The organism is Streptomyces sp. NPDC088732 (assembly GCF_044751205.1).
In the GTDB taxonomy this organism is placed as follows: Bacteria; Actinomycetota; Actinomycetes; order Streptomycetales; family Streptomycetaceae; genus Actinacidiphila.
The window spans coordinates 570235-626958 of sequence record NZ_JBIVLI010000001.1 but is presented as its reverse complement, the minus strand read 5'-3'; the positions used below and the strand labels follow the sequence as shown (position 1 = coordinate 626958).

Here is a 56724-nt window from a genome sequence, read left to right as displayed (position 1 = left end):
CGTCTTCGGCGGCGGCCGGCCCGACGTGATCTCCATCGGCTTCGTCATCGCCCTGTGGTCGGGCTCGCGGGCCCTGAACGTCTTCGTCGACACCATCACGATCATGTACGGGCTGGAGGGCATACGGGGCATCGTCAAGACCCGGCTGCTGGCCCTGCTCCTCTACGTGGTCGCCCTGGTCATCGGCGCCGTCGTGATGCCGCTGCTGGTCGTCGGGCCGGACGCGGTCGTGTCGTTCCTGCCGTGGAGCGAGTGGGTCATCCGCATCCTGTACTGGCCCGTGGTGCTGCTGCTGTCGATCACCTTCCTCACCACGCTCTACCACGTGTCCGTGCCGGTGCGGTCGCCCTGGTACGAGGACATGCCCGGAGCCGCCGTCGCCCTGCTGATGTGGGTCCTGGGCAGCTTCCTGCTGCGCATCTACCTCACCCACACCGTCGAGGGACCGACCATCTACGGATCCCTGGCCGCGCCCGTCGCCGTCCTGTTGTGGATCTTCGTCTCCGCCTTCGCGGTACTGGTCGGCGCGGCCGTCAACGCCGCGATCGACCGGGTCTGGCCGTCCATCGAGACCGCCGCGGCCCGCGAGAAGAACGCCCGGGTGCGCCAGCTCCAGGCCGCCGACCGGCTGGCCGAGGCCGCCGCGCGCCGGGCCGCCTTCGACGACGCCCCCGACGACGAGGTGGGCCCCGAGGACCCGCCCGCCGAATTCCCCGAGCGCTGGGCGGGCTTCCTGCCGCCCGACGACGTCAGGGGCCGGCTGCGCGGCCGCCGCCTCCGCGGGAAGAGCGGGCCGCCGCCGGCGGAGTGAGCCCGCTGTCGCAGGACGGTGCCATCCTGGGGGCATGTACCGGGAACGCGCCTCCGTCGTCCATGGCGCCGTGCTGTGGACCAGGACAGCGGGCGCCGAGGCGGCCCGGGTGCTGCCCGACGGCTGCGTCGACCTCATCTGGGGCGAGGGCACCGGGCTCTTCGCCGCGGGGCCCGACACCCGCGCCCATCTCACCGCGAGCCCGCCCGGCACCCGTTACGCGGGGCTGCGCTTCGCGCCCGGGACCGGCCCGGCCGTGCTCGCGGTCGCCGCGCACGAACTGCGGGACCGCCGCGTGCCGCTGGACGCGCTCTGGCCCGGCGCCGAGGCACGCCGCCTGACCGAGCGCGTGGCGTCCGCCGCCGACCCCGGCGCCGCCCTGGAGGCCGCCGTCCTCGGCCGCCCGCCGCGGCCCCCCGTCCGCTACGCCGCGGAGACCGCCGCGGGCCTGGCCGCCGGCGCGCGCGTGGCCGACGTCGCCGCGGACCTCGGCGTCAGCGAGCGCCAACTGCACCGCCGCTGCCTCGACGCCTTCGGCTACGGCCCCAAGACCCTCGCCCGGATCCTGCGCCTCCAGCGTGCCCTGCGGCTGGCCCGCGGCGGCCTGCCGTTCGCCGAACTCGCCGGGCGCGCCGGGTACGCGGACCAGGCCCACCTCGCCCGCGACGTGCGCGCCCTCGCCGGCGTGCCGCTCCGCCGGCTCCTGGCGCCGTGACCGCCGGGGCGTGTCCCCGGCTCCGCGGGGAGGGCCTTCGGCTACGGCCCCAATGTCCTGCGCCTCCAGCGTGCCTTGCGGCCGGCCCGCGGCGGCCTGTCCTTCGCCGAACTCGCCGGGCGTGCCGGGTACGCGGACCAGGCTCACCTCGCCCGGGAGGTGCGCGCCCTCACCGGCGTGCCGCTGCGCCGGCTCCTGGGGCCGTAACCCCGAGGGCGTGTCCCCGGCTCCGCCGGGAGGGCCTTCGGCTACGGCCCCGATGTCCTGCGCCTTCAGCGTGCCCTGCGGCTGGCTCCCGGCGGCCTGCCATTCGCCGAACTCGCCGGGCGCGCCGGGTACGCGGACCAGGCCCACCTCGCCCGGGACGTGCGCGCCCTCACCGGCTCCTGGCGCGGCTGGGAGGTGTCCCCAGGCACGGCACGCCCCCGGGTCTTCGGCCCGGGGGCGTCGCATCGCCCGAGGAGCCCGACCACGCCGACCGCACCGCACCCGGAAGGCAGTGGGGGGGGCGGTGCCTTCGCAACACCCCTAGGACAGCAGCGCGTACAGGTCCACCGCGTTGCCGTCCGGGTCGCGCACGGTGGCGTACCGCATGCCCCACACCGCGTCGAAGGGCTTCAGGTGCCCCTCGTACCCGGCCGCCGTCAGCTCCGCGAACACCGCGTCCACCTCTGCCGGGTCGTCGCAGGCGAACGCCAGCGCCGTGCCGTGGCCGCCGGGCCCCGGCGGCGTCCACGCCGGGTCGAAGGACCGCACCGTCTCCCGGGTGTCCCAGGCCATCCGCAAGCCCCCCGGCAACTCGGCCTCCACGTGCGGCTCCCCCTCCACCCCCTCCGCGATCTCCAGTCCCAGGCGCCGGTAGAACGCCAGCGACGCCCCCATGTCGGCCACCACGATCTCGATCAATCCGATACGCACTGTCATGCCGCCACCGTACGCAGCCCTCCCGCGCGCGGTCTTGAACGAATCGGACGTCTGCGCCCCCCCGGTACCCCACGGCCCCCGGCACCTGCCGTGCCGCATCCGTGACCCGCTCGGGCTGCCGGTCCCCGACGCGCCTCCGGACCCGGCCGTCGATGTCCGTGCGCACGGTCTTGGCATGACCTCGTGGACCCTCCGGCCCGGGCGCCACGCGCACGAGCCCCCTGATGTCCGCGCCGGCCCTGCGCCGACGCCCCGGGCGCGAGCACCTGCCGGCCGAACGGTTCGCTCTCGGAACGGGGGCACCGGCTGCGCTCCTCGTCGCCGTTCTCGAGCGTGACCGAGATGCGGACGCCGGCCACCGGAGTTGTGGACGACCACAGTGCGGGCCTTCTCCTGCTGCCGGTCGGGGCAGACGCCCGGACGGCCGGGACGGCCGGGTGCCCGGTTCCGGGGAAACCCACCGGTCGGGGGCGCGCGGGTGAACGGCCGGGGGCGGCCGGGCGGCCCCCGGGCGGTGTTGTCCCACTGGCGTCACGGTTGGGCAACCACCGCGCCGGAGGGGCTGGGAGCCGGGTCGGCCGAGCCGCATGATGAGTGCTGGGCGGGGATGACAAAAGGGGGGTACGGAGCAGTGGAATTCACGGTTGAGCGGACGCTGAGACGACGCGGCCGGCGGTGGGTCACGGGAGGGGCCGTCGTGACGGCGGGAGCCCTGGTCTGGCTGGTCGTCGCCGTGGGGGGCGCCGGCAGTGTCCAGGTGCCGCTGATCCTCATGTTCCTGTCGCTGGTGGCGACGTACCGGGGCTGGCAGGACCTGCGCAAGGCGGATCGGCCGTTCCGGCTGCGGATCGACGGGTTCGGGATCACGCTGCACGACGCGGAGGTCGCGTGGGAGCAGATCGACGCCGTCTCCCTGTGGCACCTCCCCAGCACCGGTGAGGACAGCGAGAATCTGACGCCGCCGAAGCCGCGGCTGACGCTGTGGACGGTGTCCGGCGTGACGCTGCCGCGCAGGGCCGACCGCACCTGGGACGGCCGGAGCCGCTACACCCTCCTGGACTGCGAGGACCTGGACCAGTCCGTCGCCGAGATGTCGAACGCCCTCGCCGCGAACGCCGGCGACCGTTTCGAGACGGCGCCGCGCGCGGTGCGCCCGCCGATCCCGGTGAGCGTGTCGGGGCCCGAACTGAGCGTGCCGGGAGGGGAACGCGTCTTCGTCGACGCACAGCGGTCCGGCATCTGGGCGCTGATCTGGGCGGCGGCTGCCGTGATCTGCGCCTACTCGTTCTGGCAACTGATCAACGGCGACTTCATGGGCCCGGAGGCCTTCGGCGCGTTCGGGCCGCTGGGCGCCATGGGCTGCTCCTACCTCACCTTCCGCTCCTACCGCCGCTGGCGGAAGCCGCTGCGGCTGCGGATCGGCCCCAACGGGATCAGCATGCGCGAGGTCACCGAGGACGAACAGCACTTCCCCTGGCCGGAAATCGCGGCCGTCACCGTCGGCAAATCGGAGGCGACCAGCGACAAGCGGCCCTGGCTCGTGGTGTGGCCGCTGCCGGGCACCACGCCGGGCGCCAACCCCACGTACCTGGTCGACGGCCACCAGGCCTTCGCGCTGGTCCGGCTGGACCGCCTGCCCGGCGGCGCGGAGGCGGTCGTCCCGGTCCTGCGGGCGTACGCGGGGGAGCGCTACGCCGAGACGGTCTGAGCGGCCCCCGGAAAAGGAGTTGCGTGCCTGTCGGGGGGCCGGGCTATGGTTTCGCCGTCGGACCGCGAGCGATCGAGGAGGTGTTGGAGCGATGACTGTCACTGTGCCGGGCACTGCCCGCATCCAGAAGAGCGTCACCCCCACCACCTCGGCGGTCCCCGGCTGACCCTGCCCGTCCCGGCGTCCCGTACGCCCTGACGGCGCGGCGCCGCGTGCGACCGCCCTCCCGAAGGGCTTTCCCCGTTGAAGAACGGAACCGTCCCGCAGCCGTACTCCGCGCTCGCCGCCTACGGCTGGGACTCCCTGCTCGACTCCGCCTTCGCGGCGTACGCGGAACGGGGCCTGGTCCCCGGTCGCGTGGTGCGCGTCGACCGCGGACTGTGCGACGTCGTCGTCCCCGCGGGCACCGGCGGCACGCACGGCACGCGGACCGTGCGCGCCGACACCGAGGACGTCTTCACCCGCGACCCGATGCGGGTCGCCTGCACCGGCGACTGGGCCGCCGTCGACACCGCTCCGGTCACCGGACCGGCGGTACGGGCCCTGCTGCCGCGCCGTACCACCTTCGTCCGCTCCACCTCCTCCAAGAGGTCCGAGGGCCAGGTCCTGGCCGCCAACGTCGACTTCGCGGTGATCGCGGTGTCGATCGCGGCGGAACTGGACCTCGGCCGGCTGGAGCGCTTCGTGTCGCTGGCGTGGACCAGCGGCGCGCAGCCGATGGTCGTCCTCACCAAGGCCGACCTCGTCCCCGACACCACCTATCTGCTGGCCGACGCCAGGTCCGCCGCGCCGGGAGTGGACGTGCGCGTCGTGAGCGCCGCGACCGGCGACGGCGTCGCGGAGCTGGCGCGGGCGCTGTCCGGCGCCACGTCCGTGCTGCTCGGGCAGTCGGGCGCGGGCAAGTCCACGCTGACCAACGCGCTGCTGGGCCGCGAGGCCCAGGAGGTGCAGGCCATCCGCGACAGCGACGGCAAGGGGCGGCACACCACGACCACCCGCGACCTGCTGCCGCTGCCCGGGGGCGGGGTGGTCATCGACACCCCGGGACTGCGCGGGGTCGGTCTGTGGGACGCCGACGCCGGACTCACCCAGGCCTTCTCCGACATCGAGGACCTGGCCGGGCAGTGCCGCTTCCAGGACTGCTCGCACACCGCGGAACCGGGCTGCGCGGTCCTCGCGGCGCTGGAGGACGGCTTGCTGGCGTACCGGCGGCTGGACAGCTACCGCAAGCTGCTGCGCGAGAACGCGTGGATCGCCTCCCGCACCGACGCCCGGCTGCGGGCGGAGATGCGCCGCGAATGGAAGCAACGCTCCGCGGCGGGACGGGAGATGTACGAACGCAAGCGCGGCGGCGGGCACCGCAAGGTGTACTGACGGTCGTGCGCGGAGCCCGGTGCGCCGGTACCCGGCCCGGTTCCCCAGGGGGAGCCGGGCCGGCGGTCATCCGGCGCCGTTGTGCCGGTGCCGGCGGCGCAGGGTCAGCGGACTGCCCTCGTGCCAGAAGGTGTAGACGATGCTGCCGAGCCCGAGCGCGACGATCACGACGCCGAGGACGATCGAGTAGACCATGGCTCCTCCAGCCCGTTCGGGACGCGTTTACCGCGCCTTTGCCTTCGCTGTCTGCCCGTGACCTTCCCGTGACCGGACCTCCCCACACGCGATGCGGGTCAACTCACAGAACTCACAGGCACCTTGACATCCCGGGCCGGGGGAGGGCCGCGCCGCGCACATGCCACAGGAACGGTCGCGGATGCGCACGATAGTGGCAGCGAAAATACTCAAATACTCTTCCGCGGCCATCTCCTGGGAATCCCCGAGGGGTCCCGCCGGGCGCTGATAGGAATTACCCCCAGGCGCGATTGATCGTGCACGTGTACGGCATTTCGGCGCCCTGTCGGAATGCCCGCATGCGCGCAGCAAGGGGAGCGATGACCTCGGCACCGTCCGGTTCCGTGCCCACCCGGAATGCCGCCCATGATCTGCTCGGCCGTGCGCTGGCCAGATGCCGGGACGAGGGGGTCAGCGGCGTGCTGAGAGTGCAGGGGAGCCCCGGCGGCGCCTTCCATCTGCTCGGCGGCGCGGTCGTCGCCGTGGAGAGCCCCGGCTCTCCAGGGGTGGGCACGCTGCTGCTGCGTTCCGGGCGCATCGACGAGGCCGAATGGGGCGCCGCGCACGACGCGGCGGCCACCGGCGCCTGGCCCGGAGTCGCGTTCGCCGGCGCCGGACGGCTGGGGAACGCCGAGTTCCAGGTGATCCACATGATGGCCGCCCAGGACGCGGTCTTCGCCGTCCTGGCCGGCCGGCTGGAGAACTGCGTCCTCGACCCGGTGCGGCCCGAGGGCCCGGTGCCCGCCCTCGTGCCGGCCGTCGGACGCGGCGTCGAACCCGAGGAACTGCTGGTCGAGGCGGGCCGCCGGATCGCGGCGCTGGCAGCCCTGCCCCGCCAGGTCTCGCCGGACCGCGACCGGGTGATCGCCCTCGTCGGCGCCGGGAACGACGAGACGCTGCCCGCCGCCCGGCGGGACATCCTGGAGTACGCCAACGGCCGCCGCAGCCCCAGGGACATCGCCTTCCAGCTGGGCCGGGGGGTCTGGACCGTCACGGTCGAGGTCTCCCGGATGCTCGCGGAGGGCCTGGTGGAGACCGTGTCCGCGCCGGTGCCTCCTGCCGTGCCCGTTCCCCGGCCTTTCGCGCCCGTGCCCGCCCCCGGAACCGACGGCCTCCGGGAACCGGACCCCGACGCGGACCCCGTTCCCGCCCAGGACCCCGCTCCCGACTTCGATCCGTCCCCGCCCCCGCCGCCGTATCCGCCGGGGCCCCCGGCCGCGTGCGGTCCCGGCCCCGGGCCGTCGGCCGTCACCGAGGAGGGACTGCCGCGCCGCCTCCCCGGTGCCAGTGGCATCCACGAGGCGCTGGAGGCCTCCCGCCCGCCGTCGGGCTGGAAGGGATTTCTCCGGCCGCGCGGACGGGGCCGGCCGGATTCCCCCTGACGTCAATTCACCCGGCACTGACGGCACATCATCCATTCCGCAACGAATTCAAAGAGGTGCACGTGCATGAATCATGACGCCCTGGTCGCCGAGATGCGTGCTCTGCGGGACCAGGTGGTCGGCATCACCGACACCGTCGTGGCGGCCGTCGACGGTCTGCTGATCGCCGCCGACACCGAGGACGCCATCGACCCCAACGGCCTGGCCGCGCTGGCCGCCGCCAGTCTCGGGCTGTCCCAGCGGATCGCGTCCGCGGCCCTGCGCGGCTCCCTGCGCAGGACCGTGACCAGCAGCAGCGGTGGCTACACGGCCGTTTACGCGGTGGACGACACCGCCCTGCTGATCGTCGTGGGCGACGAGGGGATGAACGTCCCCCAGCTCCACCTGGAGGCCCGGACCGCCGTCGAGCGGATCGCGGCGATCCTCCTGCACACCGAACCAGCCCCCGAGTCCGCCGTCGAGCCCGCGCCCGACCCCGAGGGAGTCCTCGGATGACCCCCGAAGAAGGAGTGCTGTGAGCACCACCGGAAAGCGCCCGGCCACCAACATGGCCGATCAGATCATGATGCTGGTGAAGAGCCTGCGGCAGGAGGTTCCCGAGTGCCTCGCCGCCGGCGTGGTCGACATGGCGACCGGCATGCTGCTGTCCGTCGACACCGTCGACAGCCATCCCCCGGAGGTACTGGACCTGCTGGCCGCCGCGACCCTCGACCTGTTCCAGGGCCGTACGGTGGTGATGATCGAGGACGTCTTCAAGGAGCGCCGCGGGGTCACCACCGACCAGCACTACTTCCAGGAGATCCTCGTCAACAGCGAGAACCTCACGCACCTGTTCCTGCGCAACACGACCAGCGAGGACGTCGTCGCGGTCGTCGTCTGCCGTCGCTCGGTCAACGTGGGCATGCTCTTCGCCCAGGCGCGCCGTGTGATGAAGGAGCAGGGGGAGTTCTGAGCCCGGTCCGGCGGGTGCGGCGGGTCAGGCGGTGGCCCGCCGCACCAGCCGGGTCGGCGTGACGACGGAGGAGGGCGGCCGGCCGCCGTTGCCCGCTTCGGGGTGCCGGACCAGGCCGTGCAGCAGCAGCCGCACCATCAGCCGGCCCATCTCCTCGATCTCCTGGCGGACCGTGGTCAAAGGGGGGTCGGCGAGCGCGGCCACCGAGGCCATGTCGTCGAAGCCGACGACCGCCACGTCCTCCGGCACCCGGCGGCCGTGGTCGCGCAGCACGCGCAGCGCGCCGGTGGCCATGAGGTCGGAGGCGACGAAGACGGCGTCCAGGGCCGGGGCACGTTCCAGGAGTTCGGCCATGGCCCGCCCGCCGCCGCCCGCCGAGAAGTCGCCCACCGCGACCAGGTGCGGGTCGGCGGCCGGCAGCACGTCGCGGTAGCCGTCGAGGCGGTCGACGGACGCGGTCTGGTCGAGCGGTCCGGTGATGGTCGCGATGCGCGCGCGCCCCAGCGAGACCAGATGGCGCACGGCCTCCCGCGCGCCGCCTCGGTTGTCGGAGTCGACGTACAGTATCCCGCTGTCGCCGTCCGCCCCCGGCCAGCCGGGGCGGCCGCCGAAGACGGTGGGCAGGCCGATCCGGTGGATGATGCCCGGCAGCGGGTCCTCGGCGTGCAGGGAGAAGACCAGCGCGCCGTCGACGTGACCGCCCGACAGGTAGCGGCCGACCCGCTCGTAGTCGGCCGTGCCCTCCACCAGCAGCAGGACGAGCTGCGAGTCGTGGACGGCCAGTTCCCGGCTGATGCCGAGCAACTGCTCGGCGAAGAAGGGGTCGGCGAAGACCCGGGTCTCCGGTTCGGCCACGATGACGGCGACCGCCCCCGTCCGCCGGGTGACCAGGGAACGGGCTGCCTGGTTGGGCACGTACCCCAGTTCCTCGACGGCGCGGCGGACCCTCTCGACCAGGACCTCTCGCACCCCGTTCCCGCCGTTCACCACGCGCGAGACCGTGGCCCGCGAGACGCCGGCGCGTTCGGCGACGGCTTCCAGCGTGGGGCGCGGCGTGGAGATCTGGTCGGGCAACGAAGGCTCCTCTCGGGACGGCACCAGCCTAGCCCTCCCCCTGGGAGGGCCGAGTGTCCTCCGCCCCAGCTCGCAGGCCCCGCCAACGATATGACGGTATGTCAGCGCACCGGGAAGCCGAAGGCGTACCCCTGCTGCTTCAGCCACGGCAGGACCTGGCGCAGCGCCTCCACGGTCTGGCCGCGGTCACCGCCCGCGTCGTGGAAGAGCACGGTCGGGCCGTTGGCTATCTCGTTCTTGACGGTGCCCACGAGCGCCGCCGTGCCGGGCTGCTTGAAGTCCTCGGAGTCCACGTTCCAGCCCAGCGGGCGCATTCCGCGGGACGCGGCGAGCTGACGGCTGTACGGGGTGAAGGCGCCGCCCGGGGCGCGGTAGTAGAGCGGTGCGACGCCGCCCGAGGCCTCGGTGATCATGCGCTCGGCGTCGAGGATCTCCTTGGCCTGATAGGCCCGCGACTTGGTGTTCATCGTCGTGTCGTGGGAGACGGAGTGGTCGCACAGCCGGTGCCCGGCGGCGACCACGGCCTTCACCAGATCGGGATGCGCCTGGGCCTGCGTGCCGACCATGCAGAAGGTCGCCTTCACGCCGTTGTCCTTCAGTACCTGGAGAACCTGCGGGGTCCAGGTGGGGTCGGGACCGTCGTCGATGGTGATGTTCACCCCGCGGGGGCCCTTGTCCGAGGCGTGCACGATGTCCATGTTGACGCGCGGGGCGGGGAGTTGCGGATCCGGGACGGAGGTCTGCCCCGGTATGGGGCGGGGCTTGGCCGGGGGCGCGGCGGTCACGGAGGGCTTCGCGGTCGGGCGGGTCGCGGCCGCAGCCCGGTCACCGGCGGGCCCCGCCTGGGCGGCGGTCCACGCCGACACCGCCGCCGTCACGGAGACGACGCCGACCGCCGCCGCCAGCAGGCGCCCGTTCGTCCCCCGTATCCCGCTCCACACCATGTCCGCTCCACTCCCTGTGTCGTCCGTGCCGTCGTGCTCGTGCACAGGGGAGGACGGAGTCCGGGCCGTGCGGGATCCGCCTGTTACGGATCCCGGACGATTCCGCGGGGAGAAGGCGACGATCCGCGCGGCCGTCAGCCGGAGGTGCGGGCGACCCAGCCGCGTTCGTAGGCGTGCCAGCCCAGTTGGAGGCGGGTGGTGACATCGGCGATCTCCATCAGCCGCTTGACGCGGCGCTGGACCGTGCGCAGGCCGAGGTCGAGCTGCTTGGCGACGCTGGCGTCGGTGAGCCCGGCCAGCAGGAGCGAGAGGATCCGCAGGTCCATCGCGTCCGGCCCGTCGGGCGATTCCTCCTGCGCCGTGCCGCCGGGGACGAGGCGGATCGGCAGCGCCTCGCGCCACACGCTCTCGAAGAGCTCCATCAGCGAGTCCAGCAGGCCGCTGCCGTGCACGACCAGCGCCGCCGGTCCCGCCGAGTTGCGCCCCAGCGGAACCATCGCCAGGGAACGGTCCGCGACCACGAGCTTGGTCGGGACCCGGTCGACGACGCGCACCTCCTCCTCACGGCCGAGGGCGGCGGTGATCCCGGCCATGCCCTGGGGCCCGCTGATCACCTCCCGCTCGATGACCACGCGGAAGCGCACGCCCCGTTCGACGGCACGTTCCTCTGCGGTGTTCTCCGTGCCGCTGACGACCATCGGGCTGCCCGTGACCAGGGCGCAGACCTCCTTCTCCGCGCCGAGTTGGAGCTGCGCGAAGCGGTGCGCCACGGCGCTCGCACCGGTGACGACCTCCACCAGGTCGTGCACGGACGGCTCGGCCGCCTCGGCGCGGTACTCCTGCGCGAGCACGGCGGCGGCCATCTCCGCCTGCTCCAGACCGTGCCGCCGCTGGTTCAGCAGGGCGCCGAGCGCGACGCCGGGCGGCGCGGCCACCCAGCGGCCGGAGCCGGCCGAGGACTGCGCGACCAGCCCCTGCCGCTCCAGCCGCCTCAGGACCGCGACGGTCTCCTCGTCCGACCGCCCGAGCCGGTGCGCCAGGTCGACGACCTCGGCGGCCCCCAGCCCCACCAGGGCGCGGTAGGCCGCCTCCTGGGCATCGTCCAGGCCTATGGCGCCGAGCACGGGCACCCCTTTCTTTCTCCCGGGGCTCCCGGAGCCCGGCCGGGAGTTCCACCGCAACGGTCACGGACAACACGCGGAAGTGGCGGGAATGAGCCATGGCGTAATCCCGCCCGCCGACATCATCCCTGTTCGAACCCCTGTCCTGGCAAGGTGTCCCCACCGGATCGTCCGGCGTGCGGCCCGAGGAGGGGGCCGGCCGCCCGTCGGACCGCCGGCGTGCCCGAAGTCTGTTTCCCGGCGCGGGTCCGCGTGGACAATAGGGGCATGAGCCAGCAGGGGGAGACCGGCCGCCACCAGGAAGACGAGTGGTGGCGGCAGTTGTACGGAAGGCCCGACCCCGGGCCCGGCGGGACCGGTGGGCAGGACGACACCCTCGACGACCGCTACACGTCCGCGGTCGGCGCACTGGGCGACGACACGGAACCCGACCCGGGGCCGCCCGGCCCGGACGCGGCGGGGACCGAGTCCGACCCCCCGGACACCCTGCGGCTGCGCCGGCAGGCGCCGCCGCCCGCGGCGTCCGTCCCGCACTCCTGGCAGCAGCAGGGCCCGCAGGCGCCGGCGGCGCCCGACCCCCCGGGACTGCCGCCGGGCTGGGCACCCGCGGAACCCGCGGCCGGGGAGGGCGCGCCTGCCGCCCGGGTCCCGGAGGCCCGTACCGCACCCGGCACGCTCATACCGGGCCCGTCCGGCACGGAAGCCGCCTCCGCCTCCGCCGCCTCCGCCTCGGCGAGTCCTGCGAGTTCGGCAACTTCCGCGATCACGGTGCCCGACACCGCGTACCTCGGCGACGGCCCGCCCACCTACGCGCCCGAGCCGACCGCCTGGCCGCTCGCGGATCCCCGGGCGCTCGACGACCTCGTCCCCGACACCGTTCTGGACGGCGCCCAGTACGGCCTGCTGACGGTGCGTACGGCCGCCACGCGCGGCGACTCCGCCCGCTACCGGGGCGAACCGCGCCGCGACGCCGTCCTGACCGCGCGCTTCGGGGCGGGCGACGACGGCCTGCTGCTGTTCGCCGTCGCCACGGGCCCGCGGGCCTCCGCCGTCGCTCACCGCGCCGCCCGCGACGCCTGCCAGTGGATGGCCTCCGCCGTCGGCCGCAGCCACGCCCGCCTCGCGGAGGACATCCGCGCCTCGCGGCGCGGCTCCCTCAAGTCGGGGCTGCACCGCCTCACCGACCGCTGCTGCGGACGGCTGCGCGGCAAGGGCGAGGAACTGGGCCTGGATCCGGCCGAGTACGACGTGAGCCTGCGCTGCCTGCTGCTGCCCGTCGACCCGGAGTGCCGCATCCGGCTGTTCTTCGGCGTCGGCGACGGCGGGCTGTTCCGCATCCGCGGCGGTGAGTGGCAGGACCTGGAGCCCCTGGGGTCGGGGGAGCCGCCGGAGCCCGAGGACGGCCCGGCGGTGGACTTCCGCTTCCGCGCCTCCGTCGCCCGCTCCGGGGACACCCTGCTGCTGTGCAGCGCCGGCCTCGCCGATCCGCTGCGCGGCGAGCCGGCCCTCGTCGCGCACCTCTCGGAGCGCTGGGGCGCCGCCGAGCCGCCGGGGCTCCCGGCCTTCCTCGGCGACGCCCGCACCCGCGTCAAGGGCTACGCCGACGACCGCACCGTGGTGGCCGTCTGGGACGCCTGAGGCGTCGCCGGCGTCAGGCGCAGCGTCAGGATCTGGAAGGGGCGCAGGCTCACCGCGACGCCGTCCCCGGCGCGTGGTGCGTCGCGCTCCGGCCGCTCCAGCAGATCCGTGACGCGTGCCCCGGCCAGGGCGAAGCCGGGCACGAGCGTGCCCGAGGCCCGGCCGCCCCGCGACTCGTACAGGCGCACCACCACGTCCCCCGAGCGGTCGTCGGCGAGCTTGACCGACTCCACCGTGATCCCCGGGTGGCCGACACGTAGCGGCGGCCGGACGGACCCGGCCTGCGCGGCGGGACGCAGCGGCAGGTTGAGGGCGAGTCCCCCGGCGACCGCGTCGCCGACGGCGGCCCCGGGGAGCAGGGCGTAGGTGAAGCGGTGGGTGCCCTGGTCGGTCTCGGGGTCGGGGCTGTGCGGGGCACGCAGCAGGGTCAGCCGCACCGTCGTGTCCGTGCCGGAACGGGCCGCGTCGTGGCCGTACGTGGAGTCGTTGAGCAGGGCGATCCCGTAGCCGGGCTCCCCGACGTGCAGCCAGCGGTGGGCGCAGATCTCGAAACGGGCCGCGTCCCAGCTCGTGTTGGCGTGGGTCGGGCGGTGCACATGGCCGAACTGGATCTCGGCGGTGGAGCGATCGGCGAGCACGTCCAGCGGGAAGGCGGCCTTGAGCACCTTCTCCGACTCGTGCCAGTCGGCCTCCGTCACGACGTCCAGCCGCCCGCTTCCGGCCGTCAGCCGCAGCTCCTGCGTGATCCGGCTGGCGCCGAAGGCCCGGACGACACGGACCACGGCCCGCAGCGGGCCCTGCTCGACGAGCTCGACGGACTCGGCGTCCGTCAGATCGGTGACCTTGCGGCGGTAGTGGCGGTCGATGTCCCAGGCGTCCCACTTGTTGGGGTGGTCGGGGTGGAGCTGGAGCAGGTTGCCGCGCGCGCCCGGGGCCAGCACCTCCCGGTCCGCGGCCAGGTCGCGCACCGAGGACAGCAGGCCGTCGCCGTCGACACCGATCCGCAGCAGCCCGTTGTCCAGGACGATCAGGCCGCCCTCGGGCACGCCGGTGACCGGTGTGACGGGCGCGGACACGCCGACCGCGGCGCCCCCGAGCGCGGGCACCTCGACGGCCGCGGCGGCGCCGCCGTCCGGCAGCGGCTGCGTGACGGTGCCCGGCGGCAAAGCCTCCCGGGCCTGTGCCGTGAGCTCCACGACCTCGCTTCGCGCGTACGGGGAGGCGTTGAGGACGCCCGGTGCGCGGCCGGCGTCCGTGATGCCGGCGCCGGTGAGGGCGGTCACGGCACCCGCGACGATCCCCTCCAGTTCCTCGCGGACCCCGGCGTAGGTGTCGCGGGCCTCGCGGTGCACCCAGGCGATCGAGCTGCCCGGCAGGATGTCGTGGAACTGGTGCAGCAGCACCGTCTTCCACAACCGGTCCAGGTCCTCGTACGGATACGCGTACCCCTCCGGGTCGCGCAGGGCCGCCGCCGTGCACCACAACTCGGCCTCCCGCAGCAGGTGCTCGCTGCGCCGGTTGCCCTGCTTGGTCTTCGCCTGCGTGGTGTACGTGGCGCGGTGCAGCTCCAGGTACATCTCGCCGGACCAGACCGGAGCCCGGTCCCCGTACTCGGCCTCGGCGGCGGCGAAGAAGGCGGCGGGCTTCTCGATCTCCACCCGCGGCGAGCCCTCCAGGGAGCGCAGCCGGCGCGCCCGCTCCAGCATCTCCCGGGTGGGGCCGCCGCCGCCGTCGCCCCAGCCGAACGGCACCAGTGAGCGGGTGGCCCGGCCCTTCTCGGCGAAATTGCGGACCGCGTGGGCGAGTTCACGGCCGTCCAGCTGGGAGTTGTAGGTGTCGACGGGCGGGAAGTGGGTGAACACGCGGGTGCCGTCGATGCCCTCCCACCAGAAGGTGTGGTGCGGCATCCTGTTCGACTGGTTCCAGGACAGCTTCTGGGTGAGGAACCACCGCACCCCCGCCAGCCTGGCCAGCTGCGGGAACGCCGCGGTGTAGCCGAAGGAGTCCGGCAGCCAGATCTCCTCGGTCTCCACGCCCAGTTCGTCGAGGAAGAAGCGCTTGCCGTGGACGAGCTGCCGCGCCAGCGCCTCGCCGCCGGGCATGTTGGCGTCGGACTCCACCCACATCGAGCCGACCGGCGCCCAGTTGCCGGCCCGCACCGCCTGCTGGATGCGCTGCCACACCACCGGCTGGTGCTCCTTGACCCAGGCGTACTGCTGGGCCTGCGAGCAGGCGAAGACCAGCTCGGGGTAGTCCCGGGCGAGCGCGGTGACATTGGCGAACGTGCGCGACGCCTTGCGCACGGTCTCGCGCAGCGGCCACAGCCAGGCCGAGTCGATGTGCGCGTGGCCGGTCGCGGAGACCCGGTGCGCGCTGGCATGCGCGGGCCGGGACAGCGCCTCGGCGAGTTCGCCGCGGGCGGCGGCCGCGGTGCCCGCCACGTCGTGCAGGTCGAGGGCGTCGAGCGCGTCCTCCAGGGAGCGCAGGATCCCGTGCCGGCGGGGGTCGTGGAAGTCCAGTTCGTGCATGAGCCCTTCGAGGACCTCGATGTCCAGCACCAGGTGCCAGACGTCCTCGTCCAGGACGGCCAGCTCCGCGGTGTCGAAGCGGTACAGCGGCTCGCGGCCCGCCGTGCGCACGTCGCCGAGCGGGGTCGGCCGCCAGTCGCGCAGCACCGCCGGGTTCGCGGCGGCCTCCAGCAGCAGCCGCACCTGCTCGCCGCCCCGCGCCGGCGAGGCGACCGGGACATGGCGGTTGAGCGGATGGACGCCCTTCACCGGCGCGCCCTCGGCGTCGTACACCAGTCCCTCGGCGACGAAGCCCGGTCCGTCGCTGCCGAAGCCGGGGTCGATCACCGCCTCCACCCGGCGGCCCGCCCACCCGGCGGGGACGGTGCCCTCCAGACGGAACCAGCTGGTCGACCAGGGCGGCCCCCAGGGCGTGCCCGGGGCGAAGGGCTCGAAGGCACCGTCCGAGAGCGCCTTGAGCGCCTCCCCGACGGGCACCGGTTCGCCGTCCACATGCCACGCCGTCAGGGCGAGCGGCACCCGGTCGGCGTAGATCGCGGGCCTGATGAACTGGCCCATCGCCCTGGTCAGACGTCCCTCGACCAGCAGTCGGTCGTCGTGCATCTCAGCTCCTCAGGGGTCGGCTCACCGGATGGATTCCCCGTCAATGCGGCGCTGTCCCGTAACGCCCGGAAGACGGACGGGGTTTTCGGGGCATGAGAAAACTCGCGCGTCCCGGCGGACTCTCTCGGCGCAGGCTGCTCGGAGCCGCCGCCGCTCTCGCCCCTGCCACGATGACCTCGTCGCTGCCTCTGTCCGGTACGGCCGCTGCCGCCGCCCCCGACCCCTACGCGGGGCTCGGCCAGGAGGCCGTCACCGCCTTCCGCAGCGCCTGGGACGCCTACCGGCGCCTGGCCTGGGGCCGGGACGAGCTGCGCCCCCTCAGCGGTACGGGCTCCGACTTCTTCATCCAGGGCAGCACGCTCGGCCTGACGATCATCGAGGCGCTCGACACGCTCTACCTGATGGAACTGGACGACGAACTGGCCGCGGGCGTCCAGTGGGTCAAGAACGACCTCGTGCTCGACCAGGACGCCCCTGTCCAGGTGTTCGAGACGATCATCCGGCTGGTGGGCGGCCTGCTCTCCGGGCACCTGGCCACCAGGGACCCGGTCCTGCTCGACCGCGCACGCGACCTCGCCGACCGCCTGCTGCCCGCCTTCACCCGGTCGCCGACCGGGGCCCCCTACCGTTACGTCAATCTCTCCACCGGCGCCGTGAGCGGCAAGGAGAACAACCTCGCCGAGATCGGCACGTGCATCACCGAGTTCGGCGAGCTGTCCCGGCTCACCGGCGACCGGCGCTACTACGACGCAGCGAAGAAGGCGCTGCGCGCCGTCTACGACCGCCGCTCGCGGATCGACCTGGTCGGCACGGCGCTGAACATCGAGACCGGCGCGTGGACCGGCACCACCGCCACCCTCGACCCCCCCGTCGACTCCTTCTACGAGTACCTGTGGGACGGCTGGCAGCTGTACCGCGACCCGGACCTGCGGACCTGGTACAACACGCTCACCACGGGCGTCTTCCGCCACTTGGCCGAGCGGCGCGACGGCCGGCTCTGGTTCCGCCAGGCGGACATGACCACCGGGCGGACCATCAGCCGCTACCAGTCGGAGCTCACCGCCTTCTACGCCGGACTGCTCGCCCAGAGCGGCCGGATCGCCGACGGGGAGGCCTACCACGACAGCTGGACCGCGGTGCTCGCCGACCACCGCCTGCCCCCGGAGATGATCGACTACACCACCCTGCGGGCCGTCGACGCCTCGTACCCCCTGCGTCCCGAGTACGTCGACTCGTGCCTGTTCCTCTGGCTGATCACGAAGAAGGAGCGCTATCGCGCCCGGGCGCGCGACATGTTCCTGCGGCAGAAGAAGTACTGCAAGGTCCGCAACGGCTACACGGCGATCAGTGATGTGACGACGCGGCCGATGAAGCAGTCGGACCTCACCCCGGCGTACTGGTTCAGCGAGAACGCCAAGTACTACTACCTCCTGTTCGCCAAGGCCCGGCGCTTCGACTACGCCTCCAACTACCTGACCACGGAGGGCAACGTGCTGCGCGGGCTGCGCTGAGCGCGCTGACCGGGCTGACCGCGCTGTCGGTGTCCCGGTCAGCCGGTGACGACCACCTCCGCCTCGTGTCGGACGGGGAAGTTGACCGAACCGGCGATGAAGCAGAGCCGGTGGGCGTCCTCGTGCAGGGCGACGGCGGCGTCCACCATGGCGGCCGAGGCCACCTCCACCCGGGGCCGCAGCACGGCCTCGGTGAAGTGGCCGCCGCCGTCGCCGGTTTCCCGCAAGGTGGCCTCGGCGCGGTCGGTGTAGGCGGTGACGACCACTCCCGCGACGGTGCACACATGCAGGTAGGAGAGCATGTGGCACTGCGACAGGGCGGCCAGTTGGAGCTGTTCGGGATTCCAGCGGGCCGGGTCTCCGCGGAAGGCGGGGTCGGAGCTGCCCGGGATCACCGGCACCGGCAGCCCGGGCGCGGACACCTCGTGGTCCCGGCCGTAGGCCCGGTACGCGCTCGTCCCCGAGCCCCGGTTGCCGCTCCAGACGACCTCGGTGGTGTAGGTGTGGTGCTTGCTGATGTCGGGCACGGCTACCGCGTCCTCTCGTCCGTGTCGTTCCGCTCGGAGGCGGCGCAGGTGTCCGCCACGTGCTCGCGGGCGGCCGCGTGGGCCTCCGCCGCGCGGCCCGCGACGACGGCGGCGAGCAGACGGCGGTGCTGGGCGGCGACCTGCTCGGGGCGGTCCGGGGCGGCGAGGGAGAGACGGGTGGAGACCTGGATCTGGTCCCACAGCCGGTCCAGCGTGCCGGCCGCCACCGGGTTCGCGGACAGGTCGGCGATGCCGCTGTGGAAGCGACGGTTGTGCCGGACCGCCTCCTCCAGCCGCCCCGCCGCCGTCGCCTCCTCCGCCTGCGCCGCGACCTGCTCCAGCGCGGTCAGTCGGGCGGGTGCCAGCTCCCCGCGCCGCTGCCGTTCGGCGGCCAGTTCGGCCGTCAGGGCCTCCAGGGCGCCGCGCACCTGGTAGGCGTGGCGCAGCGCCTCCGGCCCGAGCTCGACCACGCTCACCCCCCGCCCCGCCGAGCGCACCAGTCCGTCCGCCACCAGCGCGCGGAACGCCTCGCGCACCGGCGTACGGCTCATGGCCAGCGCCGCCGCCGTCTCCAGCTCGGTCAGGCGCTGGCCGGGGGCGTACACCCCGTCCAGGATCAGTTCCCGCAGCCGCCGATGGGCGGTGTCCGTCTGCTGCACGGGAGCCACTGTATCCATTGCATGCAATGGATACAAGAGCGGAGCGTCCGCGGCTCATGACTGGAAGTGGCCACGCCGGGGCATGCATTGCGCGTAGATGTTCGACCCCGGAAGGGCGCGAGCTGCCGGAGCGGAGCCGATGGAACGTCAGCCTGCGCAGACGAGCGACCGGGAGGTCGGGGACACCGTCGAGGCGCACCTCTTGCGCCGTCCGCTCCAGCACGCCGACCTGCCGGCGGTGGCGGACGTCCGCAGGCTGCTGCGCGAGTCCTTGACGCACTGGGGCGTTCCCGCACTCGCCGACACCGCCGTCCTGCTCACCACCGAACTCGTCACCAACGCCCTGCGGCACACCGACCGGGGCGCCGTCCTCACCGCCACAGTGTCCACAGTGTCCATAATGTCCGCGGTGTCCACGGTGGCCACGCCCCCTGTGCCCCGACTGCGCGTGGAGGTACGGGACTTCACCACCCGCCATCCCCGGCTGCGCGCCCCCTCCACACACGGGACCAGCGGGCGCGGCCTGCAACTCGTGCAGTCACTCGCCGACGCCTGGGGCGTCCGCGCCGAGGGGGACGGCTCCGGGAAGGTCGTGTGGTTCGAGCTGGACGCCGCGCCTTCCTGACGGGGCGTCATGTCCCAGGGGGCCGGGAACGGCACCGCCCCGGCCGGAAGTCCGGGGCCGGGGCAGTGACATGACGCGAGGAAACACGGGTGGGATCAGCCGTACTGACGCTCCAGGTCCGCCAGCTTGCGCTCCAGGGAGTCCAGCTTGGGCAGGGCCATGGTGTCGTCCTCGGCGGTGAGGTCGATCGTGGTGCGCCTGGCCTCTTCACGGACCGGCGACAGTGCCGGACGGGAGCGCGAGGACAGCTCTGCCTTCTCCGGCTCTATGGCAGGCTCCGCGGAGGCCTGCGTGCCGGCCGGGTTGGCGCTGGGCAGCTCGTACTTGCTGCCACCGCGGTTCCAGATGCGGTGCTGCCGGTTGATGGCCTTGATGCGCGCGCGCTCCAGCCGCTCGTGCTCGCGGCGGCGCATCGCCTCCTGGTCCTTGCGGACCCGCTCGTCGCGCACCTCCTCGACCGCCTCGTCCAGGGTGCGGACGTTCTCCAGCAGCATGAGGGACCAGGCGCCGTAGGTCTCGCGCGGGGCGCGGAGCCAGCGGATCATGCGGATCTGCGGCAGCGGGCGGGAGATGAGCCCCTGCTCGCGCAGGGCCGCGCGGCGGGTCTGCTTCAGTGCCCGGTCGAACAGGACGGCCGCGGAGAGCGACATGCCGGCGAAGAACTCCGGCGCGCCCGCGTGGTCGCCGCCGCGCGGGGCGTGCACCCAGTTGAACCAGGCCGCGGCGCCCGCGAACAGCCAGACCAGGATGCGCGAGCCGAGGGCCGCGTCGCCGTGGCTGGCCTCGCGGACCGCGAGGACGGAGCAGAACATCGCGGCACCGTCGAGACCGAACGGCACCAGGTACTCCCAGCCCCCGGTCAGGCCCAGGTTCTGCTGGCCGAAGCCCACCAGGCCGTGGAAGGACAGGGCCGCGGCGACCGAGGCGCAGCCGAAGAGCAGGACGTACGAGGCCGTGCCGTACAGGGCCTCCTTCTTGCGGCGCCGCTCCTCCGAGCGCTCCCAGGAGTCGCCCTGGGCAGCCTCGTCCTTGCGGGACTTGCGGTTGCGCAGGAACACCGCCGCGGCGGCGAGGAGCGCCACGCACGCGGCGCCCGAGAGCGTCCAGTCAAGCGTTATGTCCGAAAATCTCATACGCGCGATTCCTTGCGTCGCAGTACCGTCGCGCTCGGGCCGCGAGACGGCGTTCGCGCGACATCCTGGCGAACGCCTCGGACGCGTGAAGCGGTTTCGGGACAAGAGAACGCCAACGGAGTGGTGGCGTGGGGAGAGATCGACAGAATACTCGAACTGGCGAGCGTTCTTAGCCCAGTTGACCTAGTGGAGGGCTCTGGCGTGACCCCGCTCGGGCTGTCCGGCGGACGCCGTGACGCGCGCTGCCGGGTCATGTGCGAGGTGGACCGGACAAAAGATCCAAATGAGGTGAGCCTCGCCTTGCTTCGCTTCCGGGGGCAGGGCGGGAGGTAAGTTCTCGAAGCAGGTCGTGGAGAGTGTTGCAATAGAGGGCGGCGCGCACCGACTGTAGGAGTGCGCCAGGCGCACACCGTCCCGTCCGAAGGAGCCCCCGTGGAGTACGCCCCCCGAGCCGCACGGCCGGCCCAGGCGGCCGCCGCCGCGGCCCCCGGGCTGCCGCCCGGCCACGACGAGCTCGTCCGGGGTGCCCATCCGCATGCCGAGCGGCACCAGGAGGCCGAGCCCCTCCGGGACGCCGCCCCGGGCCGTGCCGAGGCGCTGCCCCGGCCGCGCCGGATGCCCGAACGGCACTCGGTGCGCGACCAGGTCCTGCGCGCGCTGCGCGGCGCCCTGGTGACCGGCGAGCTGCGGCCCGGCGCCGTGTACTCGGCCCCGGCGCTCGCCGAGCGCTTCGGGGTCTCGGCCACACCCGTCCGCGAGGCCATGCAGTTGCTCGCCCGCGAGGGCGCCGTCGAGGCCCTGCCGAACAAGGGCTTCCGGGTCTTCGAGCGCAGCCGCCGGGACCGCGCGGAACTCGCCGAAGTGCGCGCGCTGCTGGAGGTGCCCGTCGTCCTGCGGCTGGCGCGCACCGTGCCGTCCTCCCGCTGGGAGCAGTTGCGGCCGCTGGTCGAGGCCACCGTGGCCGCCGCCGCCCTCGGGGACCGCGCGGCCTACGCCGAGGCCGACCGCGCCTTCCACCGCGCGCTCCTGGAGGTCTCCGGCAACCGGCAACTCGTCGCGGTCGCCGAGGAGTTGCACCGCCGCGCCCAATGGCCGGTCGCCGAGGACCACGCCCGCGCCGGCGGCACACCGCGCGGCATCCGGGCCGAACTCGTCGCCGACGCCGGTGAGCACGCCGCGCTCCTGGAGGCCCTCGTCAGCGGTGACCTCCCCGTGGTCGAGGCCCTGGCCCGCGGCCACTACGGCGACTGAGGGTCCGTCCCGCACGATGCGGGTGGCGCATGAAAGGGAAACCCGTCACGGGTGCCCGGCGAATGTGGGGAACCTGTCAGGAACCGTTCCTGTTCCCGTGGTCCCGCGCGGGAATTGTTCGCTCGCCGAAAACGACGCGATAGAATTCACGCGCCCGTGGCCGGTCCCGGATTCGGTACCGGGGAATGCGGGACCGACCCCGTGTCTTGCTGCACATTGCGGGCGTATACGGTTCGTGCATGACTCATGGAAATGTCCGGCCGTTGCCCGGGCGTGTGCGGCGACGACGGAATGCACTGCTCGGTGCGGCATTTGGCGCGCTCGTGCTCGGCACTGCCGTGACCGGGTGCGCGAGCGGCGGCAGCGCGGCGGCGCACGGGACGGGAACGCCTTCCTCCGGGCCCGGCGCGATCGCATCGCCGCTCAGCGCACCTCTGTCCCCGAGCCCGTCGGCGAACACGGCAAACGCAGCGGACGCCTGGGCGAAATGGGGGCTGAAACCGCTGGCGCCGGCCCCGGAGCCGCCGGCCGTCAAGCCGGTCGAACTCACCGCCCACGGCCCGGTCCCCGTGATATCGAAGGTGCCGACCAAGAAGAAGATCGTCTTCATAACGATCGACGACGGCCAGGAGAAGAGCCCCGACTTCGTCCGGATGCTCGAGGACCTGAAGGTCCCCGTCACCATGTTCCTGACGAATGACGCCATCAAAAGCGACTACGGGTATTTCGCGCGACTCCAGGCGCTGGGAAACCATGTGCAGAACCACACGCTGCACCACCCGGACATGACGCGGTTGTCGCCCGCCCGGCAGCGCGCCGAGATATGCGGGAACCAGGAAGTCCTCACCCAGCGGTACGGCGCGGCCCCCCTCCTCTTCCGCCCGCCGTACGGCGCCGGAGCCTACGCGGACTCCCTCGGCGCGGCGGTGCGCCAGTGCGGTCCGCGGGCGATCGTGCTGTGGCGCGAGTCCATGCAGATCAAGCAGATCCAGTACCAGACCGCGGACAAGCGGCTGCGCCCGGGGGACATCATCCTCGCGCACTTCCGCGGACCCGCGGAGCTCAAGGGCGTCACGATGACGCACATGTTCGCCAACATGCTCCGCCACATCCGTGAACAGGGTTTCACCGTGGCCCGCCTGGAGGACTACATCCAGGCGCCGCCCGCCGCGCAGTGAGCCCCCGCCCCGGCGCGCGGCCCTGAACCGCGGTCGCCCGTAAGCGTGTCGGCGCCTCTCGCGAGGCGCCCGCGCCTACGCGACCGCCTCGCCGTCCAGGCTCTCCGCCAGCCACACGGGTACGCCGCCGAGCAGCCGGAACAGCCGTGCGGCCTCGGCGCGCAGCCGGGCCGCCTCCGGCTCGGGCTCCACGGTCGCCAGCGCGGCCAGGGCCGGGGCGGTCCCGACGAGGTACCCGGTCTCCACCCGCAGCCGCAGCGACTCCGCGAAACCCTGCCGGGCCGCGGCGCGATCGCCGTCGCGGGCGGCGAGTCCGGCCAGCCGGCCGAGAATGTGGGAGGTGAGCAGCGGATCGCCGTGCGCCTCGGCCCCGGCCTGCGCCCGCAGGTAGGAGGCCCTGGCCGCCGTGGCGTCGTCGCCCAGCCGCTCCGCCACCAGGCCCCGCCGGAAGTCCAGCAGCGGCCGTCCGGGCGCACCGGGCTCCAGCAGCGCGGCACTGCGCATCAGGGCCGCCCGTGCCTCGTCCGCGCGGTCCCGCGGCCCGAAGAGCGTCACGAGGTAGGCGAGGTTCCCCCGTTCGCAGGAGGCCTCGCCGCGCTCGTTGTCGGTACGGGCCAGGGCCTCCGCCGTGCGCAGCGCGTCCTCGGCCTCCGCCCAGCCGTCCAGGGTGAACAGGCACCGCTCGATCAGCAGTGCCGCCCGCCGCGTGGCGGCCTCCGGACGCTCGGCGGCGTACGGCGCCAGCAGCGCCGCGGCCTCCGTCCAGCAGCCCCGCCCGCGCAGCCGCGCCACGTCGGGTGGCGCGCCACCGCCCTCGGCCGGTCCCACCTCTGCGTCCGACATGGCGGTGTCCGCCACTTGCCCTCCCGAAGCGCGTCATCGAGCCCGTTGGGCGAAGTCCAGCACGGCACGGGGTGCCGCGCCAAGAGGGCGGACACGCATCGATCACGGCGCCCTCCGCCCCGCGCGCTTCCCGCGCCCCGCGAGGACCGGGGCGCGAGCCCCCGCCGGCAGCGGCCGAAATGTTCCGCGTACCTCGGCCGACCGGCGGCGGAGCCGGCTTCACCACCTCGCGGGCCGGCTCCCGGGCCCGCCGGGGCAGCGCGACGGCTACCGGCTGCGGGTGATCGACTTGTGCTCGACGTAGCCGGTCAGGCCGACCTTGCCGTACTCGCGCCCCACCCCGCTCGCCTTGTAGCCGCCGAACGGGCCGTCGAAGCTCATCGGCGAGCCGTTGACGGTGACCGTGCCGGTGCGCAGCCGGCGGGCGACGGACAGCGCCCGCTCCGGGTCCGCCGACCAGACGCCGCCGGACAGGCCGTACTCGGAGTCGTTGGCGATGCGGACCGCGTCGTCCTCGTCCTCGTAGGCGATGACGGCCAGGACCGGGCCGAAGATCTCCTCCTGGGCGATGCGCATGGAGTTGTCGACGTCGGCGAACACGGTCGGGGTGACGTAGTTGCCCTTCTCCAGGCCCTCGGGGACCTGCGGGCCGCCGGTGACCAGGCGGGCGCCCTCCTCGATGCCGAGGGTGATGTAGTCGATGACACGCTGCTGCTGGTCGCGGCGGATCATCGGGCCGATGAACGTGTCGGGGGCGGACGGGTCGCCGACCTTCAGCGACTCCACCATCTCCTTCACCGCCGCGACGACCTCCTCGTACCGGCTGCGCGGCGCGAGGATGCGGGTCTGCAGGATGCAGGCCTCGCCGTTGTTGGCCATGGAACCGAACCGCAGGCCCTGCGTCACGGCCGGCAGGTCCGCGTCCTCCAGCACGAGCGCGGCGGACTTGCCGCCCAGCTCCAGGCCGACGCGCTTGAGGTGCTCACCGGCGATCGAGGCGATACGCCGCCCGGCGCGCGTCGAACCGGTGAAGGAGATCTTGTCCACACCGGGGTGCGAGACGAGGTACTCACTGGTCTCGCGGTCCGCGGGCAGGACGCTGAGCACGCCCTCGGGAAGACCCGCCTCGTGCCACAGCTGTGCCAGCAGCATCATGCTCAGCGAGTTCTCCGGGGAGACCTTCAGCACCACGGTGTTGCCCGCCAGCAGGGCCGGCACGAGCTTGGCGGTGGCGGCGGAGAACGGGGAGTTCCACGGGATGACGGCAGCGACCACGCCGATCGCCTCGCGCCGCACGATGGTGTCGAAGGCCACCGAGGGATCGGACGGCTCGACGACCTCCTCCCAGCCGAACTCCTCGGCCGCCTTGAGGTACGCGCCGACCTGGCGGGTCAGGAACGGCTGGCCGGCCTTGGTGAACCAGCCCGCGGAGCCGTTCTCGACGGAGATCGCCGCGGCGACCTCGTCGGCACGTGCCGCGCGCAGCGCGTCGTAGCGCCGGACGATCTCCTGCCGCTCCTCGGGCGCGGTGCGCGGCCACGGCCCGTGGTCGAAGGCCTCGCGGGCCGCGGCGACGGCCGCGTCCACGTCGGCGGGCGCGGCCTGCGCCACGCTGCCCAGCAGGGACTGGTCGTGCGGGGAGAGGATGTCGAGCAGCAGGTCCGGGTCGCTGGGGGCGACCCAGGAGCCGCCGATGTAGAGCTTGTCGTGGACAGTCATGTCGTGCGGGTTCCTTCGTACGGGACGGGCAGAGGGGGAGAGGGGACCGGCCGGGCCGGTCAGGCGGTGGGGAAGTCCGTGGATTGGCTGACCTCGGCCCACGCGCGGGCCTCGGCGAGCCGGCCCTCCTCCGAGCGGATGGCGATGCCCAGGGCGTCACCGCCGAGCAGGAGCCGGCGCGGGGGCTCCTCGGCGTCCACCGCGCCGATGATCGCGCGGGCCATGCGGTCCGGGTCGCCGGGCTCGTTGCCGGCGTACTCGGCGAACCGGGCCAGCCACGCGCCCACCGTGGGCGCGTAGTCGGGAGTGACCGGGCCGGACGGCTCCGCCGCGCCCGCGGCCCAGCCGGTGCGGATGCCGCCCGGCTCGACGATGGTGACCTTCACCCCGAACGGCGCCACCTCGTTGGCGAGCACCTCGGAGAAGCCCTCCACGGCGAACTTGGCCGTCTGGTAGGCGCTGAGGCCCGGCGTGCCCCCGACGCGCCCGCCGATGGAGGAGATCTGGACCACGTGCCCGGACCTCTGACGGCGCATCACCGGCAGCACCGCCCGGGTCACATGGACGACGCCGTAGAGGTTGGCCTCGACCTGGGCGCGGAACTCGTCCTCAGGGAAGTCCTCGATCGAGCCGGTGGTGGCGTAACCGGCGTTGTTGACCAGCACGTCGACCGAACCGAACCGTTCCACCGCCCTCGCCACCACGTCCCTGGACTGCGACGCGGAGGTGACGTCCAGCGCCACCGCCTCCAGCCGCTCCGGGTACCGGGCCCGCAGGGAATCCAGCGCCCCGGGGGTGCGTGAGGTCACCACCACCCGGTCGCCCGCGTCCAGCGCCGCGAGGGCCAGGGCCATGCCCAGCCCCTGCGAGCCTCCGGTGATCAGCCATGTGCGTGACATGCGCGTGCCTCGTTTCGTCGGTCCATCGGTCTATCGGTCCATCGATGCGCGCCTCTCCTGGCGGCAACTCCAACGTAGAGGGTTTTCCGTGAAACGCAACATCAATGTTGCATCTAATCGACGTGTTGCATCTCACGGCGAGTGTTTGATGGCGCAAGTGATGCCGGACGGTAGAATCGGCGGACCATGAGAGCCGACGCCGCACGCAATCTGACCGCCGTCCTCCAGGCCGGCGCCCGCCTCCTGGCCGAGGACCCGGGCACCTCCATGGCGGCCATCGCCGCCGCCGCTGGAGTCGACCGCACGACGGTCCACCGCCGCTTCGCGAACCGGGAGGCTCTGCTCAGCGCCGTCTTCCAGGCCAAGCTCGACTCCTCGGGACGCGTTCTGGACGAGGCGCGCCTGACCGAGGCCCCGGTCCAGGTGGCCCTGCACCGCTACCTCGAAGGGATCATCCCGGTCAGCCGGGAATGGCCCGTCGACACCCGGCGGATGATGCAGAAGGACCCCGAGGCCAGCGCCCGTCGCGACGAGCAGAGCGCCCGCCTCGACGCCTTCGTCCAGCGCATCGTCGACGAGGGCTTCCTGCGGCCGGACACCGACCCCGCGTGGGCGCGGGCGGTCCTCAGCGGGCTCGTCGACTCCGTCGCGCACCGGTTCCCCGATGTGGACCCCCCGCGGGCTGCCGACCTCGTCGCCGCGACGTTCCTGACCGGCCTCGGCGCGGGCTGACGCCCGGCCGGCAGCGGTCAGCTCATCCGCAGGGCCAGGAAGAAGTCGACCTTGTCCTCCAGCCGGGACAGGTCACGGCCCGTCAGCTGCTCGATGCGACCGATGCGGTAGCGCAGGGTGTTGACGTGCAGGTGCAGCCGGTTCGCGCAGCGCGTCCAGGAGCCGTCGCACTCCAGGAACGCCCCCAGCGTGGGGATGAGGTCCGCGCGGTGCCGCTGGTCGTAGTCCCGCAGCGGGTCCAGCAGGCGGGCGGTGAAGGCGCGGCGGACGTCGTCGGGGACGAAGGGCAGCAGGAGGACGTGGGAGGCGAGTTCCTCGTGGCCCGCGACGCACACCCGGCCCGGGCGGGCGGCGGCGACGCGGCGGGCGTGGCGGGCCTCCTCCAGGGCGCCGCGCAGCCCGTCGGCGGAGTGGACGGCGGCGCTGACGCCTATGGTGAGGCGGCCGTCGCCGTCGAGGCCGTGGGTCAGGGGGGCGCGGAGCATGCCGAGCAGCCGCTGGGCGGAGAGCTCGGGTGCGGGGCCGTCGGTGTCGACCGAGGAGAGCGGGACGAGGGCCAGCGCCTCGTCGCCCGCGTGGGCGACGGCGATGCGGTCGGCCGGGTCCGAGCCGACGGCGGCCGGATCGACCAGGGCCTCCTCCAGCAGCGCCTGGGCCGCGGGACCCGAGGGCACGCCGCCGCCCGCCCAGTCGACGCGGGCGACCACGACCTGCCAGTGCGGGGCCGCGCCGAGCCCCGGGGCGAGGACGGGCGCGGCGACCCGCAGCCGCGCGGCGATCTCGGACGGGGGCGCGCCGGCCTGGACCAGGTCCATGACCTCCGCGGCCAGCCGCCGCCGCACCGTGCGGGAGGCGTCGCGGCGCTCGCGTTCGACGGCGATGAGCTGGGTGACGCCGTGGAGCAGGTCGAGCCGTTCGGCGGGCCACTCGCCGGCGTCGGCGTCGACGGCCAGGAACCAGTCGGACAGCAAGGTGGCCCGGACGTCCGCCGCCGGGTCCCCGCTGCGGATCGGGAAGAGGGAGTAGGGGCGGCCCGCCGCGTACGCGCGGTGCGGTGAGGGCCGCCCGGTCCGGGACGCGGCGAGGTGCTCGCCGGCCAGTTCGGCGCGGACCTGCGCGGGCAGGGGGTGGTCGGAGCCGGCGATGCGGCGCCCGGTCGTGGACAGCACCCACGCGCGCAGGTCCAGGTCGCTGCCGAGCAGGTCCAGGACGGCGTCCGGGCCGCCGCCCGCCGGGCCCGACGCCATCAGGCGGCGGTGCCGCTCGACGACGGCCGCCAGGTCGCCCGCGCGCTCGGTGGAGACCTGCCGTACGACGTGCTCGGTGATGGAGGCGAAGGAGACGTCCTCGTCCACCGCGAAGAGCGGCAGGCGGTGCCGGGCGCAGGCCAGCACCAGGTCGTCGGGGACGGAGCCGAGTTCGGCCTCGCCGGCCGCCAGCCCGGCGACCCCGGCCGCGGTGAGGATGCGGACGAAGCGCTCGGAGTCGGCGGGCTCCCGCCGCCACGCCAGACCGGTCAGGACGAGCTCGCCACCGGTCAGGTAGCGGCTGGGGTCCTTCAGGTCGGTGGTCATCACCCCGCGGACGGTGCGGTCGAGCTCCTCCTCGCCGCCGAGCAGCCGCAGCCCGAGGGCATCGGTGTCCAGGAGTGCGCGCAGCCGCATCGTCGTCGCCTCGTCTCGTACGCCTCCGGTCGAGGCGGTACCAGGGTGGCGCCTGATGCATTGCGTCGGTGTTGCCACCGCGATGCCGACAGGTTTCCGGTCCGCGATTTTCGGAGGAATCTACAAGGCAAGCCTACCGACCAGCCAAGTGCTTCAGGTGTTCGGTGACTGCACCCGGACGGGTGCATGGAAGTGTACTGAGTCACATCGCGTGAACAGGACATGAACGAGCCATTCCGATTCCCGACGAGAAGAGAGCGCCGCATGGACTTCCTGCGTCCCGCGAGCTGGGAGGAGGTGCTCGCCGCGAAGGCGGAGCATCCCTCGGCCGTGCCCATCGCGGGTGGTACCGACGTGATGGTCGAGATCAATTTCGACCACCGGCGTCCCGATGTCCTGCTCGACCTGAACCGCGTCGCAGAACTCCACGAGTGGGAGGTGGGGGAGCGGACCGTGCGGCTGGGCGCCTGCGTCCCCTACACCCGGATCATGGAGCACCTGCGGCGGCAGCTGCCGGGCCTCGCCCTGGCCGCGCACACCGTGGGCTCCCCACAGATCCGCAACCGCGGCAGCGTCGGCGGCAACCTCGGCGCGGCCTCCCCGGCGGGCGACGCGCACCCGGCGCTGCTGGCCGCCGGCGCCGAGGTGGAGGCCGTCTCGGTGCGCGGCACCCGCATGATCCCGGTCGAGGAGTTCTACACCGGCGTCAAGCGGAACGCGCTCGCCCCGGACGAGCTGATCCGCGCCGTCCACATCGCGAACGCCGACGGCCCCCAGCAGTTCTCCAAGGTCGGCACCCGCAACGCGATGGTCATCGCGGTCTGCGCCTTCGGCCTGGCCCTGCACCCGGACACTCGCACGGTCCGCACCGGGATCGGGTCGGCGGCGCCCACCCCGGTCCGCGCCGTCGTCGCGGAGGAGTTCTTGAACGCGGCCTTGGAGGAGGGCGGGTTCTGGGACAACGGCCGGATCGTCCCCCCGGCCGTGGCCCGGCAGTTCGCGGAGCTGGTCGCCGCCTGCGCCAGCCCCATCGACGACGTGCGCGGCACCGCCGCCTACCGCCGGCACGCGCTGACCGTCATGGCCCGCCGCACCCTCGGCTGGACATGGCAGGAGTACCGCGGCGGCGCCCGCGGTGGGACGGGGGGCACCCGATGCGCGTGACCTTCACCGTCAACGGACGCCGCCAGGAGGCCGACGACGTCTGGGAGGGCGAGAGCCTGCTCTACGTCCTGCGCGAGCGGATGGGCCTGCCCGGCTCGAAGAACGCCTGCGAGCAGGGCGAGTGCGGCTCGTGCACGGTGCGCCTGGACGGTGTCCTCGTGTGCGCCTGCCTGGTCGCCGCCGGACAGGCGCAGGACCGGGACGTGGTGACCGTCGAGGGCCTGGCGCGGTACGCCGAGGAGCGCGACGCCCCCGCGGCGCACAACGCCCCCGGCGGCACCGGCCTGGACGCCGCCCGGCAGTGGCAGGCCCGCCCCGGCGACCCGGCCACCGCCCTGTCGCCCGTCCAGCAGGCGTTCCTCGACGCAGGCGCCGTGCAGTGCGGCTTCTGCACCCCCGGACTGCTGGTCGCCGCCGACGAACTCCTGGAGCACAACCCCCGGCCCACCGACGCCGACATCCGCGAGGCACTGTCGGGCAACCTGTGCCGCTGCACCGGCTACGAGAAGATCCTCGACGCGGTCCGCCTCGCGGCCGCCCGCACCGGGGCGGAGGGCTGACCGCGATGGGCGTGACCCGTACCCCGACGCCGACCACCCAGGGCAGCGAGACCAGGGGCGGCATCGGCGAGTCCACGCTGCGCCCCGACGGACTCCTCAAGACCACCGGCGAGTTCGCCTACGCCTCCGACCTGTGGCACGAGGACATGCTGTGGGGGCACACGCTCCGCAGTCCGCACGCGCACGCCGAGATCGTCGCGATCGACATCTCCGCGGCCCTCGCCCAGCCGGGCGTGTACGCGGTCCTCACCCACGAGGACCTGCCGACCGGGGTGCGGCACTACGGCCTGGAGCTCCAGGACACCCCCGTCCTGGCCCACGGCCGCGTCCGTCACCACGGCGAGCCGGTTGCCATCGTGGCCGCCGACCACCCGGAGACGGCACGCCGCGCCGCCGCGAAGATCCGGGTCGAGTACCGTCCGCTGCCCGTCGTGGTGGACGAGGCCACGGCGACCGCGCCGGACGCGCCGCTCCTGCACGAGGGCCGCACCGACCACTACATCGGCCATGTCCCGCACCCCAACATCGTGCACCGGCAGCCGGTCGTCCGCGGCGACGCCGAGGCGGCGGCCCGGCGCGCCGACGTCGTCGTCACGGGCGACTACGAGGTCGGGATGCAGGACCAGGCGTTCCTCGGCCCGGAGTCGGGACTCGCCGTCCCCGCCGAGGACGGCGGTGTGGACCTCTACATCGCCACCCAGTGGCTGCACGCGGACCTGCGTCAGATCGCCCCCGTCCTCGGACTGCCGGAGGACAAGGTCCGTATGACGCTCTCCGGCGTGGGCGGCGCCTTCGGCGGGCGCGAGGACCTGTCGATGCAGATCCACGCCTGCCTGCTGGCGCTGCGCACCGGCAAGGCCGTGAAGATGGTCTACAACCGCTTCGAGTCCTTCTTCGGCCATGTCCACCGCCACCCGGCGAAGCTCCACTACGAGCACGGCGCCACCCGCGACGGCCGGCTCACCCATGTGAAGTGCCGGATCGTGCTGGACGGCGGCGCCTACGCCTCCTCCTCGCCCGCCGTCGTCGGCAACGCCGCGTCGCTCGGGGTGGGCCCGTACGTCGTCGGCGACGTGGACGTCGAGGCGATCGCGCTCTACACCAACAACCCGCCGTGCGGGGCCATGCGCGGCTTCGGCGCGGTCCAGGCGTGCTTCGCCTACGAGGCGCAGATGGACAAGCTGGCCGCCGCGCTCGGCATGGACCCGGTGGAGTTCCGGCAGCTCAACGCCATGTCGCAGGGCTCGGTCATGCCCACCGGCCAGGTCGTGGACTCCCCGGCGCCGGTCGCCGAACTCCTGCGCCGGGTCAAGGCGATGCCGATGCCGCCGGAGGCCCAGTGGGAGAGCGCCGGAGGCGCGGTCGACGTGCGCGCCCTGCCGGGCGGCCTGTCCAACACCACCCATGGCGAGGGCGTCGTACGCGGCGTCGGCTACGCGGTCGGCATCAAGAACGTCGGCTTCTCCGAGGGCTTCGACGACTACTCCACCGCCCGGGTCCGCCTGGAGGTGGTCGCCGGCGAGCCCGTCGCGACCGTGCACACCGCGATGGCCGAGGTCGGCCAGGGCGGGATCACCGTGCACGCGCAGATCGCCCGCACCGAGCTCGGCGTCACCCAGGTCACCATCGACCCCGCCGACACGCGGGTCGGTTCGGCCGGTTCCACCTCGGCGTCCCGGCAGACGTACGTCACCGGCGGCGCGGTGCGGCACGCCTGCGAGGCGGTGCGCGAACGCGCCCTGGAGATGGGCCGGGCCAGGTTCGGCAGCGGGCACCCGGCGTGGGCGACGGCCGAACTGCTCCTGGAGGGCGGCAAGGTGGTCACCGACGGCGGGGAGGTGCTGGCCCCGCTCGCCGAGGTCCTCGGCGACGAGGTGATCGACATCGAACGGGAGTGGCGGCACCGCCCGACCGAGCCCTTCGACCTGCGGACCGGCCAGGGCTTCGGCCACGTCCAGTACTCCTTCGCCGCGCACCGCGCGGTCGTCGAGGTCGACACCGAACTCGGGCTGGTGAAGGTCGTCGAACTCGCCTGCGCCCAGGACGTCGGCAAGGCGATGAACCCGCTGGCGGTCGTCGGCCAGATCCAGGGCGGCACCACCCAGGGGCTGGGGCTGGCCGTCATGGAGGAGATCGTCGTCTCCGACGGGGCGAAGGTCAGGAACCCGTCCTTCACCGACTACCTGATCCCCACCATCCTCGACACACCGCCGATCCCTGTCGACGTGCTCGAACTCGCCGACCACCACGCCCCGTACGGGCTGCGCGGCGCGGGCGAGGCGCCCACCCTGTCCTCCACACCGGCGGTCGTCGCCGCCATCCGCGCGGCGACCGGGCTGCCCCTGGAACGCGTACCGGTACGACCCGAGCACCTCACGGGCACCTGACGGAGCGTCAAGGAGCGCCATTCATGCTGGACATCGCCGGTGAACTGCACCGCTGGGCCGGGCAGGGCAGGCCGTTCGCGGTCGCGACCGTCGTCGCGGTCGGCGGCAGCGCGCCCCGGCAGCCCGGGGCGGCCCTGGCCGTCGACGCCGGGGGGACCGCCGTCGGCAGTGTGTCCGGCGGGTGCGTCGAAGGCGCCGTCTACGAGGTGTGCCGGGAGGTGCTGGAGTCCGGAGAGCCCGTGCTCCAGCACTTCGGCCACGCGGACGACGACGCCTTCGCCGTCGGGCTGACCTGCGGCGGCACCATCGACGTCTTCGTCCAGCGGATCGACCCCCGCGCCGAGCCGCACTACGCCGCGGCGCTGGCCGGCGCGGTCGCCGGGGACGCCGTCGCCGTGGCCAGGGTCGTCCGCGGCCCGGCCGCACTGCTGGGCCGGGGCCTGCTGGTGCGGCCCGGCGGAGCGTACGAGGGCACGCTCGGCGACCCGCGCCTGGACCGTACGGCGGCCGCCGAGGCCCGCGCGCTGCTGGCGGCGGGACGCACCGCGACCGCGCACATCGGCGCGGACGGCAGCCGCTGCGGCGAGCCGGTCACGCTGCTCGTCGAGGCCGGGGTGCCGCCGCCGCGCATGCTGGTGTTCGGCGCGGTGGACTTCGCCGCCGCCCTCGTACGGGCCGGCCGGTTCCTCGGGTACACCGTGACGGTCTGCGACGCCCGCGCGGTCTTCGCGACCGCGCGCCGCTTCCCCGACGCCGACGAGGTGGTCGTCGACTGGCCGCACCGCTACCTCGAACGGACCCCGGTCGACGGCCGTACCGCGGTGTGCGTGCTCACCCACGACGACAGGTTCGACGTGCCGCTGCTGGAGCGCGCCCTGCGCATGCCGGTCGGGTACGTGGGCGCCATGGGGTCCCGGCGCACCCACGAACAGCGCCTGGAGCGGCTGCGCGCGACGGGCCTGGCGGAGGGGGAACTCGCCCGGCTGCACAGCCCGATAGGGCTCGACCTCGGCGCCCGCACCCCGGAGGAGACCGCGCTGTCCATCGCCGCCGAGATCGTCGCCCACCGGCGCGGCGGCTCCGGCGTCCCGCTCACCGGCGGGCACACCCCGATCCATCGCGACGAGCCCGCGCCCGCCGCACCGGCCGCGGGCGTCACCACTCCGGCGGCGTGACCCCCGCGAGCGCCTGCTCGGCCCAGATGACCTTGCCCGTGGCGGTGTAGCGGGTGCCCCAGCGCTCGGCGAACTGGGCGACGAGGAACAGGCCCCGGCCGCCCTCATCGGTGGTGGCCGCGTAGCGCAGGTGAGGGGCGGTACTGCCGGCGTCGGAGACCTCGCAGATGAGGGTCCGGTCCAGGATCAGCCGCACGTGGATGGGCTCGGCCCCGTAGCGGATGGCATTGGTGATCAGCTCGCTGAGCAGCAGTTCGGTGGTGAAGGACAGCTCCGCGAGCCCCCATTCGGCCAGCCGGCGGGACACCGCCGCCCGGACGCCGGAGACGGCCGCCGGGTCGCCCGGCACGTCCCACTCGGCGACGCGGCTGCCGTCCAGCACGCGGGTGCGGGCCACGAGCAGCGCGATGTCGTCGGCGGGGTCCGGCGGCAGCATCGCGTCGAGCACGTCCCCGCAGATCGCCTCGGGGTCCCGGCCCCGGCGCCCCGCCAGGACGCCGAGCAGTTGTTCCAGGCCCTCGTCGATGTCCCGTTCGCGGTCCTCGACGAGGCCGTCGGTGTACAGGACGAGGGTGCTGTCCTCGGGCAGCACGACCTCCACCGCGGAGAAGGGCATCCCGCCCAGGCCCAGCGGGGGTCCCTGGGGCAGTTCGAGGAAGTCCACCGCGCCGTCGGGCCCCACCAGGGCAGGCAGCAGATGGCCCGCCCGGGCCAGGGTGCACACCGCCGAGACGGGGTCGTAGACCGCGTAGAGGCAGGTGGCGCCGGAGACCGCGGTGCCGCCGGGGACACGTCCCGCGACCGCACTCGCGTCGTCGCCCTCATCTTCGCCGCCGTTCTCGCCGGTGTCCGGGAGCGCGTCGGGCCGGTCCATGCGGCCGACCAGTTCGTCCAGGTGGCTCAGCAGCTCGTCCGGCGGCAGGTCCAGGGCGGAGAAGTTGTGCACGGCCGTGCGCAGCCGCCCCATCGTGGCCGCCGCGTGCAGGCCGTGCCCGACCACGTCCCCCACGACCAGGGCGACACGGGCCCCCGGCAGCGGGAGCACGTCGAACCAGTCGCCGCCCACCCCCGCCTGCGCGGGCAGGTAGCGGTAGGCTGCGTCGATCGCGTTCAGCCGGGGCAGCTTCTGCGGCAGCAGGCTGCGCTGGAGGGTCTCGGCCATGGTGTGCTCGCGGGTGAACCGGCGGGCGTTGTCGATGCAGACCGCGGCGCGTGCCGCCAGCTCCTCGGCCAGTGACAGGTCGTCCTCCTCGAACGGCGGGCTCTCCTGCGATCGCCAGAAGTTGACCAGGCCGAGCAGGACGCCGCGCGCGCTCAGCGGCGCGCAGATCAGCGAGTGGATGCCGAAGGAGAGGACCTTGGCGTTGCGCTCCGGGTCCTGCCGCCGCCAGTCCGCGGAGTCCGCGAGACACGGCTCCAGCACCGCGCGGCCGGTCGTCAGCCCGGTGGCCTGGGGACTCGACGGCGGGACCACCACCGGGTGCCCCTCGGGGCCCAGCGGCGGGTCCGGGCGCACCCCGCTCACCGCCACCCGGCGCATCGTCACGGCCGGGCCGGGCCGCAGCGGCTCCTCGCCGTGCAGCACCGGTTCCGCCAGGTCCACGGTGACGTAGTCGGCGAAGCGCGGGACGGCGACCTCCGCGAGTTCCTCGGCGGTGCGCGTGATGTCCAGCGTGGTGCCGATCGCCACGCTCGCGTCGTACAGCAGCCGCAGCCGGGTCCTGGCCGTCTCGGCGCGGCCGGACAGGGCGCGCAGCTCGGTGGCGTCCCGCAGGGTGGCCACCGAGCCGGGCGGGCCGCCGTTGAGGTCGGTGGGCCGGTTGTTGAGCACCAGGAGGCGGTCGCCGGCGGGCAGCACCTCGTCCGTCACCGTGCGGCCCGAGGACAGCAGTTCGCGGGCACGCGTCTCCAGGCCGAGCTCGCCGACGGGCCGGCCCTCGGCGTCCGCGGGCAGCCGCAGCAGCCGCCGCGCCTCGTCGTTGGCGAGCTGGAGCCGCCCGTCCCCGTCGAGGATGAGGACGCCCTCGCGCACGGCGTGCAGCACCGCGTCGTGGTGCTCGTACATACGGGTCATCTCCAGCGGCCCGAGGCCGCCGGTCTGGCGCAGCAGCCGTCTGCCGATCAGCCAGGTGCCGCCCATGGCGAGCGCCATCGCCACGGCGGCGCTGCCCAGCAGGATGGGCAGTATCTGGTTGACCACGCCGCTGACCTTGGCGATGGTGATGCCCGCGGACACGATGCCGACGACCTTGCCCTGGGCGTCGAACACCGGCACGTTCGCCTGGATGAGCGGTCCGAGGGTGCCGGTGACGGTCTCCGTCACCACCTCGCCGTGCAGCGCGGGACCGATGTCGCCGACGAACTTCTCCCCGATGCGGTCCGGCACGGGGTGGGTGTAGCGGGTCCCCTCGGTGTCCGTCACGACGATGAAGTCCACGCCGGAGCGCTTGCGGGCCTCCTCCGCCCTCGGCTGGAGGACCGCCGAGGGGTCGGGCGAGGCCAGGGCCTGGGCGACCCCGGGGGCACTGGCGAAGGCGGCGGCCACGGCCACCGAGCGGTTGCCCACCTCCTGCCGGCTGTCGTGCTTCGCCTGGACCAGGAGTTCGACCACCGCGGCGGCGACCAGCAGGAGCACCACCACGACCTGCAGCAGGAAGACCTGGCCGGCGACGCTGCGTCCGGCCAGCAGAACACGCAGGCCCCGGGCCGGCGGTCTTCGCGAGGCCTGCTGGTCGTTGGGGCCCGCCATAGGGCTATGTCTACACGCACGGAACCGATGAGGCGACTGGTACGCGGGGGTACGGTCGGCGGCCGCGGCGGGTGCGCCGGACGAGTGCCCCGCGGCGTGCCCGGGCCGCGGTGCGACACCAGCGCAAACAGGTGAATTGCTGATGTTTTCGGGCGGTCATACCGTGGATTCATGGCTATCGCAACCACGAGCCCTGTGACAGGTGAGGTCCTCAGGAGGTTCGATGAGCTGACCCCTGAGGAGCTCGAGGACAAGCTCGCCCGGGCGGCGGCAGCGGCCGCTTCGTACCGGCTGACGGGCGTCGAGGAGCGGGCGGAATGGCTGCACCACGCGGCCGACCGTCTGGAGAAGGAGGTCGAGAGCGTCAGCACGATGATCACCTCGGAGATGGGCAAGACCTTCCGCGCCGCGGAGGAGGAGGTGGTCAAGTGCGTGCACGGGCTGCGGTTCTACGCCACCGAGGGGCCCGCGCTCCTGCGGGACCTGGAGTCCGACGCCGGGCGCGTGGGCGCCGCGCGGACGTTCGTGACGTATCAGCCGATCGGCGTGGTGCTCGCCGTGATGCCGTGGAACCTGCCGCTGTGGCAGGCCATGCGGTTCGCCGCGCCCGCGCTGATGGCGGGCAACGTGGGTCTGCTCAAGCACGCCTCGAACGTGCCGCAGTGCGCCCTGTACCTGGAGGAGCTCTTCCACGACGCGGGCTTCCCCGACGACGTGTTCCAGACGCTGCTGATCTCCGCCGGCAGGGTGGAGCAGGTGCTGCGCGACCCGCGGGTGGCGGCGGCGACGCTGACGGGCAGCGAGCCCGCCGGGCGGTCGGTGGCCGGCATCGCCGGTGACGAGATCAAGAAGGTGGTCCTGGAACTCGGCGGCTCGGACCCGTTCATCGTCATGCCCTCCACGAACCTGGAGCGGGCGACCGATGTCGCGGTCAAGGCGCGGTGCCTCAACAACGGGCAGTCCTGCATCAACGGCAAGCGCTTCTTCGTGCACGAGGAGATCGGCGGCGCGTTCCTCGAGATGTTCGTGGCGAAGATGGGCGCGCTGGTGGTGGGCGACCCGATGGACGCGGCCACCGACGTCGGGCCGCTGGCCACGGAGTCCGGCCGGGGGGACGTGGAGTCGTACGTCGACGACGCCGTCGCCAAGGGCGCGACGGTCCTGCTCGGCGGCGAACGCCCGGACCGGCCCGGGTGGTTCTACCCGCCGACCGTGCTGACCGGCACCACGCCGGACATGCGGATGTACCACGAGGAGGTCTTCGGTCCCGTGGCGCAGGTGTGGACGGTGCCCTCCCTGGACGAGGCCCTGCGGGAGGCCAACGGGCACCCCTACGGCCTCGGGTCGAACCTGTGGAGCGAGGACGAGGCCGAACGCGAACTGTTCGTCCGCGACGTGCAGTCGGGCATGGCCTTCATCAACGGCAACACGACCAGTTACCCCGAGATCCCCTTCGGCGGCGTCAAGCGCAGCGGCTACGGCCGCGAGCTGTCCGACCTGGGCATGCGGGAGTTCATGAACGCCAAGACCGTCTGGATCGGGCAGCACGCCTGACCCCCCGGCCGCCGGACGCGAGTCGGCACGACAGGGCCCGCGCCGCCGGCGCGGCGCGCGGCCCGCCGACCACAGGGAGGCACGGCGATGAGCGAAACGAACCGGACGGCCTCGTCCGGGCAGAGCGGACCCGTGGTCGCGGTGCTGGGCACGGGCACCATGGGGGAGGCCATGGCCCGCAACATTGCGGCGGCGGGTCTGGGACTGCGTGTCTGGAACCGCAACCGCGCCGTCGCGGAACCGCTGGCGGGCGCCGGGGCGACGGTGTGCGGCACACCGGCCGAGGCCTGCCGCGGCGCCGATGTCGTCCTGACGGCGCTCGCGAACGAGAAGGTCGTCGCCGACGTCATGGACCAGGCCCGCGACGGCCTGGCCGGCCGGCCCGTGTGGATGCAGACCTGCACGGTCTCCCCGGACGGGGGCAGGCGCCTCGCGCAGCAGGCGGACCGGCTCGGCGTCCCGTACGTCGAGGCCCCGCTGCTCGGCACCAAGGAGCCGGCCGTGGCCGGCACCCTGACCGTCCTGGCGGCCTCCCCGCAGCGGGAGGCGCGGGAGCTGGTGCGGCCCGTGCTGGAGGCGGTGGGCTCGCGCACCGTCTGGCTCGACGAGGTGGGCCAGCCGAGCGGCCTCAAACTCGCCTACAACGCCTGGGTCCTGACCACCGTGGAGGGCATCGCCGAGTCCCTCACCCTGGCCGGCACCCTGGGCGTGGACCCGCACATGGTCATCGACGTCATCGACGGCAGCGGCCTCAACAGCCCGTACGTCCAGACCAAGGGCCCGCGGATGCTCGACGACGACCTCGACACCCCGTCGTTCCCCCTCGAAGCGGCCGCCAAGGACGCCGGGCTGATCACCGACACCGCCCGCGCCGCGGGACTGCACCTGGGGATCGCCGAGGTCGTCAGCGAACGGCTGCACCTCGCGAGCGACGACGGGCTCGGCCGCGCGGACGTCGCCGCGACCTACCGGATGTCCCGCCACGCCGCGGTCTGACCGGACCGTCCTGCGAAGGAGGCGGGTGAGGAACGATGACCCGTGCCGGCATCGCCGCCGCGCGTATGAGCACGGCGCACTTGGCGGAGATCGTCCCCCAGGTGGACGACGCGCAGTGGGAACTGCCGTCGGCGTGCGAGGGGTGGCGCGTCATCGACGTGATGGCGCACCTCGCGGCGCTGGCCTCCGAGGCGGTGGATCCGCCGCCGCCCGATCCGTCACTGCCGCGGAACCGCGAGCGCTACCACGATCTGCGCGTCGACGAACGCCGCGGCCTGAGCCATGCCGACGTCCTCGCCGAGTGGCGGCTCAGCACCCCGCGGCAGCTCGACCTCCTGGAAGCGGCCCAGGAACCGCCCGCGGCGGGGGAGCCCGTCGAGGTGCCCGGCCTCGGGACGTATCCGCGGCATCTCCTGGCGAACACCATGGCGTTCAACGTCTTCTGCCATCTGCGCAACGACATGCTCGCCCCGGACGGTCCCCTTCCCTTCACCCTCCCGGAGCCGACCGACGGCGAGGTGGCGCCCGCCGTGGAGTTCATGCTCGCCGGCCTGCCCCAGATGCAGGGCCCGGAACTGGCCGCGACGGTGACGCGGCCCCTCGTGCTCGACCTGACCGGGCCGGGGGCCACCACCGTCACCGTCCTGCCCGCCGACGGGCCGGACGGCAGGCTCACCGTGGCGCCGGGCGCCGATGCGCCCACCCGCGTCCGGAGCACGGCACTGGACTTCATCGCCTGGGCCACCACCCGCACACCCTGGCGCGACCACTGCCGCATCACGGGGGACGTGTCCGCCGCGACACCGTTCCTGGACCGCCTCGACATCATCTAGCGGTGCGTTGGAGGGAGCGGACGGCAGCCGAAGGCAGGGGCGCCCGCCGGGCGCCCCTGCCTCGTCAATGCGCGGTCAGCCGCGCAGAGGCGCCAGGGCGCTGCTCCAGGCGACGACCTCGTCGATGAGCGTCGACAGGGTGGCGGCCTGGTGCTCACCCGGGGCGAACTCGGAGAAGTTGACGAAGTCGGTGAAGAGCGACAGCGCGACCTGGGTGCGCACGTCGGCCATCTTCAGCTCACCGGCGATCAGGCGCAGGTGCTCGGCGGCGCGGGCGCCACCGACCGAGCCGTAGGAGACGATGCCGAGGGCCTTGTTGTTCCACTCGGCGAACAGGTAGTCGATCGCGTTCTTCAGCACACCGGAGGTGGAGTGGTTGTACTCCGGGGTGACGAAGATGAAGCCGTCGAAGCCGGCGATCTTCTCGGCCCACTCCTTGGTGTGGGCGTTCTGGTACTGGCCCATGGCCGGCGGCATGGGCTCGTCGAGGTGGGGGAGGGGGTAGTCCGCGAGGTCCACCAGCTCGAAGGTCGCGTCGCCGCCGTGGGTGCGGGCCTGCTCGACGACCCAGTGGGCCACCTTCTCGCCGTTGCGGCCGGGACGGGTGCTGCCGAGGATGATGCCGATCCTGGTCATGTCGGGAATTCCTGCTCTGTGCATGGGGAATTGATCTTGAAGCTTCAACTGAAGCGCCGCTCGAACTGTAACAGACGAACTTGAAGCTTCAAGCCTTTTGTTAACCTGGTCCTCATGACGAAGAATCCGGACACATCGGTGGGCGAGGTGACTGCGGCGGAGCCGCGCTGGCTGCGCGGTGACGAGCTGGCGACCTGGATGTCGATGGCCCGGGTGCTGACCCTGCTCCTGCCCGCGCTGGAACGGCGGCTGGAGCAGGACGCCGACCTGAACTGGATGGAGTACCACGTCCTGGCGAAGCTTTCCGAGCAGGACGGCCGCACGATGCGGATGAGTGAGCTGGCCGGCCTCGCGAGCGCTTCCCTCTCGCGCCTGTCCCATGTGGTCAAGCGCCTGGAGGGGCGGGGCTACATCCGTCGCGAGACCGATCCGTGCGACGGCCGGTACACCAATGCCACCCTCACCTGCGAGGGCTTCGGGAAACTGGTCGCGTCCGCCCCCGCGCACGTCGAGGCGGTCCGCGCTCTGATCTTCGACACCCTGGAGCCGGGTGAGGCCGTCCGCCTCAAGTCCGCCTTCGACCGTATCCACGCCGCCGTCGACGCGGCGGGAGGCGGCTGCTGACGCCGCCGGACGTGGAGAGGGGCGCCGCAGGTGGCTCGTGGCCGACCCGCGGCGCCCCCGGCGCTCCCTGACGGTTGGTCAGGAGTTCATGGCGGCGGACCGGCCGGCGCGCCGCGGTCGCCGTGACCGCGGCGGCGGGCCTTCCTTGCACGGCGAGCCGGGGCGCGGAGCTCCTGGGGTGCCGGTGGGGGGACGTGCGGCTGCCGGTGGGGCGGCAGGGGAGTCCGCGCGAACGGCACGGCCGGAGCCGACGCCGTCGGCGACCGTGGAACGAAGAGACGAGGCGCACACGGCGTCTCGCGGTGCTGAACTGCTGTGCTGCGTGCGGCACTTACGGTAGGGGCGACCCGGCGGCCCCTCAACGAGGGATGCCCCTCGCCCGGTTGCGCAGGGAAAACCCTCGGTCACGCACAGGCACCGGAGCCGGCCGGAACCCGCCCCCGGCGGACCCCGGCCCGTGCCCTGGAGGGGTCAGCCCGCGCGGCGGCCCGCGGCGAGGCGGACGATGTCGACCCGCGAGCGGATGCCCAGCTTGCGGTAGACGCGGGTGAGGGTCGCCTCCACGGTCTTGACGCTGATGAACAGGGTCGCGGCGATCTCCCGGTTGGTGGCGCCCTCCAGGACCAGGGAGGCGACCTGGCGCTCCATCGTGGCCAGCCCCTCCAACTCCGGAGGAGCTGCCGCAGGCGACTCCGCCGCGGGACCGACGTGGTCGAGCCACGGCTGGGCCTTCGCCCGGCGGAAGAGGCGGGCCGCCTCCTCCAGCGCGGCCTGGGCGGCGGAACGGTTGCGGCGCTCGGCCTCGACATGGGCGACGGCGAGCACCGCCCGCGCCTCCTCCAGGCCGTAGCCCAGCCCGGCGAGCCGCTGCCGCGCCGCGGTGAGGACGGCCACCGCGCTCTCGGCGTTGCCGCGGGCGGCCAGCAGCATGCCCTCGGCGCGCTCCAGCACGGCCAGGATGCTGTGCCGCCGCAGCCGGACGGCGTGCGTGCGGGTCGCGTCGATGACCTCGCGTGCCTCGCCGAGTGCGCCGGTGAGGACGAGGGCCTCGGCCAGGTCGCCCTGCCAGCGGCCGCGCGCGGGTTCGGTCACGCCCATCTCGCGTTCCAGTTCCCGCACCCGGCGCAGCGCCTCCACCGCGCCCTGCGGGTCCGCGCCGACCAGCCGCGCGTGCCCGAGCGCGTACAGCGCCCGCGTCATGTACGGCATGTCGCTGTCGGCCTCGGCCCGCCGCACCGCGTCCCCGGCCAGCGACAGGGCGCGCTCCACCGTGCCGCCGCCGGCCTCGGCCAAGGAGGCGATCTGGAGCGCGAAGCCCTCGCCGATGCCGATGTCCTCGGCCAGCCGCAGACTCTCCCTGGCCAGTTCGAGGGCCGTTCCGCAGCGGCCGGAGCGCAGTTCGATCTCGGCGAGGCTGCGCACCGAGTAGACCTCGCTCTCCACCGCGCCGCGCTGGCGCGCCTCGCCGACCAGCCAGGTCAGCGCGGTGCGGGCCTCGTCCAGCTGGTCGCTCATCAGCAGGTAGCGCGAGCGGATGTAGACCGGGCCGTTGTGGTTCATGGCGACCTCGGGGTCCTGCGGTTCCGCGGAGGCCAGTGCCAGGGTGGCGGCGGCGTCCGGGTGGCCCATCGTCGTCTCGTTGAGCGCCTTGAAGGACAGCGCGAGCAGTTCGGTCCGCCGGTCGCCCGCCTTCGCGGCGAGCGCCGCCGACCGGGCGGCCTCGGCGCGGGCCCGGATCATCTGGCCGTCCACCAGCGCCCGCCAGGCCAGCTGGTAGCGCACCAGGCCCTGCAGGCGCGGGTCGTCGCCGGCGTCCGCCAGGGCCTGCGGGTAGACGTCGTCGACCTCGGACAGGGCCTGGCCGACGGAGTCGATCACCACGATCCACGCCCGTACGCGGTCCGCCGGTTCCGTCGCCACCGCGAGCACCTCACGGGCGGTGGCGCGGGCGAGTTCGGGCTCCGCGGCGGTCAGCGCGTCCTCGGCGGCCCGCAGCCGCCGCTGGTCGGCGCTGGGCATCGCACCGGCCGGGGTGTGCCGGGCCGCCAGCAGGCCCAGTTGCGCGGCCATCGACGGTGCCCCGCGCAGCCGGGCCTCGTCCGCGGCCTCGGCGAGGCTCGCCGCGACCCGCCGGTCCTTGCCGGTCGTCGCCAGGGCCAGGTGCCGGGCGCGTTCGATCGGGTCGCCGGCCGCGGCGGCCAGCGCGGCGTGCGCGCTGCGCCGGTCCTCGGGGGTGGCCTCCGCGTACAGCGCCGCGGATATCAGCGGGTGGGCGAAGCGGATGAGCCCGCTGTGGTCGTGGTCCATCTCGACCAGGCCGAGCGAGGCAGCGACCGCGGTCTCGCTCTCGGCGTTGGCCCGCCCGGCGCTGCGCAGCGTCGCGAGGGTGGGGCGCGCCCCCGCGCTGGCGATCAGGAGCGTGCGCCGGGTCTCGGCGGACAGCATCTCCAGCCGGTTGAGCACGAGCGCGCGCAGCGAGGTCGGCACCGGCAGCGGCTCGCCGGGCTGCGGCGGCGTCCGGCTCTCCGCCAGGGCGCGGCCCAGCTCCAGCGCGAACAGCGGATTGCCGCCGCTGGTGACGTGGATGTCCCGGACGACCGCGCGCGGTAGACCGGTGTGCCCGCGCGCCTCCAGGAGTTCGGACACCTCGGGGCGGGACAGCGGCGTCACGCGCAGCGTCAGCGCGTCCTGCGGGAACGCCCACGCATAGCGGTCCTGCTGGTCCTGCGGATCGGCGTCGGTGCGCACGGCGCCGAGCACCCGGATCGGCAGGCCCGCCACGCGGCGGGCCGCGAAGGCCAGCAGTTCGGCACTGGCCGGATCCATCCACTGCAGGTCGTCCACGACGATCAGCACCGGCCCCCGCGCGGCCAGCGCACGCAGCACCGACAGCACCGCCAGCCGCAGGGCCAGGCCGTCCCGTTGCAGGGAGGACTCACCGCGGCCGGTCAGCGCCGACTCCAGCGCCGCGCGCTGCGGGCCCGGCAGGCGCTCGGACACCTCGTCGGCGACGAGCCCCAGCAGGTCGACCAGGGCGAGGAAGGGGAGATGGGACTCCGATTCCGTCGCGGAACACCGCAGCACGGCCGTGGCGCCGCCGGCGCATTCGGCCGCGAGGGTCCGCAGGACGGTGGACTTCCCGATTCCGGCCGGGCCGTACAGCAGGAGGCTGCCCCCCTCGGTCACATGCCCGCGGGCGCGCGCGAGCACATCACCTCGCCCAATCACCTGGTCAGGTCGGGGTCGGGCCGGCACGTCGAAGGCCTGTTCCACGGTCGCCGCTCCCCTCAGTGTCGTGTTCGGGACAATGTTAAGCAAAGGGCCATTGAATCCCGACAGGTCTGTGGCTGGCAGAGTTTAGTGATTGTCCGCTATACGGAATATCCCTGTGCGCCGGATTTATATCCGGTGATGAGAGGCCAAGTCGGGAAAAAACCGGGAGCGCCTCCTTCCTGACACCCTTTCAGTATCCCCCGATGTCCGGCAGCGATCCCCGTTCGTCCTCCGCCCCGGGTTCCGCGCACTGAGCCATACGGGCGGGCTTGACGCACAGCGACGTGTCGTGGCGTCCTCCCGGCGTCCGGTGGCCGATCGTCGCAGAGGGAATGGTGACGGAGCGTCAGCCCCGCCCATGCCGTGGCCGCCGCCACGCCTCCAGCGGCGGCCACGGACCCGCCACCGCCCGGGGCCGCGCCCCCGTCGGCGGATGAGCCCCCCGAACCATCGCTGGGGGTGCCCGCCCCAGGTGCGGTGCGTCGCACGGCGGAGAGCCGCCTCGTGGCCGGCGTGGCCGGGCTCACAGGGCAATACACCTAGGGCAGCAGCCCCGCGCGGCGGGCCGCGACCACGGCCTCCAGGCGGGTGTGCGCGCCGAGCTTGCGCATGGCGGACCGCAGATAGCTCTTGACGGTCTCCGGGCGCACCCCCAGCCGTTCGCCCGCCGCGGCGTTGGTGTCGCCGCCGGCGACGCAGGCGAGGACGTCGATCTCGCGGGCGGACAGCGGCACGGTCCGGGCGCCGGGGTCGGGCGGGGCGGTGGGGGCCAGGGACGCGGCGGCCAGCCGGCCGCAGGCGGCGAGCAGCTCCTGGCGCAGCAGGGGATCGGTGACGCGCTGGGCGAGGGCCCGCAGTTCCCCGTGCGCCTCGCGGACCTCCTCCCACGCCGCCGGGTCGCCCGCCGTCGGCTGGCGGCACGTGGACAGCAGGCGGTCCGCCTCGTCCCGCACCACGAGCCGGTGCTCCAGTTCGCGGGCCGCCTCGACGGCGGCGCTGACCGGCCGGTCGCCGAGTGCGGTCGGGTGGCGCAGCGCGCCGTACAGGACGCCGCGCACCCGGCGGCGCACGACCACCGGCACCGCGAGCACCGAACGCAGCCCCTCGGCGGCCACGGCGCCGTCGTACTCGTGGCTGATCACCCGCGAGGCGCCGTAGTCGGTGACGGCCAGCGGCCGGCCGAGCGCGATGGTCTTGCCGCCCAGGCCGTTGCCGAGGGTGACGGCAAGTCCCTGCAAGGAACTGGTGGCGGTGCCGGACAGCTCGGATATCCGCAGCTCACGCGGGTCGGGGAGGAGTCCGCCGAAGGCGACGGGAAGCCCGCTGGCGCGCCGCATCCGCAGCAGCGCCGCCCGCAGCTCGGCCGCCTCGCCCGTTCCCGTCCCGCTACCCGGCATCTCCCCGCGCTCCTTCACCCCCGATCGGGGGTAGTGAGAGCTCTGTCGCTCACCACAGGATGCTACTGAGGGGGCAGGCAATAAGGAGGACACATGGCGGCAACCAGCCGGACAGACGAGTTCCGGTCGGCCCGGGACTTCCTGCTGCGCCACCGGGAGGACTGGAAGACGGCGTACGAGGGCTTCCGCTGGCCGCGGCCCGAGCACTTCAACTGGGCGCTCGAGTGGTTCGACGTGATCGCCGAGGGCAACGACCGCCCGGCCCTGCACATCGTCGAGGAGGACGGCACCGAGACCGTCGTCTCGTTCGCCGCCATGTCCGAGCGGTCGAACCGCGTGGCCGTGCGGCTGCGCGAGTGGGGTGTGCGGGCCGGCGACCGGATCGTGGTCATGCTCGGCAACGAGGCCGAGTTGTGGGAGACCGCGCTGGCCGCCATGAAGCTGCGCGCCGTCGTCATCCCCGCCACCCCCCTGCTCGGGCCGGCCGACCTGACCGACCGCGTGGAGCGCGGGCAGGCCCGCCATGTGATCGTCCGCTCCGCGGACACCGCCAAGTTCGACACGGTCCCGGGGGACTACACCCGGATCGCCGTCGGGGGCGCGCCCGAGGGCTGGCTGGCGTACGAGGACACCGCGGGCACCCCCGCGGACTTCACGCCGGACGGCGAGACCCGCGCCGACGACCCGCTGATGCTCTACTTCACCTCGGGCACCACCGCCCGGCCCAAGCTCGTCGAGCACACCCACATCTCCTACCCCGTGGGCCACCTCGCCACCATGTACTGGATCGGCCTGCGCCCCGGCGACGTCCACCTCAACATCTCCTCGCCGGGCTGGGCCAAGCACGCCTGGTCCAACCTGTTCGCGCCGTGGAGCGCCGAGGCGACCGTCTTCATCCACAACTATTCCCGCTTCGACGCGGGCCGCCTCATGGCCGAGATGGACCGGGCGGGCGTCACCAGCTTCTGCGCCCCGCCGACCGTCTGGCGCATGCTGATCCAGGCCGACCTGACCGCGCTGCGCACCCCGCCGCGCGAGGTCGTCGCCGCGGGCGAGCCGCTGAACCCCGAGGTCATCGAGCACGTACGGCGCGCCTGGGGGCTCACCATCCGGGACGGCTTCGGCCAGACCGAGACCGCCGTGCAGGTCGCCAACCCGCCCGGCCAGCCGCTCAAGCCGGGCTCGATGGGCCGCCCGAGCCCCGGGTACGTGGTGGAGCTGGTGGACCCCGTCACCGGCAAGCCCGGCGACGAGGGCGAGATCTGCCTGGACCTGTCCGCGCGTCCGGTCGGCCTGATGACCGGCTACGCCGGGGACCCGGAGCGGACCGCCGAGGCGATGGCCGGCGGCTACTACCGCACCGGCGACATCGGCTCGCGCGACGCCGACGGCTACATCACCTACGTGGGCCGCTCGGACGACGTCTTCAAGGCCTCCGACTACAAGATCAGCCCGTTCGAGCTGGAGAGCGCCCTGCTGGAGCACGAGGCCGTCGCCGAGGCGGCCGTCGTCCCCTCGCCCGATCCGCTGCGGCTGGCCGTGCCGAAGGCGTACGTCGTGCTCGCGGAGGGCTGGGAGCCGGACGCGGGGACCGCGGCCGCGCTCTTCGCGCACTCGCGGCAGGTGCTCGCCCCGTACAAGCGGGTGCGCGTGCTGGAGTTCGCCGACCTGCCCAAGACCGTCTCCGGCAAGATCCGCCGCATCGAACTGCGGCAGCGCACCGCCGAGGGAAGCACCGGCACCGAGTACCGCGAGGAGGACCACAAGTGACCGCACCCGGCAGACCGTCGCAAGGCCAGGAGCCCGCGGAACCCTCCTACGCCTCCGGCACCGGCACCACCGCGCTGCTCGGCGACACCATCGGCCGCAACCTCGACCGCGCCGTGGCCGCCTGGCCGGACCGCGAGGCACTGGTCGACGTGGCCGGCGGCCGCCGCTGGACGTACGCGCAGTTCTCCGGCGCCGTGGACGACGTGGCGCGCGGCCTGCTCGCCAAGGGCGTCGGCAAGGGCGACCGGGTCGGGATCTGGGCGGTCAACTGCCCGGAGTGGGTGCTCGTCCAGTACGCCACGGCCCGCATCGGCGCGATCATGGTGAACATCAACCCGGCGTACCGGGTGCACGAACTGGCCTACGTCCTCAACCAGGCCGGCATCGAGGTCCTGGTCTCCTCGACTGCGTACAAGGACAGCGACTACCGGGCCATGGTCGACCGGGTCCGCCCTCAGTGCCGGTCGCTGAGCGAGGTCGTGTACATCGGCGGCCCCAGCTGGGACGCGCTCGTCGCGGCCGGCGCCCATGTGCCGTACGCGCAACTGGCGGAGCGCGAGGCCGAGTTGTCCTGCGACGACCCGGTCAACATCCAGTACACCTCCGGCACGACCGGCTTCCCCAAGGGCGCGACGCTGTCGCACCACAACATCCTCAACAACGGCTTCTTCGTGGGGGAGTCGATCGCGTACACCGAACAGGACCGGGTCTGCTTGCCGGTGCCGTTCTACCACTGCTTCGGCATGGTGATGGGAAACCTCGGCGTCACCTCGCACGGCGCCTGCATCGTCATACCGGCGCCCACCTTCGACCCCGCGGCCACGCTGCGGGCGGTGGAGCAGGAGCGCTGCACCTCGCTCTACGGGGTGCCGACGATGTTCATCGCCGAGCTCAACCTGCCCGGCTTCGCGAACTACGACCTGTCCTCGCTGCGCACCGGCATCATGGCCGGCTCGCCCTGTCCGGTGGAGGTCATGAAGCGGGTCGTCGCCGAGATGCACATGGCCGAGGTCTCCATCTGCTACGGGATGACCGAGACCTCGCCGGTCTCCTGCCAGACCCGGCGCGACGACGACCTGGAACGCCGTACCGGCACCGTCGGCAGGGTCCTGCCGCACATCGAGGTGAAGGTCGTCGACACCGCCGGCGTGACCGTTCCGCGCGGTGCGGCGGGCGAACTGTGCACCCGCGGCTACTCGGTGATGCTCGGCTACTGGGACGAGCCGGAGAAGACCGCCGAGGCGATCGACGCGAGCCGCTGGATGCACACCGGCGATCTCGCGGTCATGCGCGAGGACGGCTACCTGCAGATCGTCGGCCGCATCAAGGACATGATCATCCGCGGCGGGGAGAACGTCTACCCGCGGGAGATCGAGGAGTTCCTGTACGGGCACCCCGGCATCGCCGACGTCCAGGTGGTCGGCGTCCCCGACGAGCGCTACGGCGAGGAGATCCTCGCCTGCGTCATCCTCAAGGACCCGGCCGCGACGCTCACCGTCCAGGACCTCGCCGACTACTGCCGCGGCCGGCTGGCGCACTACAAGGTGCCCCGCCACCTGCGGCTCATGGAGTCCTTCCCGATGACGGTGAGCGGCAAGGTGCGCAAGATCGAACTGCGGGAGTCCTTCAGCCCGCGGTGACGTCTTCGGCGGCCGCCGCGATCCGCAGGGCCGCCTCGCGCGGCGGCACGCCGGTGGTGTCCAGCACGGTGCCCGCCTCGCGCAGCCACGGCAGGGCCGCCTCGTACTCGGCGAGGTGGTCCAGCCGCCACTGCCGTGCGCCGGTCTCGACGGTGTCCTCCTCGATACGGCGGGTCAGGGTGGCTCTGTCGCTGTGCAGCACGAAGTGCCGTACGGGCAGGCCCTGCCGGGCCAGGCCGTCGCGGAGCTCCGCCCAGTAGGCCGCCACGAGCACGGTCTGCGGCACGACCAGCGGACCGCCGAGGAGCGCCGCACCTGCGCGATCGACTCCACGGCCAGCGCGCGCCAAGGCGGCCACTCCTGGAAGTCGCGCACAGGCGCGGCCTGTGCCAGTACGTGCCGGAGTATGAAGCCGACGTGCTCGGTGTCGAAGACGTGCGCCCCCGGCAGCAGTCGGCCCAACTCCGCGGCAGTGGTGGTTTTGCCCGCGCCGAAGGTCCCGTTCAGCCGGATGATCCCGTCCATCGGGACACCATGTCAGGGCCCGCGGACGCCACCCCGTGCGTCGGCAGCGGTCGAGGACGGCGACGACGTCGTACGCGTCCGGCTCGCCGGGCCAGGCGCCCGCGCCGATCGTCAGCGTCCACCACCGCTTGGCGACGGTGACGGACGTCGCCGACCGGCTCCGCGCAAGGCCGAGTTGCCGCCGGCCGTGCCTCCGCGGTGCCGCGCGGACGCGGGAGGCGGCACCGGGCGGCCCCGGCGCTGCGGCGGCACGTGCGACCAGGCAGTCCTGCCGCAGCGGGCGGCCGGTTCCGCCGGTCCCGGCGACCAGCACGGCCACGGCGGTCCGCCCGCCCCGCACGGGGTCCGCCTCGTCCACGACCGCGGAGAACTCCGCCGCGACCGCCGCGGCCGCCATCCGCCCTGTCCCTTCAGACGCTGGTGTCGGCGGAGCCGTCGTTCGCGGGAGCGTCCTCGTCGTTCGGGCCCAGGCACAGGATGTACCGGGTTCTCCCGTGCTCCTCGCCATAGGTGGCGACGGTCTGGGGGTAAGCGGGGCAGAGGCTGGGGTCGCCGGTGTCCTCGAAGCGGCCGACGACCTTGTACCGGGCGTCGGGGGAACCGCAGTCGACGACCGAGACATCGGCGTAGAACGCGTCGCCGCTGCTGCGCACGCAGTCGCCGACGGCGGCGAACTCGGGATCGTCGTGGAGGAGGAACCAGAGTCCGCCGACGATCGCGACCGGGAGCAGCAGTCCGAGGGCGACCGGACGCAGGAAGAGGGGCCTGCCGGGGTCGGCGGGCCTGCGCGGGGCGCCGGCGACGGGTTCGCCGAGGCGCTTGACCTTCACCCACTGCCTGAGGTTGAGCAGCATCACGACGGGGTTGATGATCATCGACGGCGCGCCCCACCAGCCCTGCACCAGGCTGTCGCCGGTCATCTTGCGGTGCGCGGCGAGGCCGCAGGACCGGCAGAAGTAGCCCTTGAGCCGCAGCCGCCGCATGAGGACGAGCATGCCCTGGTGCCCGCGGAAGGTGGCGGCCGCCGCGGGCACCGAGCCGCAGAAGCTGCACGAGGGGCCGTACCCGGGTATGTCCATGCTCATCGACTGCTGCGGCAGGAAGGGCCACTGCGGCGGGTAGAGCGACGGGGGCCGCTGCGCGGCGGGCTGCGGCTCGGCCTGCGGCGCGGGCTGGGGCGCGGGAGCGGGTGGCGTCGGTGCGGTCACGGAGGTCCCCCCCGGGATCTGTGGTGCTGAGGTGCGGTGCTGATGCGCATATGGAGCCACCGCACCCTACTGGTCCGTACATGTGTTCCACCACGGATTTCGCCGGCATCCGCGCGCCCTCTTCTTGACCGGTGCGCGCGGCACGCCCTATGTTCGATGCAGTTCCACATAACAAAAGTAAATTTCCGCATGGCGGAAAAATGGACCTCAGCGTGGCTGGGACGCGACACCTGGACCGCCGGACGACGCAGGAGTGAGCGAATGCCTCGAATGACCGCCGCCCGAGCGGCAGTGGAGATCCTCAAGCGGGAGGGCGTCGACACCGCGTTCGGCGTGCCCGGCGCCGCCATCAACCCCTTCTACGCGGCCCTCAAGGCCTCCGGCGGCATCACCCACACGCTCGCCCGCCACGTCGAGGGGGCCTCGCACATGGCGGAGGGCTACACGCGCACCGCCCCGGGTAACATCGGCGTCTGCATCGGCACCTCCGGCCCGGCGGGCACCGACATGATCACCGGCCTCTACTCGGCCATCGGCGACTCGATCCCGATCCTGTGCATCACCGGGCAGGCACCCACCGCGGTGATCCACAAGGAGGACTTCCAGGCCGTCGACATCGCCTCCATCGCGGCGCCCGTCACCAAGGCCGCGACCACCGTGCTGGAGGCCGCGCAGGTCCCCGGCGTCTTCCAGAAGGCCTTCCACCTCATGCGGTCCGGCCGGCCGGGGCCGGTCCTGATCGACCTGCCGGTGGACGTCCAGCTCACCGAGATCGAGTTCGACCCCGAGACGTACGAGCCGCTGCCGGTCTGGAAGCCCGCCGCCACCCGGCGGCAGATCGAGAAGGCGCTGGCCATGCTGAACGCGGCCGAGCGCCCCCTGATCGTCGCGGGCGGCGGCGTCATCAACGCCGACGCCTCCGCCCTGCTCGTGGAGTTCGCGGAACTGACCGGCACACCGGTCGTGCCGACCCTGATGGGCTGGGGCGCCATCGCGGACGACCACCCGCTGAACGCGGGCATGGTGGGACTGCAGACCTCGCACCGCTACGGCAACGCGACGTTCCTGGAGTCCGACTTCGTGCTCGGCATCGGCAACCGCTGGGCCAACCGGCACACCGGCCGCATCGACGTGTACACCGCGGGCCGCACCTTCGTGCACGTCGACATCGAGCCCACCCAGATCGGCAAGATCTTCGCCCCCGACTACGGCATCACCTCCGACGCCGCGGCCGCGCTCGCGCTCTTCGTCGAGGCCGCCCGCGAGCTGAAGGAGGCGGGGCGGCTGCCGGACCGCGGCGCCTGGGCGGCATCCGCGCGCGAGCGCAAGGCCACGCTGCACCGCCGCACCCACTTCGACGACGTCCCGATGAAGCCGCAGCGGGTGTACGAGGAGATGAACAAGGCCTTCGGCCCCGAGACCCGGTACGTCTCCACCATCGGGCTCTCCCAGATCGCCGGCGCCCAGATGCTGCACGTCTACCGGCCGCGGCACTGGATCAACTGCGGCCAGGCCGGGCCGCTCGGCTGGACCGTCCCCGCGGCCCTCGGCGTGGCCAAGGCCGACCCGGAGGCGTCCGTGGTCGCCCTGTCCGGCGACTACGACTTCCAGTTCATGATCGAGGAACTGGCGGTCGGTGCGCAGCACCGCATCCCGTACGTGCACGTCCTGGTCAACAACGCCTACCTGGGCCTGATCCGCCAGGCGCAGCGCGCCTTCGACATCGACTTCGAGGTCAACCTGGAGTTCGAGAACGTCAACTCGCCCGAACTGGGCGTCTACGGCGTCGACCATGTCAAGGTCGCCGAGGGCCTGGGCTGCAAGGCCCTGCGGGTCACCGACCCGGCGGAGCTGGGCGCCGCCTTCGAACGGGCGAAGAAGCTCGCCGCGGAGTACCGGGTGCCCGTGGTGGTCGAGGCGATCCTGGAGCGCGTCACGAACATCGCGATGAGCGTCACCAACGACATCGGCAACGTGGTGGAGTTCGAGGAACTGGCCACCGAGCCCGGCCACGCGCCCACCGAGATCCTGCCGCTCGCCGGCGGCTGACCCGTCCGCCGCCGCGTGGTCCCGGCCGCCGCGTCCCGCCTCGGCGGGTGCGGCGGCCGGCGTCAGTCCGCGCGGGCGGCGGGCCCGCTCAGAGCGGGCCGAAGAGCCAGTTGCCGGGGGCCGCGGGATCGGTGCCGGTGTAGTACGCCCGGATCGCCGTCACGAGCTCGGCCGTGCTCACCAGGCCGTCGCCGTCGGTGTCGAGGCGGTCGAAGGCGGCGACGACCGCGGAGGCCGGGGTGCTGAAGGCGCGTTGCAGGATCTCGAACTCGCCCCGCTGGACCCGCCCGTCGCCGTCGGTGTCGCAGAGGTGGACGACCGCCTCGGCGGCGGGATGGAAGACGGGGTCGAAGGCCGGGCCCTCGATGAAGGCCCGGGTCATGCCGTGGCGGTACTCGGCGGAGGACAGCCGCCCGTCGCGGTCGCCGTCGGCATAGGCCGCGAGCTCCGCCCAGACGGCGTCGAGGCGCACCACGACCGGCCTGCCCTTGGGCGAGGTGGGGGACTGGCCGAAGCCGTGAATCAGCCGCGCGCCGACGTCCTGCAAGTCGGCGCGCTCGGCATACCCGTTGCCGTCCGTGTCCAGGCGGCGGAAGGATATGTCGAGCTTGCGCTTCAAGAGGGCGGTAGACATCGCTGCGTCCTGACGTAGTCCTGGGGTCTCCTGGAGTCGGGAGAGGGGAACTTCTCGATGTTCCCCCGGGAGCGCCGCTCGCGCGACCCGAGTGGCCACACAGGGTGAGGCCGGGGGCAGAGCGGGCCGGACGCGGCGCGTCCGTCCTCAGGGCCGGGCGCGCGGGCCGGTGCGGATGAGGGCGTCCGCGGCGTCGTTCACCGGCTGCGGGGTGCCGGTGAGGTCCATGACGAAGAGCGGCACGCCGAGCTGGTCGGCGCGCAGCCGGGCGTCGTGCGCGTAGCCGGCCAGCGAGAAGAAGGCGCCGGAGGAGTCCTCGTTGAGGCAGTTCAGCCAGAGGGTCTCCACGTCCCGCAGCACGCTCGGCCGGGTCGTCGGGTCCACTTGGGCGACCACCCCGTCCCCGCGCAGGTCGATGCCGTTGGCGGCGCGCTCCGAGGCGATCCGCACCCCGCCGAAGCCGAGCCACTTCAGGTACTGCGCGGCGGCGGTCAGCGCGTCCCGCGCGGTGCGGATCGTCACCGGTCGGAACGGGGCCCGGTGCCCCGGCGCCGTCGGCGCCGCCCCGGCGGGGTGCTCGACGGCGGCGGGCCGGGCCGGCGGCGTGCGCAGCGCCCGCGTGTCCACCGGCAGCCGGACCACCGCCCCGCACTCGCAGCCGAGTTCGGGCTGCGGCCACTGGTCCTCGCGGTGGCAGTCGGGGCAGCGCATGCCCACCCAGGAGTCGGACCAGGAGCGGTGGCGGATCAGCAGCGGGATGCCGCCGCGCAGCAGCGGCAGCGTGAGGGGCGTGCCACAGGCACACGGGAACACGGGGGCGGTGTACGTGTGCTCCCGGCGGCAGGCCGGGCAGCGCACGGGCACACTCTCTGCCATGGTTCGGGACTCCAGGGCGGGTGCTTACCGGGCGGCGGACGTACCCTCCATGTTCTCCTACGGGACGCCGCTCCCGCAGCTCTCCTGCGCTCCCGCGCGCGCCGGTTGACCCGCGCACAGGTGTCCGCGCCGCCAGGACCAACCCCTCAGAAGTTCATGGCGGCGCGGACGGTCGTGATCCTCCCGGGCCGGGGAGGGGTTCCGGGCGGTGGCGTCCGTCGGGCGCGACAGGACAGAAACGGACGCCACCGCCCGGAAGTCGGGGTCAGCCGGTGACCGGCAGACCGGACAGGCGCTCCACCCCGCGCAGCAGGGCGGAGTGGTCGAGGCCGCCGTCGCCCTGGGCGCGCAGCGCGGCCACGAGACCGGCGACGACGGAGCCGACGGGCAGGGCGGCGCCGACCGCGCGGGCGGCGTCGGTGACGATGCCCATGTCCTTGTGGTGGAGGTCGATGCGGAAGCCGGGGGCGAACTCGCGGTGCAGGAAGTTCTGCTTTTTGCGGTTCAGCACCGTGGAGCCGGCCAGGCCGCCGCCCAGCACCTCCAGGGCCGTGCCCAGGTCGACGCCCGACTTCTCCAGGAAGACCACGGCCTCGGCGCAGGCCTGGATGTTGACGGCGACGATCAGCTGGTTGGCGGCCTTCACCGTCTGGCCGGCGCCGTGCGGACCGCACAGCACGACGGTCCTGCCGAGGGCGTCGAACAAGGGACGGGCCTCGTCGAAGTCGGCCTGCGCGCCGCCCACCATGATGGACAGCACCGCCTCGATCGCGCCCGCCTCGCCGCCGGAGACCGGGGCGTCCAGGACCCGGATGCCCTTGGACGCCGCGGCGTTGGCCAGGTCGACGGAGGTCCGCGGTGTGATCGACGACATGTCGACCAGCAGGGCGCCCGGCCTCGCGTGCGCGAGGATGCCGTCCTCGCCGTACGCGATCGCCTCGACCTGCGGGGAGGCCGGGACCATCGTGACGATGACGTCGGCGTCCCCGACGGCCTCGGCGATCGAGCCCGCGGCGGTGCCGCCGGCGGCCGCGAGGCGGTCGAGCTTGTCCTGCTCGAGGGTGTAACCGGTGACGGTGTAACCGGCCTTGAGCAGGTTCTCCGCCATCGGGGAGCCCATGATGCCGAGGCCGATCCAGGCCACCTGGGGGAGGCCGGTAGGGGAGGAGGCGGCGGCCTGGGGCGTGGTGGTCATGGTGTCCTCTCGGGTTGCTGGGCGGCGTCGGCGAGCCAGCCGAAGGAGGCGGCGCTCCCCTCCGGTCCCGGCTTGTACTCCAGGCCGATCCAGCCGTCGTAGCCCGCCGTGCGCAGGCGGTCGACGAGGCCGGCCAGGGGCAGCGAGCCCGTTCCGGGGGCGCCGCGGCCGGGGTTGTCGGCGATCTGGACGTGGCCGGTGCGGTCGGCGTAGGCGTCGATCACGGCCGGCAGGTCCTCGCCGTTCATCGACAGGTGGTAGAGGTCGAGCAGGAATTGGGCGTTGCCGAGGCCGGTCTCCGCGTTGACCTTGTCGACGACCTCGACGGCGGCGGGCGCGCTGACCAGCGGATAGCGCGGCGACTCGGGTGCGTTGAGGGCCTCGACGAGCAGGGTGGCGCCGACCCGGTGGGCGGCGTGCGCGGCCCGCACCAGGTTCTCCAGGGCGAGTTCGTCCTGCGCCTCGGCGCCGGCGCCGTCGACCCGGTTGCCGTAGAGGGCGTTGAGGGCGGTGCAGCCGACCGAGCGCGCGAAGTCGGCGGCGATGTCGATGTTGGCGCGGAAGCGCGCGGACTCCTCGCCGGGCACGGACAGCGCGCCGCGGTCGGGTCCGGGCAGCTGCCCCGCGTAGAAGTTCAGCCCCACGAGCCGGGTGCCCGCGTGCTCCAGGGCGGAGCGCAGTTCGTCGAGACGCGCCTTCGGCGGGGTGGGTGCGTCCGGCCACGGCCACC

General features: G+C 73.5%; 47 protein-coding genes and 3 pseudogenes (2 of these 50 cut by a window edge). 26 read left to right on the top strand and 24 right to left on the bottom strand.

The features are described from left to right. From ACIP9H_RS02700 to ACIP9H_RS02685, 4 genes and pseudogenes are all read left to right on the top strand, one after another. A protein-coding gene (locus ACIP9H_RS02700) for a YihY/virulence factor BrkB family protein (RefSeq protein ID WP_401597111.1) crosses the window boundary here: on the top strand, window positions 1–811 show its 3' portion. It extends 347 nt beyond the left edge of the window; 811 of the gene's 1158 nt are visible here — the last part of the coding sequence; its start codon lies off the left edge, out of view; the stop codon is at window positions 809–811. Between the two features lie 34 nt (window positions 812–845). Beyond that, window positions 846–1526 (top strand): helix-turn-helix domain-containing protein, encoded by a 681-nt coding sequence (locus ACIP9H_RS02695; protein ID WP_401957081.1) that lies wholly within the window; start codon window positions 846–848, stop codon window positions 1524–1526. Between the two features lie 102 nt (window positions 1527–1628). Continuing rightward, a pseudogene (locus ACIP9H_RS02690) lies at window positions 1629–1733 on the top strand (AraC family transcriptional regulator); the annotation flags it as partial. 33 nt (window positions 1734–1766) lie between these two features. Further along, window positions 1767–1910, top strand: a pseudogene (locus ACIP9H_RS02685) (AraC family transcriptional regulator); the annotation flags it as partial. A 144-nt stretch (window positions 1911–2054) separates the two neighbouring features. Here ACIP9H_RS02685 and ACIP9H_RS02680 read toward each other — a convergent pair. After that, window positions 2055–2450 (bottom strand): VOC family protein, encoded by a 396-nt coding sequence (locus ACIP9H_RS02680; protein ID WP_401597116.1) that lies wholly within the window; start codon window positions 2448–2450, stop codon window positions 2055–2057. Between the two features lie 697 nt (window positions 2451–3147). Here ACIP9H_RS02680 and ACIP9H_RS02675 point away from each other — a divergent pair. Further along, a complete protein-coding gene (locus ACIP9H_RS02675; RefSeq protein WP_401597119.1) occupies window positions 3148–4158 on the top strand; it encodes a hypothetical protein in 1011 nt (336 codons plus the stop codon). Window positions 4159–4401: 243 nt separating this feature from the next. Beyond that, the gene (rsgA, locus tag ACIP9H_RS02670; RefSeq protein ID WP_401597122.1) at window positions 4402–5532 is read left to right on the top strand and encodes a ribosome small subunit-dependent GTPase A; all 1131 of its coding nucleotides are present in this window, start codon (window positions 4402–4404) and stop codon (window positions 5530–5532) included. A gap of 66 nt (window positions 5533–5598) precedes the next feature. Here rsgA and ACIP9H_RS02665 read toward each other — a convergent pair whose 3' ends face one another. Then, window positions 5599–5727: a hypothetical protein gene (locus ACIP9H_RS02665; RefSeq protein ID WP_360909129.1), complete on the bottom strand. Its 129-nt coding sequence runs from the start codon at window positions 5725–5727 to the stop codon at window positions 5599–5601. 383 nt (window positions 5728–6110) lie between these two features. On the opposite strand from ACIP9H_RS02665, the gene ACIP9H_RS02660 reads away from it, so the two are divergent. From ACIP9H_RS02660 to ACIP9H_RS02650, 3 genes are all read left to right on the top strand, one after another. Further along, on the top strand, window positions 6111–7148 hold the full coding sequence (locus ACIP9H_RS02660) for a MarR family transcriptional regulator (protein WP_401597125.1): 1038 nt from the start codon (window positions 6111–6113) through the stop codon (window positions 7146–7148). Window positions 7149–7214: 66 nt separating this feature from the next. Then, window positions 7215–7643, top strand: a complete 429-nt coding sequence (locus ACIP9H_RS02655) for a roadblock/LC7 domain-containing protein (protein WP_401597128.1) — start codon at window positions 7215–7217, stop codon at window positions 7641–7643. Window positions 7644–7710: 67 nt separating this feature from the next. Then, window positions 7711–8100 carry a hypothetical protein gene (locus ACIP9H_RS02650; RefSeq protein ID WP_360909197.1) on the top strand — a complete coding sequence of 130 codons (390 nt, stop codon included), beginning with the start codon at window positions 7711–7713 and terminating at the stop codon, window positions 8098–8100. A 24-nt stretch (window positions 8101–8124) separates the two neighbouring features. Here ACIP9H_RS02650 and ACIP9H_RS02645 read toward each other — a convergent pair whose 3' ends face one another. The 3 genes from ACIP9H_RS02645 to ACIP9H_RS02635 form a co-directional block, all read right to left on the bottom strand. Then, on the bottom strand, window positions 8125–9174 hold the full coding sequence (locus ACIP9H_RS02645) for a LacI family DNA-binding transcriptional regulator (protein ID WP_401597130.1): 1050 nt from the start codon (window positions 9172–9174) through the stop codon (window positions 8125–8127). A gap of 101 nt (window positions 9175–9275) precedes the next feature. Then, window positions 9276–10118 (bottom strand): polysaccharide deacetylase family protein, encoded by an 843-nt coding sequence (locus ACIP9H_RS02640; protein ID WP_401957076.1) that lies wholly within the window; start codon window positions 10116–10118, stop codon window positions 9276–9278. 134 nt (window positions 10119–10252) lie between these two features. After that, entirely contained in the window at window positions 10253–11242 is a 990-nt protein-coding gene (locus ACIP9H_RS02635; RefSeq protein ID WP_401597135.1) for a helix-turn-helix domain-containing protein, read from the bottom strand. A 264-nt stretch (window positions 11243–11506) separates the two neighbouring features. On the opposite strand from ACIP9H_RS02635, the gene ACIP9H_RS02630 reads away from it, so the two are divergent. Further along, window positions 11507–12877 carry a protein phosphatase 2C domain-containing protein gene (locus ACIP9H_RS02630; protein ID WP_401957073.1) on the top strand — a complete coding sequence of 457 codons (1371 nt, stop codon included), beginning with the start codon at window positions 11507–11509 and terminating at the stop codon, window positions 12875–12877. On the opposite strand, the gene ACIP9H_RS02625 is transcribed toward ACIP9H_RS02630, so the two are convergent. Then, window positions 12835–16008, bottom strand: coding sequence for an alpha-mannosidase (locus tag ACIP9H_RS02625; protein ID WP_401957070.1), 3174 nt, complete (start codon window positions 16006–16008; stop codon window positions 12835–12837). The two genes, ACIP9H_RS02630 and ACIP9H_RS02625, sit on opposite strands and share 43 nt — an antisense overlap. A 92-nt stretch (window positions 16009–16100) precedes the next feature. Here ACIP9H_RS02625 and ACIP9H_RS02620 point away from each other — a divergent pair, with 92 nt between their 5' ends. After that, window positions 16101–17519 carry a glycoside hydrolase family 47 protein gene (locus ACIP9H_RS02620; protein ID WP_401597144.1) on the top strand — a complete coding sequence of 473 codons (1419 nt, stop codon included), beginning with the start codon at window positions 16101–16103 and terminating at the stop codon, window positions 17517–17519. Window positions 17520–17557: 38 nt separating this feature from the next. Here ACIP9H_RS02620 and ACIP9H_RS02615 read toward each other — a convergent pair whose 3' ends face one another. Continuing rightward, window positions 17558–18046 carry an OsmC family protein gene (locus ACIP9H_RS02615; protein WP_401597147.1) on the bottom strand — a complete coding sequence of 163 codons (489 nt, stop codon included), beginning with the start codon at window positions 18044–18046 and terminating at the stop codon, window positions 17558–17560. A 2-nt stretch (window positions 18047–18048) separates the two neighbouring features. Next, window positions 18049–18705 (bottom strand): GntR family transcriptional regulator, encoded by a 657-nt coding sequence (locus ACIP9H_RS02610; protein WP_401957066.1) that lies wholly within the window; start codon window positions 18703–18705, stop codon window positions 18049–18051. 139 nt (window positions 18706–18844) lie between these two features. On the opposite strand from ACIP9H_RS02610, the gene ACIP9H_RS02605 reads away from it, so the two are divergent. Further along, window positions 18845–19330: an ATP-binding protein gene (locus ACIP9H_RS02605; protein WP_401957063.1), complete on the top strand. Its 486-nt coding sequence runs from the start codon at window positions 18845–18847 to the stop codon at window positions 19328–19330. Between the two features lie 95 nt (window positions 19331–19425). Here ACIP9H_RS02605 and ACIP9H_RS02600 read toward each other — a convergent pair whose 3' ends face one another. Next, entirely contained in the window at window positions 19426–20463 is a 1038-nt protein-coding gene (locus ACIP9H_RS02600; RefSeq protein ID WP_401597156.1) for a DUF2637 domain-containing protein, read from the bottom strand. A 432-nt stretch (window positions 20464–20895) separates the two neighbouring features. On the opposite strand from ACIP9H_RS02600, the gene ACIP9H_RS02595 reads away from it, so the two are divergent. Then, window positions 20896–21714 (top strand): GntR family transcriptional regulator, encoded by an 819-nt coding sequence (locus ACIP9H_RS02595; RefSeq protein ID WP_401957059.1) that lies wholly within the window; start codon window positions 20896–20898, stop codon window positions 21712–21714. Window positions 21715–21958: 244 nt separating this feature from the next. Here the strand turns inward: ACIP9H_RS02595 and ACIP9H_RS02590 are convergent, their stop codons facing one another. Then, on the bottom strand, window positions 21959–22324 hold the full coding sequence (locus ACIP9H_RS02590; protein WP_401957057.1) for a hypothetical protein: 366 nt from the start codon (window positions 22322–22324) through the stop codon (window positions 21959–21961). On the opposite strand from ACIP9H_RS02590, the gene ACIP9H_RS02585 reads away from it, so the two are divergent. Then, the gene (locus ACIP9H_RS02585) at window positions 22296–22892 is read left to right on the top strand and encodes a polysaccharide deacetylase family protein (RefSeq protein WP_401593403.1); all 597 of its coding nucleotides are present in this window, start codon (window positions 22296–22298) and stop codon (window positions 22890–22892) included. The genes ACIP9H_RS02590 and ACIP9H_RS02585 overlap by 29 nt on opposite strands. A gap of 75 nt (window positions 22893–22967) precedes the next feature. Here ACIP9H_RS02585 and ACIP9H_RS02580 read toward each other — a convergent pair whose 3' ends face one another. The 3 genes from ACIP9H_RS02580 to ACIP9H_RS02570 all read right to left on the bottom strand — a co-directional run bounded on the left by ACIP9H_RS02580 (window position 22968) and on the right by ACIP9H_RS02570 (window position 26353). Continuing rightward, the gene (locus ACIP9H_RS02580; protein ID WP_401593406.1) at window positions 22968–23750 is read right to left on the bottom strand and encodes a hypothetical protein; all 783 of its coding nucleotides are present in this window, start codon (window positions 23748–23750) and stop codon (window positions 22968–22970) included. A gap of 252 nt (window positions 23751–24002) precedes the next feature. Continuing rightward, window positions 24003–25454, bottom strand: coding sequence for an aldehyde dehydrogenase (locus tag ACIP9H_RS02575; protein ID WP_401593408.1), 1452 nt, complete (start codon window positions 25452–25454; stop codon window positions 24003–24005). 59 nt (window positions 25455–25513) lie between these two features. After that, entirely contained in the window at window positions 25514–26353 is an 840-nt protein-coding gene (locus tag ACIP9H_RS02570; protein WP_401593411.1) for an oxidoreductase, read from the bottom strand. A gap of 186 nt (window positions 26354–26539) precedes the next feature. Between ACIP9H_RS02570 and ACIP9H_RS02565 the strand changes: the two genes are divergently transcribed. After that, window positions 26540–27085: a TetR/AcrR family transcriptional regulator gene (locus ACIP9H_RS02565; RefSeq protein WP_401593413.1), complete on the top strand. Its 546-nt coding sequence runs from the start codon at window positions 26540–26542 to the stop codon at window positions 27083–27085. Between the two features lie 17 nt (window positions 27086–27102). Here ACIP9H_RS02565 and ACIP9H_RS02560 read toward each other — a convergent pair whose 3' ends face one another. Continuing rightward, window positions 27103–28749: a PucR family transcriptional regulator gene (locus ACIP9H_RS02560; RefSeq protein WP_401593416.1), complete on the bottom strand. Its 1647-nt coding sequence runs from the start codon at window positions 28747–28749 to the stop codon at window positions 27103–27105. A 264-nt stretch (window positions 28750–29013) separates the two neighbouring features. Here ACIP9H_RS02560 and ACIP9H_RS02555 point away from each other — a divergent pair, with 264 nt between their 5' ends. Genes ACIP9H_RS02555 through ACIP9H_RS02540 form a run of 4 tightly spaced genes read left to right on the top strand, consistent with a single transcriptional unit; the run spans window position 29014 to window position 34035 of the window. Then, window positions 29014–29913 carry an FAD binding domain-containing protein gene (locus ACIP9H_RS02555; RefSeq protein WP_401593418.1) on the top strand — a complete coding sequence of 300 codons (900 nt, stop codon included), beginning with the start codon at window positions 29014–29016 and terminating at the stop codon, window positions 29911–29913. Beyond that, the gene (locus ACIP9H_RS02550; protein ID WP_401593421.1) at window positions 29904–30473 is read left to right on the top strand and encodes a (2Fe-2S)-binding protein; all 570 of its coding nucleotides are present in this window, start codon (window positions 29904–29906) and stop codon (window positions 30471–30473) included. The genes ACIP9H_RS02555 and ACIP9H_RS02550 overlap by 10 nt, the downstream gene beginning before the upstream one ends. A 5-nt stretch (window positions 30474–30478) precedes the next feature. Beyond that, window positions 30479–32860: a xanthine dehydrogenase subunit D gene (gene pucD / locus ACIP9H_RS02545; protein WP_401593423.1), complete on the top strand. Its 2382-nt coding sequence runs from the start codon at window positions 30479–30481 to the stop codon at window positions 32858–32860. 23 nt (window positions 32861–32883) lie between these two features. Further along, window positions 32884–34035 (top strand): XdhC family protein, encoded by a 1152-nt coding sequence (locus ACIP9H_RS02540; RefSeq protein ID WP_401957051.1) that lies wholly within the window; start codon window positions 32884–32886, stop codon window positions 34033–34035. Here the strand turns inward: ACIP9H_RS02540 and ACIP9H_RS02535 are convergent. After that, window positions 34016–36784, bottom strand: a complete 2769-nt coding sequence (locus tag ACIP9H_RS02535) for a SpoIIE family protein phosphatase (protein WP_401957048.1) — start codon at window positions 36782–36784, stop codon at window positions 34016–34018. The genes ACIP9H_RS02540 and ACIP9H_RS02535 overlap by 20 nt on opposite strands. Window positions 36785–36955: 171 nt before the next feature. Between ACIP9H_RS02535 and ACIP9H_RS02530 the strand changes: the two genes are divergently transcribed. The 3 genes from ACIP9H_RS02530 (at window position 36956) to ACIP9H_RS02520 (ending at window position 40167) form a co-directional block, all read left to right on the top strand. Next, window positions 36956–38338, top strand: a complete 1383-nt coding sequence (locus tag ACIP9H_RS02530) for an NADP-dependent succinic semialdehyde dehydrogenase (RefSeq protein ID WP_401957045.1) — start codon at window positions 36956–36958, stop codon at window positions 38336–38338. Between the two features lie 87 nt (window positions 38339–38425). Beyond that, a complete protein-coding gene (locus ACIP9H_RS02525) occupies window positions 38426–39334 on the top strand; it encodes an NAD(P)-dependent oxidoreductase (protein WP_401957043.1) in 909 nt (302 codons plus the stop codon). 35 nt (window positions 39335–39369) lie between these two features. Next, a complete protein-coding gene (locus ACIP9H_RS02520) occupies window positions 39370–40167 on the top strand; it encodes a maleylpyruvate isomerase family mycothiol-dependent enzyme (protein WP_401957040.1) in 798 nt (265 codons plus the stop codon). A 75-nt stretch (window positions 40168–40242) separates the two neighbouring features. Here ACIP9H_RS02520 and ACIP9H_RS02515 read toward each other — a convergent pair whose 3' ends face one another. Further along, window positions 40243–40803, bottom strand: coding sequence for an NADPH-dependent FMN reductase (locus tag ACIP9H_RS02515; RefSeq protein WP_401593435.1), 561 nt, complete (start codon window positions 40801–40803; stop codon window positions 40243–40245). A gap of 114 nt (window positions 40804–40917) precedes the next feature. On the opposite strand from ACIP9H_RS02515, the gene ACIP9H_RS02510 reads away from it, so the two are divergent. Continuing rightward, window positions 40918–41427: a MarR family winged helix-turn-helix transcriptional regulator gene (locus tag ACIP9H_RS02510; RefSeq protein ID WP_401593438.1), complete on the top strand. Its 510-nt coding sequence runs from the start codon at window positions 40918–40920 to the stop codon at window positions 41425–41427. A gap of 471 nt (window positions 41428–41898) precedes the next feature. On the opposite strand, the gene ACIP9H_RS02505 is transcribed toward ACIP9H_RS02510, so the two are convergent. Together ACIP9H_RS02505 and ACIP9H_RS02500 are read right to left on the bottom strand one after the other, a co-directional pair. Further along, window positions 41899–44700: an AAA family ATPase gene (locus ACIP9H_RS02505; protein WP_401593441.1), complete on the bottom strand. Its 2802-nt coding sequence runs from the start codon at window positions 44698–44700 to the stop codon at window positions 41899–41901. Window positions 44701–45239: 539 nt separating this feature from the next. After that, window positions 45240–46097, bottom strand: coding sequence for a response regulator transcription factor (locus tag ACIP9H_RS02500; protein WP_401593443.1), 858 nt, complete (start codon window positions 46095–46097; stop codon window positions 45240–45242). A 93-nt stretch (window positions 46098–46190) separates the two neighbouring features. Between ACIP9H_RS02500 and ACIP9H_RS02495 the strand changes: the two genes are divergently transcribed. Both ACIP9H_RS02495 and ACIP9H_RS02490 read left to right on the top strand, forming a co-directional pair. Beyond that, entirely contained in the window at window positions 46191–47867 is a 1677-nt protein-coding gene (locus ACIP9H_RS02495) for an AMP-binding protein (RefSeq protein ID WP_401593446.1), read from the top strand. Next, entirely contained in the window at window positions 47864–49507 is a 1644-nt protein-coding gene (locus tag ACIP9H_RS02490) for an AMP-binding protein (RefSeq protein WP_401957035.1), read from the top strand. Before ACIP9H_RS02495 ends, ACIP9H_RS02490 begins: the two co-directional genes overlap by 4 nt. Here the strand turns inward: ACIP9H_RS02490 and ACIP9H_RS02485 are convergent. Beyond that, window positions 49494–50032, bottom strand: a pseudogene (locus ACIP9H_RS02485) (AAA family ATPase). The gene ACIP9H_RS02490 and the pseudogene ACIP9H_RS02485 overlap by 14 nt on opposite strands. A 410-nt stretch (window positions 50033–50442) precedes the next feature. Continuing rightward, the gene (locus ACIP9H_RS02480; RefSeq protein WP_401593451.1) at window positions 50443–51240 is read right to left on the bottom strand and encodes a hypothetical protein; all 798 of its coding nucleotides are present in this window, start codon (window positions 51238–51240) and stop codon (window positions 50443–50445) included. A gap of 261 nt (window positions 51241–51501) precedes the next feature. Here ACIP9H_RS02480 and gcl point away from each other — a divergent pair, with 261 nt between their 5' ends. Next, window positions 51502–53289, top strand: coding sequence for a glyoxylate carboligase (gcl, locus tag ACIP9H_RS02475; RefSeq protein ID WP_401593454.1), 1788 nt, complete (start codon window positions 51502–51504; stop codon window positions 53287–53289). Between the two features lie 88 nt (window positions 53290–53377). Here the strand turns inward: gcl and ACIP9H_RS02470 are convergent, their stop codons facing one another. The 4 genes from ACIP9H_RS02470 to ACIP9H_RS02455 form a co-directional block, all read right to left on the bottom strand. Then, complete coding sequence (locus ACIP9H_RS02470) at window positions 53378–53923, bottom strand: EF-hand domain-containing protein (RefSeq protein WP_401593457.1); 546 nt, start codon at window positions 53921–53923, stop codon at window positions 53378–53380. 147 nt (window positions 53924–54070) lie between these two features. Further along, a complete protein-coding gene (locus tag ACIP9H_RS02465) occupies window positions 54071–54799 on the bottom strand; it encodes a hypothetical protein (RefSeq protein WP_401593460.1) in 729 nt (242 codons plus the stop codon). Between the two features lie 265 nt (window positions 54800–55064). Then, on the bottom strand, window positions 55065–55994 hold the full coding sequence (locus ACIP9H_RS02460; protein ID WP_401957030.1) for a 2-hydroxy-3-oxopropionate reductase: 930 nt from the start codon (window positions 55992–55994) through the stop codon (window positions 55065–55067). Continuing rightward, window positions 55991–56724, bottom strand: partial view of a TIM barrel protein gene (locus tag ACIP9H_RS02455; RefSeq protein WP_360909048.1) — the 3' portion only. It continues 115 nt past the right edge of the window; 734 of the gene's 849 nt are visible here — the last part of the coding sequence; the start codon falls outside the window, past its right edge; the stop codon is at window positions 55991–55993. Before ACIP9H_RS02455 ends, ACIP9H_RS02460 begins: the two co-directional genes overlap by 4 nt.

What these genes read in the sequence shown, in the direction of transcription:
- ACIP9H_RS02640 (WP_401957076.1), bottom strand. Translation starts at nt 10,118, where the DNA reads ATGGTGTGGAGCGGGATACGGGGGACGAACGGGCGCCTGCTGGCGGCG.
- ACIP9H_RS02515 (WP_401593435.1), bottom strand. Translation starts at nt 40,803, where the DNA reads ATGACCAGGATCGGCATCATCCTCGGCAGCACCCGTCCCGGCCGCAAC.
- ACIP9H_RS02600 (WP_401597156.1), bottom strand. Translation starts at nt 20,463, where the DNA reads ATGAGATTTTCGGACATAACGCTTGACTGGACGCTCTCGGGCGCCGCG.
- ACIP9H_RS02650 (WP_360909197.1), top strand. Translation starts at nt 7,711, where the DNA reads ATGATGCTGGTGAAGAGCCTGCGGCAGGAGGTTCCCGAGTGCCTCGCC.
- ACIP9H_RS02665 (WP_360909129.1), bottom strand. Translation starts at nt 5,727, where the DNA reads ATGGTCTACTCGATCGTCCTCGGCGTCGTGATCGTCGCGCTCGGGCTC.
- ACIP9H_RS02560 (WP_401593416.1), bottom strand. Translation starts at nt 28,749, where the DNA reads ATGCGGCTGCGCGCACTCCTGGACACCGATGCCCTCGGGCTGCGGCTG.
- ACIP9H_RS02575 (WP_401593408.1), bottom strand. Translation starts at nt 25,454, where the DNA reads ATGACTGTCCACGACAAGCTCTACATCGGCGGCTCCTGGGTCGCCCCC.
- ACIP9H_RS02625 (WP_401957070.1), bottom strand. Translation starts at nt 16,008, where the DNA reads ATGCACGACGACCGACTGCTGGTCGAGGGACGTCTGACCAGGGCGATG.
- ACIP9H_RS02550 (WP_401593421.1), top strand. Translation starts at nt 29,904, where the DNA reads ATGCGCGTGACCTTCACCGTCAACGGACGCCGCCAGGAGGCCGACGAC.
- ACIP9H_RS02540 (WP_401957051.1), top strand. Translation starts at nt 32,884, where the DNA reads ATGCTGGACATCGCCGGTGAACTGCACCGCTGGGCCGGGCAGGGCAGG.
- ACIP9H_RS02620 (WP_401597144.1), top strand. Translation starts at nt 16,101, where the DNA reads ATGAGAAAACTCGCGCGTCCCGGCGGACTCTCTCGGCGCAGGCTGCTC.
- ACIP9H_RS02695 (WP_401957081.1), top strand. Translation starts at nt 846, where the DNA reads ATGTACCGGGAACGCGCCTCCGTCGTCCATGGCGCCGTGCTGTGGACC.
- ACIP9H_RS02525 (WP_401957043.1), top strand. Translation starts at nt 38,426, where the DNA reads ATGAGCGAAACGAACCGGACGGCCTCGTCCGGGCAGAGCGGACCCGTG.
- ACIP9H_RS02590 (WP_401957057.1), bottom strand. Translation starts at nt 22,324, where the DNA reads ATGAAGACGATCTTCTTCTTGGTCGGCACCTTCGATATCACGGGGACC.
- ACIP9H_RS02460 (WP_401957030.1), bottom strand. Translation starts at nt 55,994, where the DNA reads ATGACCACCACGCCCCAGGCCGCCGCCTCCTCCCCTACCGGCCTCCCC.
- gcl (WP_401593454.1), top strand. Translation starts at nt 51,502, where the DNA reads ATGCCTCGAATGACCGCCGCCCGAGCGGCAGTGGAGATCCTCAAGCGG.
- ACIP9H_RS02510 (WP_401593438.1), top strand. Translation starts at nt 40,918, where the DNA reads ATGACGAAGAATCCGGACACATCGGTGGGCGAGGTGACTGCGGCGGAG.
- ACIP9H_RS02495 (WP_401593446.1), top strand. Translation starts at nt 46,191, where the DNA reads ATGGCGGCAACCAGCCGGACAGACGAGTTCCGGTCGGCCCGGGACTTC.
- ACIP9H_RS02530 (WP_401957045.1), top strand. Translation starts at nt 36,956, where the DNA reads ATGGCTATCGCAACCACGAGCCCTGTGACAGGTGAGGTCCTCAGGAGG.
- ACIP9H_RS02630 (WP_401957073.1), top strand. Translation starts at nt 11,507, where the DNA reads ATGAGCCAGCAGGGGGAGACCGGCCGCCACCAGGAAGACGAGTGGTGG.
- ACIP9H_RS02535 (WP_401957048.1), bottom strand. Translation starts at nt 36,784, where the DNA reads ATGGCGGGCCCCAACGACCAGCAGGCCTCGCGAAGACCGCCGGCCCGG.
- ACIP9H_RS02500 (WP_401593443.1), bottom strand. Translation starts at nt 46,097, where the DNA reads ATGCCGGGTAGCGGGACGGGAACGGGCGAGGCGGCCGAGCTGCGGGCG.
- ACIP9H_RS02520 (WP_401957040.1), top strand. Translation starts at nt 39,370, where the DNA reads ATGACCCGTGCCGGCATCGCCGCCGCGCGTATGAGCACGGCGCACTTG.
- ACIP9H_RS02680 (WP_401597116.1), bottom strand. Translation starts at nt 2,450, where the DNA reads ATGACAGTGCGTATCGGATTGATCGAGATCGTGGTGGCCGACATGGGG.
- ACIP9H_RS02565 (WP_401593413.1), top strand. Translation starts at nt 26,540, where the DNA reads ATGAGAGCCGACGCCGCACGCAATCTGACCGCCGTCCTCCAGGCCGGC.
- ACIP9H_RS02570 (WP_401593411.1), bottom strand. Translation starts at nt 26,353, where the DNA reads ATGTCACGCACATGGCTGATCACCGGAGGCTCGCAGGGGCTGGGCATG.
- ACIP9H_RS02465 (WP_401593460.1), bottom strand. Translation starts at nt 54,799, where the DNA reads ATGGCAGAGAGTGTGCCCGTGCGCTGCCCGGCCTGCCGCCGGGAGCAC.
- ACIP9H_RS02605 (WP_401957063.1), top strand. Translation starts at nt 18,845, where the DNA reads ATGGAACGTCAGCCTGCGCAGACGAGCGACCGGGAGGTCGGGGACACC.
- ACIP9H_RS02555 (WP_401593418.1), top strand. Translation starts at nt 29,014, where the DNA reads ATGGACTTCCTGCGTCCCGCGAGCTGGGAGGAGGTGCTCGCCGCGAAG.
- ACIP9H_RS02655 (WP_401597128.1), top strand. Translation starts at nt 7,215, where the DNA reads ATGAATCATGACGCCCTGGTCGCCGAGATGCGTGCTCTGCGGGACCAG.
- pucD (WP_401593423.1), top strand. Translation starts at nt 30,479, where the DNA reads ATGGGCGTGACCCGTACCCCGACGCCGACCACCCAGGGCAGCGAGACC.
- ACIP9H_RS02470 (WP_401593457.1), bottom strand. Translation starts at nt 53,923, where the DNA reads ATGTCTACCGCCCTCTTGAAGCGCAAGCTCGACATATCCTTCCGCCGC.